This window comes from Clostridium sp. Marseille-P3244 (genome assembly GCF_900120155.1).
In the GTDB taxonomy this organism is placed as follows: Bacteria; Bacillota; Clostridia; order Lachnospirales; family Lachnospiraceae; genus Mediterraneibacter.
Window position 1 is genome coordinate 1526306 of the sequence record NZ_LT635549.1, and the last position, 55943, is coordinate 1582248.

The 55943-nt window shown below is 48.4% G+C and carries 49 protein-coding genes, 1 pseudogene, 1 riboswitch and 1 other annotated feature (1 of these 52 cut by a window edge); of the genes and pseudogenes, 41 read left to right on the top strand and 9 right to left on the bottom strand.

Annotated features, from left to right (window positions below; genetic code table 11):
- The 4 genes from BQ7367_RS09090 to hemW all read left to right on the top strand — a co-directional run.
- Positions 1-1314: the 3' portion of a ComEC/Rec2 family competence protein gene (locus BQ7367_RS09090; protein ID WP_072525154.1), read on the top strand. 987 nt of this gene lie to the left of the window's left edge; 1314 of the gene's 2301 nt are visible here — the last part of the coding sequence; the start codon falls outside the window, past its left edge; the stop codon is at positions 1312-1314.
- Between the two features lie 92 nt (positions 1315-1406).
- The gene (gene holA, locus BQ7367_RS09095) at positions 1407-2384 is read left to right on the top strand and encodes a DNA polymerase III subunit delta (protein WP_072525155.1); all 978 of its coding nucleotides are present in this window, start codon (positions 1407-1409) and stop codon (positions 2382-2384) included.
- A 25-nt stretch (positions 2385-2409) separates the two neighbouring features.
- Positions 2410-4224: a translation elongation factor 4 gene (gene lepA / locus BQ7367_RS09100; RefSeq protein WP_072525156.1), complete on the top strand. Its 1815-nt coding sequence runs from the start codon at positions 2410-2412 to the stop codon at positions 4222-4224.
- Positions 4225-4288: 64 nt separating this feature from the next.
- Positions 4289-5467 carry a radical SAM family heme chaperone HemW gene (gene hemW / locus BQ7367_RS09105; RefSeq protein ID WP_072525157.1) on the top strand — a complete coding sequence of 393 codons (1179 nt, stop codon included), beginning with the start codon at positions 4289-4291 and terminating at the stop codon, positions 5465-5467.
- Here the strand turns inward: hemW and BQ7367_RS09110 are convergent.
- Together BQ7367_RS09110 and BQ7367_RS09115 are read right to left on the bottom strand one after the other, a co-directional pair.
- A complete protein-coding gene (locus tag BQ7367_RS09110) occupies positions 5464-6153 on the bottom strand; it encodes a carboxymuconolactone decarboxylase family protein (protein ID WP_072525158.1) in 690 nt (229 codons plus the stop codon). The genes hemW and BQ7367_RS09110 overlap by 4 nt on opposite strands.
- A gap of 14 nt (positions 6154-6167) precedes the next feature.
- Positions 6168-6605, bottom strand: coding sequence for a cupin domain-containing protein (locus BQ7367_RS09115; RefSeq protein ID WP_072525159.1), 438 nt, complete (start codon positions 6603-6605; stop codon positions 6168-6170).
- A gap of 270 nt (positions 6606-6875) precedes the next feature.
- Here BQ7367_RS09115 and hrcA point away from each other — a divergent pair, with 270 nt between their 5' ends.
- From hrcA to dnaJ, 4 genes are all read left to right on the top strand, one after another.
- Positions 6876-7925 carry a heat-inducible transcriptional repressor HrcA gene (hrcA, locus tag BQ7367_RS09120; protein WP_072525160.1) on the top strand — a complete coding sequence of 350 codons (1050 nt, stop codon included), beginning with the start codon at positions 6876-6878 and terminating at the stop codon, positions 7923-7925.
- A 27-nt stretch (positions 7926-7952) separates the two neighbouring features.
- Entirely contained in the window at positions 7953-8651 is a 699-nt protein-coding gene (gene grpE / locus BQ7367_RS09125) for a nucleotide exchange factor GrpE (RefSeq protein WP_072525161.1), read from the top strand.
- A 61-nt stretch (positions 8652-8712) separates the two neighbouring features.
- Positions 8713-10593: a molecular chaperone DnaK gene (dnaK, locus tag BQ7367_RS09130; RefSeq protein WP_072525162.1), complete on the top strand. Its 1881-nt coding sequence runs from the start codon at positions 8713-8715 to the stop codon at positions 10591-10593.
- A gap of 206 nt (positions 10594-10799) precedes the next feature.
- Positions 10800-11978 carry a molecular chaperone DnaJ gene (dnaJ, locus tag BQ7367_RS09135; RefSeq protein WP_072525163.1) on the top strand — a complete coding sequence of 393 codons (1179 nt, stop codon included), beginning with the start codon at positions 10800-10802 and terminating at the stop codon, positions 11976-11978.
- 241 nt (positions 11979-12219) lie between these two features.
- On the opposite strand, the gene BQ7367_RS09140 is transcribed toward dnaJ, so the two are convergent.
- The 3 genes from BQ7367_RS09140 to BQ7367_RS09150 are packed head-to-tail and all read right to left on the bottom strand — an operon-like array spanning position 12220 to position 15635.
- Positions 12220-14388 (bottom strand): DUF6449 domain-containing protein, encoded by a 2169-nt coding sequence (locus BQ7367_RS09140; RefSeq protein WP_072525164.1) that lies wholly within the window; start codon positions 14386-14388, stop codon positions 12220-12222.
- Complete coding sequence (locus BQ7367_RS09145; protein ID WP_072525165.1) at positions 14363-15265, bottom strand: ABC transporter ATP-binding protein; 903 nt, start codon at positions 15263-15265, stop codon at positions 14363-14365. The genes BQ7367_RS09140 and BQ7367_RS09145 overlap by 26 nt, the downstream gene beginning before the upstream one ends.
- Complete coding sequence (locus BQ7367_RS09150) at positions 15243-15635, bottom strand: GntR family transcriptional regulator (protein ID WP_072525166.1); 393 nt, start codon at positions 15633-15635, stop codon at positions 15243-15245. The genes BQ7367_RS09145 and BQ7367_RS09150 overlap by 23 nt, the downstream gene beginning before the upstream one ends.
- A 268-nt stretch (positions 15636-15903) precedes the next feature.
- Here BQ7367_RS09150 and BQ7367_RS09155 point away from each other — a divergent pair, with 268 nt between their 5' ends.
- The 26 genes from BQ7367_RS09155 (at position 15904) to ptsP (ending at position 44677) form a co-directional block, all read left to right on the top strand.
- Positions 15904-17280, top strand: a complete 1377-nt coding sequence (locus BQ7367_RS09155; RefSeq protein WP_072525167.1) for a bifunctional folylpolyglutamate synthase/dihydrofolate synthase — start codon at positions 15904-15906, stop codon at positions 17278-17280.
- Positions 17280-17840 carry a GTP cyclohydrolase I FolE gene (gene folE, locus BQ7367_RS09160; RefSeq protein ID WP_442855400.1) on the top strand — a complete coding sequence of 187 codons (561 nt, stop codon included), beginning with the start codon at positions 17280-17282 and terminating at the stop codon, positions 17838-17840. Before BQ7367_RS09155 ends, folE begins: the two co-directional genes overlap by 1 nt.
- Positions 17837-18343, top strand: a complete 507-nt coding sequence (locus tag BQ7367_RS09165; RefSeq protein ID WP_442855371.1) for an HD domain-containing protein — start codon at positions 17837-17839, stop codon at positions 18341-18343. Before folE ends, BQ7367_RS09165 begins: the two co-directional genes overlap by 4 nt.
- A complete protein-coding gene (folP, locus tag BQ7367_RS09170) occupies positions 18340-19167 on the top strand; it encodes a dihydropteroate synthase (protein ID WP_072525170.1) in 828 nt (275 codons plus the stop codon). The genes BQ7367_RS09165 and folP overlap by 4 nt, the downstream gene beginning before the upstream one ends.
- Positions 19164-19991 (top strand): 2-amino-4-hydroxy-6-hydroxymethyldihydropteridine diphosphokinase, encoded by an 828-nt coding sequence (folK, locus tag BQ7367_RS09175; RefSeq protein WP_072525171.1) that lies wholly within the window; start codon positions 19164-19166, stop codon positions 19989-19991. The genes folP and folK overlap by 4 nt, the downstream gene beginning before the upstream one ends.
- Before the next feature lie 100 nt (positions 19992-20091).
- Positions 20092-20222: riboswitch (glycine riboswitch) on the top strand.
- A gap of 2 nt (positions 20223-20224) precedes the next feature.
- Complete coding sequence (locus tag BQ7367_RS09180) at positions 20225-21637, top strand: alanine/glycine:cation symporter family protein (protein ID WP_072525172.1); 1413 nt, start codon at positions 20225-20227, stop codon at positions 21635-21637.
- Positions 21638-21964: 327 nt separating this feature from the next.
- Positions 21965-24124 (top strand): anaerobic ribonucleoside-triphosphate reductase, encoded by a 2160-nt coding sequence (nrdD, locus tag BQ7367_RS09185; protein WP_072525173.1) that lies wholly within the window; start codon positions 21965-21967, stop codon positions 24122-24124.
- Positions 24125-24166: 42 nt separating this feature from the next.
- Positions 24167-24709, top strand: a complete 543-nt coding sequence (gene nrdG, locus BQ7367_RS09190) for an anaerobic ribonucleoside-triphosphate reductase activating protein (protein ID WP_072525174.1) — start codon at positions 24167-24169, stop codon at positions 24707-24709.
- Positions 24710-24899: 190 nt separating this feature from the next.
- A complete protein-coding gene (locus BQ7367_RS09195) occupies positions 24900-26510 on the top strand; it encodes a response regulator (protein WP_072525175.1) in 1611 nt (536 codons plus the stop codon).
- Between the two features lie 2 nt (positions 26511-26512).
- Positions 26513-27997: a sensor histidine kinase gene (locus BQ7367_RS09200; protein WP_072525176.1), complete on the top strand. Its 1485-nt coding sequence runs from the start codon at positions 26513-26515 to the stop codon at positions 27995-27997.
- A 144-nt stretch (positions 27998-28141) separates the two neighbouring features.
- Complete coding sequence (locus tag BQ7367_RS09205; protein ID WP_072525177.1) at positions 28142-29233, top strand: ABC transporter substrate-binding protein; 1092 nt, start codon at positions 28142-28144, stop codon at positions 29231-29233.
- Positions 29234-29377: 144 nt separating this feature from the next.
- Positions 29378-30898: a sugar ABC transporter ATP-binding protein gene (locus tag BQ7367_RS09210; RefSeq protein WP_072525178.1), complete on the top strand. Its 1521-nt coding sequence runs from the start codon at positions 29378-29380 to the stop codon at positions 30896-30898.
- 28 nt (positions 30899-30926) lie between these two features.
- Positions 30927-31955, top strand: a complete 1029-nt coding sequence (locus BQ7367_RS09215) for an ABC transporter permease (protein ID WP_072526157.1) — start codon at positions 30927-30929, stop codon at positions 31953-31955.
- Positions 31955-32983: an ABC transporter permease subunit gene (locus BQ7367_RS09220; RefSeq protein WP_083588915.1), complete on the top strand. Its 1029-nt coding sequence runs from the start codon at positions 31955-31957 to the stop codon at positions 32981-32983. The genes BQ7367_RS09215 and BQ7367_RS09220 overlap by 1 nt, the downstream gene beginning before the upstream one ends.
- Before the next feature lie 272 nt (positions 32984-33255).
- Positions 33256-35352: a BglG family transcription antiterminator gene (locus tag BQ7367_RS09225; protein WP_083588916.1), complete on the top strand. Its 2097-nt coding sequence runs from the start codon at positions 33256-33258 to the stop codon at positions 35350-35352.
- A gap of 25 nt (positions 35353-35377) precedes the next feature.
- Positions 35378-35833, top strand: coding sequence for a PTS sugar transporter subunit IIA (locus tag BQ7367_RS09230; protein WP_072525180.1), 456 nt, complete (start codon positions 35378-35380; stop codon positions 35831-35833).
- A 90-nt stretch (positions 35834-35923) separates the two neighbouring features.
- Positions 35924-36217 carry a PTS sugar transporter subunit IIB gene (locus BQ7367_RS09235; RefSeq protein WP_072525181.1) on the top strand — a complete coding sequence of 98 codons (294 nt, stop codon included), beginning with the start codon at positions 35924-35926 and terminating at the stop codon, positions 36215-36217.
- A 43-nt stretch (positions 36218-36260) separates the two neighbouring features.
- Positions 36261-37685 carry a PTS galactitol transporter subunit IIC gene (locus BQ7367_RS09240; RefSeq protein WP_072525182.1) on the top strand — a complete coding sequence of 475 codons (1425 nt, stop codon included), beginning with the start codon at positions 36261-36263 and terminating at the stop codon, positions 37683-37685.
- Positions 37670-38737, top strand: a complete 1068-nt coding sequence (locus BQ7367_RS09245) for a 2-hydroxyacid dehydrogenase (protein ID WP_072525183.1) — start codon at positions 37670-37672, stop codon at positions 38735-38737. Before BQ7367_RS09240 ends, BQ7367_RS09245 begins: the two co-directional genes overlap by 16 nt.
- 15 nt (positions 38738-38752) lie before the next feature.
- Positions 38753-39403 carry an L-fuculose-phosphate aldolase gene (locus BQ7367_RS09250; protein ID WP_072525184.1) on the top strand — a complete coding sequence of 217 codons (651 nt, stop codon included), beginning with the start codon at positions 38753-38755 and terminating at the stop codon, positions 39401-39403.
- Between the two features lie 10 nt (positions 39404-39413).
- Entirely contained in the window at positions 39414-40562 is a 1149-nt protein-coding gene (locus tag BQ7367_RS09255; RefSeq protein ID WP_072525185.1) for an iron-containing alcohol dehydrogenase, read from the top strand.
- Between the two features lie 24 nt (positions 40563-40586).
- Positions 40587-41210 carry a hypothetical protein gene (locus BQ7367_RS09260; RefSeq protein ID WP_072525186.1) on the top strand — a complete coding sequence of 208 codons (624 nt, stop codon included), beginning with the start codon at positions 40587-40589 and terminating at the stop codon, positions 41208-41210.
- 12 nt (positions 41211-41222) lie between these two features.
- The gene (locus tag BQ7367_RS09265) at positions 41223-41570 is read left to right on the top strand and encodes a hypothetical protein (protein ID WP_072525187.1); all 348 of its coding nucleotides are present in this window, start codon (positions 41223-41225) and stop codon (positions 41568-41570) included.
- A gap of 40 nt (positions 41571-41610) precedes the next feature.
- Positions 41611-41871, top strand: coding sequence for an HPr family phosphocarrier protein (locus BQ7367_RS09270; protein ID WP_072525188.1), 261 nt, complete (start codon positions 41611-41613; stop codon positions 41869-41871).
- A gap of 34 nt (positions 41872-41905) precedes the next feature.
- Entirely contained in the window at positions 41906-42949 is a 1044-nt protein-coding gene (locus BQ7367_RS09275) for a zinc-binding dehydrogenase (protein ID WP_235837583.1), read from the top strand.
- Positions 42950-42961: 12 nt separating this feature from the next.
- Positions 42962-44677 (top strand): phosphoenolpyruvate--protein phosphotransferase, encoded by a 1716-nt coding sequence (gene ptsP / locus BQ7367_RS09280; RefSeq protein WP_072525189.1) that lies wholly within the window; start codon positions 42962-42964, stop codon positions 44675-44677.
- A 96-nt stretch (positions 44678-44773) separates the two neighbouring features.
- On the opposite strand, the gene BQ7367_RS09285 is transcribed toward ptsP, so the two are convergent.
- The gene (locus BQ7367_RS09285; protein ID WP_072525190.1) at positions 44774-45886 is read right to left on the bottom strand and encodes a DUF4179 domain-containing protein; all 1113 of its coding nucleotides are present in this window, start codon (positions 45884-45886) and stop codon (positions 44774-44776) included.
- The gene (locus BQ7367_RS09290) at positions 45876-46409 is read right to left on the bottom strand and encodes a sigma-70 family RNA polymerase sigma factor (RefSeq protein WP_072525191.1); all 534 of its coding nucleotides are present in this window, start codon (positions 46407-46409) and stop codon (positions 45876-45878) included. Before BQ7367_RS09290 ends, BQ7367_RS09285 begins: the two co-directional genes overlap by 11 nt.
- Positions 46410-46571: 162 nt before the next feature.
- Positions 46572-46843: a binding site (T-box leader), on the top strand.
- Between the two features lie 111 nt (positions 46844-46954).
- Between BQ7367_RS09290 and leuS the strand changes: the two genes are divergently transcribed.
- The 6 genes and pseudogenes from leuS to BQ7367_RS09320 all read left to right on the top strand — a co-directional run bounded on the left by leuS (position 46955) and on the right by BQ7367_RS09320 (position 54310).
- Entirely contained in the window at positions 46955-49387 is a 2433-nt protein-coding gene (gene leuS, locus BQ7367_RS09295; protein ID WP_072525192.1) for a leucine--tRNA ligase, read from the top strand.
- A gap of 227 nt (positions 49388-49614) precedes the next feature.
- Positions 49615-50502: a bacteriophage abortive infection AbiH family protein gene (locus tag BQ7367_RS09300; protein ID WP_268874784.1), complete on the top strand. Its 888-nt coding sequence runs from the start codon at positions 49615-49617 to the stop codon at positions 50500-50502.
- 223 nt (positions 50503-50725) lie between these two features.
- Entirely contained in the window at positions 50726-51412 is a 687-nt protein-coding gene (locus BQ7367_RS09305; RefSeq protein WP_072525194.1) for a hypothetical protein, read from the top strand.
- A gap of 5 nt (positions 51413-51417) precedes the next feature.
- Positions 51418-52929 (top strand): RNA-binding domain-containing protein, encoded by a 1512-nt coding sequence (locus BQ7367_RS09310; RefSeq protein ID WP_072525195.1) that lies wholly within the window; start codon positions 51418-51420, stop codon positions 52927-52929.
- Positions 52930-52957: 28 nt separating this feature from the next.
- A pseudogene (locus BQ7367_RS09315) lies at positions 52958-53227 on the top strand (DEAD/DEAH box helicase family protein); the annotation flags it as partial.
- 624 nt (positions 53228-53851) lie between these two features.
- Positions 53852-54310, top strand: coding sequence for a PBECR4 domain-containing protein (locus BQ7367_RS09320; RefSeq protein ID WP_072525197.1), 459 nt, complete (start codon positions 53852-53854; stop codon positions 54308-54310).
- 45 nt (positions 54311-54355) lie between these two features.
- Here BQ7367_RS09320 and BQ7367_RS09325 read toward each other — a convergent pair whose 3' ends face one another.
- Together BQ7367_RS09325 and BQ7367_RS09330 are read right to left on the bottom strand one after the other, a co-directional pair.
- Positions 54356-55264, bottom strand: coding sequence for an IS3 family transposase (locus BQ7367_RS09325; RefSeq protein WP_072525198.1), 909 nt, complete (start codon positions 55262-55264; stop codon positions 54356-54358).
- On the bottom strand, positions 55261-55593 hold the full coding sequence (locus BQ7367_RS09330) for a transposase (RefSeq protein WP_072524275.1): 333 nt from the start codon (positions 55591-55593) through the stop codon (positions 55261-55263). Before BQ7367_RS09330 ends, BQ7367_RS09325 begins: the two co-directional genes overlap by 4 nt.
- A gap of 117 nt (positions 55594-55710) precedes the next feature.
- Between BQ7367_RS09330 and BQ7367_RS09335 the strand changes: the two genes are divergently transcribed.
- Positions 55711-55943: DEAD/DEAH box helicase family protein (locus BQ7367_RS09335; RefSeq protein ID WP_072525199.1), on the top strand; the 233-nt coding region annotated here is incomplete at its 3' end.

Below are 55943 nucleotides of genomic sequence, written 5' to 3' on the forward strand. Positions count from 1 at the left end.
AAACATGTCCGGATCCTTGGCTGGCTGGGAAAGGGGCTGGGGACAAGCCTGTCCGTCAATATACTTTTGCTGGGTCCGATGCTGTACTTCTATTTTGAAGTGCCTCTCTATTCCGTTTTCCTGAATCTGGCAGTGATCCCTCTGATGTCGGTGGTGATGGGAGCGGGACTGGCGGGTTCGGCGCTGACGCTTCTGTCAGAAAGGGCAGGGGGAGCGGTGCTGGGCATCTGTGGACATGTACTCTGGCTGTATGATACGGTATGCGCGGGAGCGGGGACTCTGCCGGGGAACCGTTTTGTGACAGGCCGGCCGGATCTCCTGTGGCTGATTCTCTATTATATGGGAATCGCGTTCCTCGGCTGCCTGTTCTTCCGTCTGAGGAACAGAAGAGAGGAGAAAACGCAATACAGGACCGGCAAGAAGGGCGGGAAAGTCCGGCACGGGGCGGCACTTAGAGTTCCTGGCGCGGCCATGGCAGTGTTTGCCGCAGTCATGGCGGTTTTATGCAGGATGGGATATGAGAGCCGGGACAGCATAGAGATCACGATGCTTGATGTGGGACAGGGAGACTGTATCTTTATCCGGGGAACACCCGGGAATTATCTGATCGACGGTGGAAGCAGCAGTGAGGATCTGCCGGGAGCCTACCGTATCGAACCATGCCTGCTTGCAAACGGAGTGGACAGCCTGGATTATGTCTTTGCCACGCACGGCGACGAAGACCATATCAATGGGCTGACAGAGCTTCTGGAAGGGCAAAAGCTGGGGATCCGCATCCGGAATCTGGTGCTTCCTCCGGAGCAGTATCAGGATGAGCAACTGACCGCTCTGGCCGGTACAGCAGCGAAAAACGATACAAGAGTGGTGGTCATAAATCCCGGAGAGAGGATCACCGGAGATCCGGATTTTGAGCTTACCTGCCTGGGGCCTGTGGAGGATCTGGCAGTGGAGCCGGGAAATTCTGCTTCCCTGGTTCTGGGGCTGGAGTACGGGAAGTTTGGGATGCTTTTTACAGGAGATGTGGAAGGCAGGGGTGAAGAAGCACTGATCAAGAGCAACAGCCTGAAAGAATATGATGTACTTAAGGCGGCTCATCACGGCTCAGAAACTTCCTGCTCAGAGGAATTCCTGAAAGAAATCTGTCCCAGGGCTACATTGATCTCAGCCGGAGTGGACAACCGGTACGGACATCCCCATGAAGAGACCCTGGTCCGGCTGAAAGAAGCAGGAAGCAGAGTCTATTCCACACAGCACAGCGGAGCGATTACGGTGCGGACAGACGGCAGGACGATGACGCTGGAGGGATATCTGTAGTAAGACAGGCTGTCTGTCCCGGGGACGGGGGCACTGCCGCCGGTATCCGGGGCTTGTCAAAAGGGCCTTCTTTCCTATATAATACAAGAGTTATGAAGAATTTAAATGAAGATCTGAAGTCAGGACAATTTAAACAGGTCTATCTTCTGTACGGGGAGGAAGCCTATCTGAAGAAACAGTATAAGGCCCGTTTCATCAAGGCCATGCTCCCGGAAGGAGACACGATGAATTATGCCTGTTACGAAGGAAAGAATACGGACATAAGAGAAGTCATTGACCTTGCGGAAACACTACCTTTCTTTGCTGAACGGCGGCTGATCGTGTTTGAGGATACCGGATTTTTTAAAAGTTCCGGGGGAGATCTGGCCGATTATATCGGAGAGATGCCGGATACCACATATTTTATTTTTATTGAAAATGAAGTGGACAAGCGCAGCAAGCTCTACAAGGCGGTGAAGGCAAAGGGATATATCGCGGAACTGGGTATCCAGGATGAAAGCACGCTCAGACGGTGGATCCAGGGACTGGTCGCAAAGGAAGGCCGCCAGATGGCACCGGCGGATATCACCTATTTCCTGAACAAAGTGGGGACCGATATGGAGAACATTACAAAGGAGCTGGAGAAGCTTTTCTGTTATGCGATCGACCGGGACAAACTGACAAGGGAAGATATCGATGCCGTCTGTACGACTCAGATCACGAATCATATCTTTGAGATGGTAAATGCGGTCGCGGCGAAGCAGCAGAGAAGGGCGCTTGATCTGTATTACGATCTTCTGGCCCTGAAAGAACCGCCAATGCGGATCTTGTTTCTGCTGATCCGGGAGTATCGGATGCTGTTCCAGGTGAAGGCGCTGATGCAGCAGGGGTGCGGAAAGAAAGAGATCGCGGCCCGGGCAGGGATCCATCCCTTTGCGGCAGGCAGGTATATGGAGCAGGCAAAAAAGTTTCGCCTGGAAGAACTGAGGGATGTAATGGAAGAAGGAGCGGATACCGAGGAACGGGTGAAGACCGGGTTTCTGGCGGACAGCCTGGCGGTAGAGCTCTTCCTTGTGAAACATTCTGCTTAAGAGACTGGATATTGGAGGAAAGAACGTGTCAGTTGCAGATCAGAGTAAAATAAGAAATTTTTGTATTATTGCACATATCGACCATGGAAAATCCACACTGGCGGATCGGATCATAGAGATGACCGGGCTTTTGACCAGCCGGGAGATGCAGTCTCAGGTGCTGGATAATATGGAGCTGGAGAGGGAGAGAGGAATCACGATCAAGGCTCAGGCTGTCCGTACTGTATATAAAGCGGACGACGGGGAGGAATATATTTTCAACCTGATCGACACCCCGGGACACGTGGATTTTAATTATGAAGTTTCCAGGAGCCTTGCGGCCTGTGATGGGGCGATCCTTGTGGTAGACGCGGCTCAGGGAGTGGAGGCCCAGACGCTGGCAAACGTATATCTGGCACTGGACCATGATCTGGATGTGATGCCGGTCATTAATAAGATCGATCTGCCCAGCGCGGATCCGGACCGGGTGAAGGAAGAGATCGAGGATGTGATCGGGATCGAAGCGGATGACGCTCCGCTGATTTCCGCGAAGACGGGTCAGAATGTTCACCAGGTCCTGGAACAGATCGTGAAAAAGATCCCCGCTCCTTCAGGAGACTCAAAGGCCCCCCTTCAGGCACTGATTTTTGATTCGAAATATGATTCCTATAAAGGAGTCATCGTGTTCTGCCGGATCAAGGAAGGCACAGTCAGGAAGGGCACGCCGATCCTTATGATGGCCACCGGGGCGAAGGCGGAAGTGGTGGAAGTAGGTACTTTCGGGGCAGGCCAGTTTATTCCCTGTGATGAGCTGGACGCGGGAATGGTCGGTTATATTACGGCAAGCCTGAAGAATGTAAAAGAAACCCGGGTGGGCGATACCATCACCAACGCGGAACATCCGTGCGCGGAGCCTCTGCCGGGCTATAAAAAAGTCAATCCCATGGTGTACTGCGGTCTTTATCCGGCAGACGGGGCAAAATATCCGGATCTCAGAGACGCTCTGGAAAAACTGCAGCTCAATGACGCGGCGCTCCAGTTCGAAGCGGAGACATCCGCGGCTCTTGGATTTGGATTCCGGTGCGGCTTCCTGGGCCTGCTTCATCTGGAGATCATCCAGGAGCGGCTGGAGCGGGAGTACAATCTGGATCTTGTGACGACCGCTCCCAGTGTAATCTATAAGATCCATAAGACAGACGGTCAGGTGGTTGACCTGACGAATCCCACCAATATGCCGGATCCATCAGAGATCGACTATATGGAAGAGCCGATGGTGAAGGCGGAGATCATGGTGACTTCCGAGTATATCGGCTCCATCATGGATCTGTGTCAGGAGCGCAGAGGCATTTATCAGGGGATGGAGTATATTGAAGAGACCCGCGCGGTGCTTCATTATCATCTGCCCCTCAATGAGATCATTTATGATTTTTTTGACGCCTTGAAATCCCGGTCCAGAGGTTATGCATCCTTTGATTATGAAATGATGGGATACCAGCGCTCTGAACTGGTGAAGCTGGATATCCTGATCAATAAAGAAGAAGTGGACGCTCTCTCCTTTATTGTATTTGCCGGCAGTGCCTATGAGAGAGGACGGAAGATGTGTGAAAAATTAAAGGCTGAGATTCCCAGGCAGCTGTTTGAGATTCCGATCCAGGCGGCAGTGGGGAGCAAGATTATTGCCAGGGAGACCGTAAAGGCAATGCGCAAGGATGTGCTGGCCAAATGTTACGGCGGTGATATTTCCCGAAAGAAAAAGCTTCTGGAGAAACAGAAGGAAGGAAAAAAACGGATGCGCCAGGTGGGAAATGTAGAGATTCCCCAGAAGGCCTTCATGAGTGTGCTGAAACTGGATGATGACTGATCGGTTCTGGTATGCCGAAGCGGCCATTAAGCCTGGGCATACCTGGTGAAACAGGAGCTCTGTGATGGAGAAAAAAGAACTGGAACTGTATGTGCATATACCCTTTTGTGTGAGAAAATGCGCCTACTGTGATTTCCTGTCCGCTCCTGCCGGGGAACAGGAGAAAGCTTCCTATGTGGAGGCACTTATCCGGGAGATCAAAAGCAAGAGACAGACATATGCGCAGTACCGTGTGAGTACGGTATTCCTGGGCGGTGGGACCCCCTCTGTTCTGAGCGGGGAATGCACCGCCCGTATTTTTCATGCCCTCAGGGAGAATTTTGATATTGACAGAAGCGCGGAGGTCACGATGGAAGTGAATCCGGGCACAGTGACAGAGGAGAAGGCGGCAGTATGGAAACAGTGCGGTGTCAACAGACTGAGTATCGGGCTCCAGTCTGCGGATGACAGAGAACTTGCCATGCTGGGAAGGATCCATACATACCGGGATTTCCTGGATACGTGGCATATCGTGCGCCTGGCAGGCTTTGAGAATATCAACATTGATCTGATCTCAGCCATTCCCGGACAGACAGCCGGAGGGTGGGAGAGAACACTTCGCACGGCAGCAGGGCTGGGACCGGAGCATATCTCGGCCTACAGTCTGATAATAGAAGAAGGGACACCGTTCTACGCCAGATACGGGGAAAACCGTGGGATAATTTCTGAGGAAACAGGCCTCTGGCCGCGTCTTCCCGATGAGGACACCGAGCGGGAGATCTATAAGATGACCGCCCGGATCCTGGCGGAATATGGATATCACAGATATGAGATCTCCAACTATGCGAAAAAAGGATATGAGTGCCGTCATAATCTTGGATATTGGGACAGAAAAGAATATCTGGGCCTCGGTCTGGGATCAGCCTCACTGATCCGGGAGCGGCGTTTCCACAACACTGCTGTTATGGAAACATATCTCACCACGGCCGGGAAGCTGCCGGAAGTTCCGGCCTGTGAAGATCTGGAGATACTTACGACAGAGGACCAGATGGAAGAATTTATGTTCCTTGGATTAAGGAAGACGGAAGGGATCTGCTGTGACCGCTTCCAAGAGAAATTCGGCAGACCCATAGAGGAAGTTTACGGACAGCAGATCCTGGAACTGGAAAGGAAAGGGCTTCTAAAAAGAGAAAACAGGAAAATCCGGCTCACGGAGAGAGGAGTTGATGTGAGCAACACTGTGTTCACAGAGTTTATGTTCTAATCCTCCGCCGCCCTGTTGATGCAGGTGACAGCGTTCAGACTCCTTGGATAGCCGATATAGGGGAGACACTGGGAGACCACTTTTATGAGAAAACTTTTGTCATTGCCCAGATTCAAGTTTCCCCTGGCATGAGATGTGAGCTGAGGCTCGCAGCCGCCCTGTGCCGCCAGGAAGCAGAACGTGATCATTTCCCGCTGTCTTAAATCCAGCCCGGTCCGGGTATAATAGTCTCCAAAACAGTTAGCGGCCAGCCAGCGGTTGATATGCCCGGCTTTCCATGCTTCTTTCATCTGGTCTCCGAAAATTTCTGCCTGTGCCGCGGCGCCTTTTTCCAGCCGGTCCTCCATGGTAGTTGTAGCCTGGCCTTCCAGGGGAAGCTTTACTCCGCGTTTTTCAAGGATTTCATTGGAGGCGTCCAGAAACGGCAGAACCCGCCCGATACCCAGATAATCGACTGCCTGATAGATGATCTCTTTGGCCATGACCGGGGTCAGTCCCGCGTCCAGTGCCCGGGGAAGCACAAGGCGGAATTCATCAATGCCCTGGCATCCAAGAAGTGTTGCGATAATGGCCATATACCTGGTCGTATCGTCCAGAGTCTGTCCGTCTTCATTTACCACTTCGTCAAAAGCAAAATGTTCGAATCGTTCCATAAATTCATGATCGGTTTCATAATAATTCTTCATGGAAATCTCCTCCTTTAACCCAGTTTTGCGTAAGTTTCATCATCTACCGGCTCCAGCCATTCATTGCTGGTTTCTGTTCCCGGAGCTTCAAGGGCTATGTGGGAGAACCAGCTGTCCGCCTTTGCGCCGTGCCAGTGCTTGACCTCCGGTGGGATAGCGATAACGGTCCCCGGTTCCAGGCTGACGGGGGCTTTGCCCTCTTCCTGATACCAGCCGCTTCCCGCGGTGCAGATGAGGATCTGTCCGCCGCCGGTCCTCGCGTGATGAATGTGCCAGTTATTGCGGCAGCCGGGCTCAAATGTGACATTAGCCAGGGCCACGCCGCAGTCTTTGGGATCTGTAAGGGGATTGAGCCAGGAAGTGCCGATAAAATAGCGGGCGAAAGAGGTGTTCTCCTGTCCCTGCCCGAATACATTCTCTCTGTCAAATTGTTCTTTGTCCGTTACCTTCATAATAAAATGCCTCCTTGAACTTTTATATAATTCAGATTACATGAACCCGATTTTTGCTTTTATTTTATCCCCGCCGTAAAAATATGTCTAATGCTTATTATAAATCGAAACAGATGCCTGAAAGGTATTTTTCAAGAAAAAAAGCAGAAATGCAGGCAGAAATGCAGAAACACTGTTGACAAACGGAAACCGCAGTGCTATCTTAATATACGAAAGATGTTAGCACTCGAAATAAAAGAGTGCTAATAGCGAGGGAAAGGAGGTAACCCTGTGGCAGTCGATCCATCATTGAGTGAAAGAAAACTTATCATATTGAAATCGATCATTCAGAATTACCTTGAGACCGGGGAACCGGTCGGTTCCCGTACACTTTCAAAATACACGGAACTGAATTTAAGTTCCGCGACGATCCGGAACGAGATGGCTGACCTGGAGGATCTGGGCTATATTTTCCAGCCTCATACATCCGCGGGCCGGATTCCTTCTGATAAAGGGTATCGGCTTTATGTGGATATGTTGATGGAAGAAAAAGAGCAGGAGATCACCCAGCGGGAGAATGCCATGCTGGAGAAGGCGGACAAAGTTGAGAAGGTGCTGCAGCAGGCGGCGAAGGTGCTGGCCTCCAACACCAATTATGCGACTATGGTCTCATCTCCGATAAACAGCCGGAACACACTGAAGTTCATACAGTTGTCCCAGGTGGATGAGGAACAGCTGGTGGCGGTGATCGTGCTGGGCGGAAATGTCATCAAGAATAAGATCATTGAAGTCGGTGAAACACTAAGTAATGAAAACCTGCTGAAGCTGAATATGCTGCTTAATACGGCGCTGAACGGCATGCCTATCGATCAGATCACACTTGGTCTGATCGCGGAACTCAAGGAGCAGGCCGGGATCCACAGCAGCGTGATCGGGCATGTGCTGGACGCAGTGGCGGAGATCATCCATGTAGAAGATGACATGAAGATCTATACAAGCGGAGCCACGAACATTTTCAAATATCCGGAGCTGAGTGACAAGCAGAGCGCGCAGGAGATCATCAGCGCGTTTGAGGAGAAACAGCAGCTTGCCGAGCTGGTGACAGAGACGCTTGCCAGTGAAGATAATCATGGGATCCAGGTTTATATCGGAGATGAAGCTCCGGTCAAGACCATGAAGGACTGCAGTGTCGTGACAGCGACCTATGAGCTCGGCGAGGGAATGAAAGGGACGATCGGTATCATCGGTCCCAAGCGGATGGATTATGAACATGTCATGAAGACGCTGAAGACACTGCAGAGTGAACTGGATGCGATCTATGATAAGAAACCGAAAGAATAGAAAGGTGGAAAGCTGGTGAGTGGCAATATGAGTAAAGAAGATATGGTAAAGGAAGCCGTGGAGGAGGCAAAGGCGAAGGCCGCAGAAACCTCCCGGGAGGAGGCGGAAGCTGAAGAGACTGAAGAGGCTGCCGAAGACAGTCCGGACGGCGCGGAAGAAGCGGAGGAGACGGAGAACCCGGAAGAGCCGGAGGCAGAGGCTGACGGGGAAGGTCCGGGAGATCAGGACAGCAAAGATAAAGATCAGAAGTCTGAAAAAAAGAAAATTTTCGGGAAAAAGAATAAGAAGGATAAAAAAGACGAAAAGATAGAGGAGCTGACAGACCGTCTGACCCGTCAGATGGCAGAGTTTGATAATTTCCGCAAGCGTACAGAGAAAGAAAAGTCTCAGATGTACGAGATCGGAGCAAAGGATATCATAGAAAAGATCCTTCCGGTAGTTGATAATTTCGAAAGAGGACTTGACTCTGTGCCGGAAGAGGAAAAAGGGACCCCCTTCGCGGAAGGAATGGAAAAGATCTACAAGCAGCTCATGACCACGCTGGAGGGGATCGGCGTGAAACCGATCGAGGCGGTCGGGAAGGAATTCAATCCTGATTTTCACAACGCCGTGATGCATATAGAAGATGAAGAGCTGGGAGAGAACATTATCGCGGAAGAATTCCAGAAAGGTTACACATACCGTGACAGTGTGGTAAGACACAGCATGGTAAAAGTGGCGAACTGAACATCCGGGGATTGCTTTTTACAAAATTCAGCATAATAAATTTTTAAGGAGGAAACTTACTATGGGAAAAATAATTGGTATTGACCTTGGTACAACCAACAGCTGCGTAGCTGTTATGGAAGGCGGACAGCCGACAGTTATCGCGAACACAGAAGGCGCGAGGACCACGCCGTCAGTCGTGGCATTTACAAAGACAGGTGAGCGTCTGGTAGGTGAGCCTGCGAAGCGTCAGGCAGTTACAAACGCGGCAAGGACGATCTCATCCATCAAGAGGGAGATGGGAACAGACTATAAAGTAGATATCGACGGAAAGAAATATTCACCCCAGGAGATTTCCGCAATGATCCTTCAGAAATTAAAGGCAGACGCAGAGGGATATCTGGGTGAGAAGGTGACAGAGGCAGTCATCACAGTGCCGGCATACTTCAATGACGCACAGCGTCAGGCCACAAAGGACGCGGGCAAGATCGCCGGATTGGATGTAAAACGTATTATCAACGAGCCTACGGCAGCAGCTCTGGCTTACGGCCTTGACAATGAGAAAGAACAGAAGATCATGGTTTATGACCTGGGCGGCGGTACATTCGATGTATCTATCATCGAGATCGGCGACGGTGTCATCGAGGTGCTTTCCACAGCCGGAAATAACCGTCTGGGCGGCGACGACTTTGACCAGAAGATCACAGATTACATGCTGGCGGATTTCAAGGCAAAAGAGGGCGTGGATCTGTCCGGTGACAAGATGGCGCTCCAGAGACTGAAAGAGGCAGCTGAGAAGGCGAAGAAAGAACTTTCCAGCGCTACGACTACAAACATCAACCTTCCATTTATTACAGCTACGTCTGAAGGACCGAAGCATTTTGATATGAACCTGACAAGGGCTAAATTTGACGAACTGACAAGAGACCTTGTAGACAAGACTGCAGAACCGGTAAGGCGTGCCCTTTCCGACGCGGGAATTACAGCGGCTGATCTCGGCCAGGTTCTGCTGGTAGGCGGATCTACCCGTATCCCGGCTGTCCAGGAGGAAGTGAAGAGACTGACAGGCAAGGAGCCCAGTAAATCTCTGAACCCGGATGAGTGTGTGGCGCTGGGCGCATCCGTACAGGGCGGTAAGCTCGCAGGAGACGCAGGCGCAGGTGATATCCTTCTTCTGGATGTTACTCCTCTGTCACTGTCGATCGAGACAATGGGTGGTGTGGCTACAAGACTGATCGAGAGAAACACGACGATCCCGACCAAGAAGAGCCAGATCTTCTCCACAGCGGCAGACAATCAGACAGCCGTAGATATCAATGTGGTACAGGGCGAGAGACAGTTCGCGAAAGATAACAAATCCCTGGGTCAGTTCAGACTGGACGGAATCCCGCCGGCACCCCGCGGAGTACCGCAGATCGAAGTTACCTTTGATATCGATGCCAATGGTATCGTGAACGTATCAGCCAAGGACCTGGGAACAGGCAAAGAGCAGCATATCACGATCACAGCCGGATCCAATATGTCTGACGCGGACATTGACAAGGCAGTCAAAGAAGCTGCGGAGTTCGAGGCTCAGGACAAGAAGCGGAAAGAGGCAGTGGATACAAGGAATGAAGCCGACGCTATGGTATTCCAGACAGAAAAGGCACTCAAAGATGTGGGTGACAAACTGGACGCAAACGATAAATCGGCAGTAGAGGCAGATGTTCAGGCGTTAAAGGATGTACTTGCCAAGTCTACACCTGAGAATACAAGCGAATCCGATGTTGCTGAGATAAAAGCGGCAAAAGAGAAACTCATGGAGAGTGCTCAGAAACTGTTTACAAAGATGTATGAGCAGACCGGAGCAGGCGCAGGCGGCCCGAATCCGGGAGCAGGCGCAGGCCCGAACCCGGGAGCAGGCCCGGCACCGGAAGGATATCAGGGCGACGACGTGGTAGATGGAGATTATAAAGAGGTATAAAATCAGTATAAGCGGATGGAAAAGGCGGATGTCCGTATCCGTTCCGTAATAGAAAGGCAGGATCTGCGGGGCTGCTTGTGCGGTTCCGCAGGTCCTGTCAGGTTTGTCCGCAGACGCCCGTCCGGTGTCCTCTGACGTTCCCGGGCGGCGGAAGGAGACTTCTTCCGTCTGGCAGAAATCGAAAGAAGGAAAGGTAGATCAGAGTTATGGCAGAGTCAAAGAGAGATTATTACGAGGTGCTCGGCGTTGGAAGAGATGCCGATGACGCCGCAATAAAAAAGGCATACCGTGCGCTTGCCAAAAAATATCATCCGGATATGAATCCGGGGGACAAAGAAGCCGAAAAGAAATTCAAAGAGGCATCCGAGGCGTATGCTGTCTTAAGTGACCCTGAGAAACGCCGGCAGTATGATCAGTTCGGCCATGCGGCATTTGAGGGGGCAGGCGGCGCCGGCGGATTCGGAGGCTTTGATTTTAACGGCGCAGATTTCAGTGATATATTCGGAGATATATTCGGAGATCTGTTCGGCGGCCGCAGGAGCAGCCGCGGCGGGAACGGACCGATGAAAGGCGCCAACATTAGAAAAAGCATCCGGATTACATTTGAAGAAGCCGTATTCGGCTGTGAAAAAGAACTGGATCTGATCCTGAAAGATCCCTGTGAGGACTGCCACGGCACCGGGGCAAAACCCGGGACGTCGCCGGAGACCTGTTCCAAATGCGGCGGAAGAGGACAGATTGTTTATACATCCCAGTCATTTTTCGGAACGGTCCAGAATGTACAGACCTGTCCCACCTGCGGAGGTTCCGGGAAGGTCATCAAAGAAAAGTGCCCGAAGTGTTCAGGTACAGGGTATACCTCAAGCAGGAAAAAGATTAAAGTATCCATTCCGGCAGGGATCGACAACGGCCAGAGTGTGCGGATCCGGGATAAAGGCGAGCCGGGTGTGAACGGAGGGCCGAGAGGAGATCTTCTTGTAGAAGTGAATGTGTCAAGGCATCCGATCTTTCAGCGCCAGGATGTGCATATTTTCTCTACAGTGCCGATTTCATTTGCCGTGGCCGCGCTGGGCGGAGACGTCCGTATCCCCACAGTTGACGGAGATGTGATCTACACCGTGAAGGCGGGCACAAAAACAGATACAAAGGTTCGTCTGAAGGGAAAAGGAGTGCCGTCTCTCAGGAATGCCCAGGTGAGAGGAGATCACTATGTGACGCTCGTTATCCAGACTCCGGAGCGTCTCAGTCAGGAGGCAAAAGAGGCATTAAGGAGGTTTGACGAGCTGAGTGGAAATACACTGCATCAGGAAGACGCAGGTGAAAAAGCAGAAAAAAAGAAAAAGAAAGGCTTCATGGAAAAAATGAAAGAAGCCTTTGATGATTAAATCTGAGTTTGCCGGAGTGATTCCGAAGACTCCGGGGAGGATAGATAAACCTTAGGGAATAGAAAAAAGCCAGTATCAGAAAAACGTATTCTGCGGCAACAGAATGGGTGCTCCCGGATTCCTTCAAAGTCGCCGGTCCACCCATCTGCCGCCGCAGAAAGGTTCTTACAATCGCTGCTCTTTTTCTACTTTACACTTAATCCATCCTCTCCGGCCTCCCTCCCCTCAACAATCTCAGATTTCAGAGGATGGTGTAGGAGTAGTTTCCCGTGCCTTCCGTATAGTATACTTCTGCGAAACCGGAGTAAGTATCATTACTTCCCAGAAGTCCTGAATGGTTTGGCTTCAGGTATTTCACTAAAATTTCGATGTCATCGTGAGAGGTGATCGTGATCCCGTTGCCGTATTCCAGTTCATCCTGAGAATAAGTATCATATTTTTCACCATCTGACAGCTGTGAGAACAGTTCATCGTAATCACCGTTCTGCACGGCTTCATAGGCGGGGTGCAGAGTGATACTGGTAACATTTCCGGCTGCGATCTCTGTCCGGATGATATTGCCTGATTTTTCGAGGTAATCAAGCGTGTTAGTGTACTCCGGATATATATAGAGTGAACCGATCGACACAACATTGTGAGTCGATACAGACTGACCGGAGGCTGATCCGGAGTTGATAAATGGATGTGGTCCACCGGATACCTGGCCGGACAAAGAGGACGAGGCGTTCGCAAAATCAAGCGCCAGTTCACCAACAGGTGTTTCAGAGGCCAGAGTACGCACATCTACGTTAAGCAGGTCCTTTTTATAAGCGTCCAGAAGTTCCTGTCTCTCTGCGGATCCCAGCGAGAGCTTTTCCGGAAGACCGTATATATCGGTGAGGTAAATGTCGGAGATGCTGTCCTGCTCAAGGTGGAAGACAGGGAACAGCTTTTCACGATAATCTTTGTTCTGACAGAGTGTTTCGAGTGCATCCAGTGTCTGATCATATTCCAGACAATACTGGCGGGAAACTGTTTTGCCGTTATCTAAGTTGTAGTAAAAGACCGCATTGATATAGCGTCCGGTATCTGTATCACCGATGGTTCCCATATTGTATGCTTCAGGAGTGATCCCGTTTTTCAGATTGCTGATACCCGACTGCGCAAGCGTATAAAGGGGTTCGTATTCCAGAGCCGGCGCGCAATAGTCGGTGTAGGGTACATCGGGGAATGATTCTTCCGGATAACTGAAATAACCGGTGAAGGAATCCGGGCGGAAGCTGATGCTTTCGATCTGATCCTCTTCTGGAAGATAGTCATTATATCCGATCAGGTCAAACTGAAGGACGCAGAGGATCACTGCCACCGCTGCTATGGAAATAAGTGAAGAAATCCATCCGCGGAAGATCTGTCGGAGATCCTGCCGGTAGATAAACTCGATGACCGCGCAAAGGATGACCGCCACAAGGAGGCTCAGAAAGATGAGCCATTTTGTCCCGAAAGCACCGGAAAAGTTCTGCAAGACCAGTCCTGAGAACAGAGCAGTGGGTATGCAGATCATCACTTTGACTACAGGGGCTATCACAGGGAAGGCAAGAGCGTTACCCGCGGTTTCGGACGGATGGAAGCGATACAGGATCGCGGCCACGGCAAGAAGGCAGGCAGCCATTGCGACAGCGCCCAGGATAAGAGCAAGATTTGCCGTATCATTTGCTGTACGTTCCATGAGCTTCACAGACAGACTTCCGGGTGAGAGGTACTGAGAAAGTCTGAAGCTGGCCGGATAATAGACCGGGTAATAGCTGTCGAAAAAAGCATTTTTCAGGGGTGACAGGAGTGCCAGCACCATGGACGGGTATACACTCAGGACAAGGGTGGCAAGAAGCCCTGTCACCGTCTGCCCTGTCAGCATAACTGCCACCAGGCTTGTATGATAGATCAACAGGAATGCCAGGAGACCGCCGGCAGCGGCGATGCCTGCGTTCCAGAGGATTTCCGGGTCCGTTATTCCATTGATATATGCGGACAGGATGGTCAGCACAGAACAGATGAAATACGGAAGGACAAACATGATAAGCCCGCTTATATAGGAGATCGTGAACCATTGCCCCCGCCGCAGCGGCAGAGAATGATAAAAATCCAGTTTCTCTCTGGAATGGATATAGGAAAATCCGGTCAACGCGATCAGCACTGCCAGTACAGGAATCGCGCCCATAAGCGGCCAGAAGTTAGCGCCGTTGAGCATTCCCGGGAACACGTCCACAATCCAAAGATTTTCATAGTTTCCCTGACCAATCTGTGCGCTGTCCAGCTGGATCGTCGCAAAAACCGGCATCATAAAAACAAGGACAATACATGTAAGAGCGGCGAGCCATCCTCTGCGTCGGATATCGCTGCGAATAAATTTAATATAAGAGATCTTTGATGTCATAACCGGCCACCTCCGTTTCACTGATAAATATTTCTTCAAGTGTAAGCGGCAGCACCTCCGCGAAAAGAGGATCCTGCGCCTGAGCGAGTTTCAGCGCTTCTTCCCGGCCTCCACGTACAGTCAGCGTAAGCAGAGCACCGGAGCGTTCCATTTTCAGGATATGCAGCGACTGGATCAGGGCCTGTTCCCGGTGAGGGTCAGGGACCACGCACTGCAGTTTGCAGATGCCGCATTTGATCTGATCAAGATCCTGTGTAAGAAGGATCTTTCCGTGGTGGAGAAGTCCGACACTGTCGCAGATGTCCTCCAGCTCCCTTAAATTGTGGGAGGAAATGACCGGGGTAAAATCCCGGTTCAGGATCTCTGCCGCGAACAGGCTCTTGACCGCCTGTCGTACAACCGGATCCAGTCCGTCAAATGTCTCGTCACAGAGGAGATATTTTGTTCCACTGCACAGGCCGAGAAGAACAGACAGCTGTTTCTTCATGCCCTTGGAAAAAGAACTGATCTTCCGTTTCGGATCCAGCCCGAATTTTTCAATAAGAGAATGAAACTGTTTCTGATCAAAGGCCGGATAGGTCATCATATAATAGTCCTCCATCATGCGGATGTCCGCGTTCTGGAAATAGTAGGGCGCATCTGAGAGAAAACAGATCTGTGATTTAATAGCCGGATTTTCATAGACCGGTTCGCCGTCTACGGTCAGTTCCCCGCTGTCGGGTCTGATAATTCCGGCGATCATGCGGAGAAGTGTACTCTTTCCCGCACCGTTGGAGCCGATCAGTCCAAAGATCAGGCCTTCATGAATAGATGCGGTGACATGATCCACAGCGTGGATATTCTGGAATGTTTTGTCAATGTCTTTCAACTCGATCATTTGAATCCTCCTTCCCATACAGAGAGTCGACCATGGCAGCGTAATCCTCTTTTTTTAAGCCCAGTTCCTTCCCGTAGGAGAGGAGCTGTCTGATCTCTTTTAACAGAGCTTCCTTCTTCTGCTGGAGGAGTGCTGTACAGTCTGAGACAAAATTTCCCCGTCCTTTGACCGGGTAGATATATCCGAGCTGCTCCAGCAGGGCGTACGCTTTCTGGATCGTGTTTGGGTTAATAGAGAGTTCCATCGCCAGAGAACGCACAGAGGGCATCTGCGTGTCAGGAGATATGACCCCTTTCAGGATCAGCGTCTGGAACCGCTGCGCGATCTGTTCATAGAATGGAAGCTTACTTTGGTAATCAATCGTAATCATAGTATCCCTCTTCTCTGATACAGGTAGTCTGATAGTGACAGATATTCTTTATTACAAGTGTATGAAGTGTATTACTTCATGTAGTACACTAAAAGTAACATGAGAAACAGGGAAAGTCAAGACAAATGTGAAAAAAGTGTGAAAGGGGACAGGCACCTTTTAACGATAAATCCAGAATATTCTGAAAACTTTGACAAAAGGTGCCTGTCCCTTTTTAAAAATACTTGTGTATCACTTCAATAAGTGATATGATATCCCTGTTCGGAAAATGAACGAATGGAAAGGAAAGAAAAGCGTGACCTATAAAGAAGCAAGGGTATATTTGGATGAATTGTCCAAATACGGAAGTGTACTTGGCTTGGATACGGTTCGAGGTCTGCTGCGTGAGCTTGGAAATCCTCAGGATGACTTGAAGTTCATACATATCGCAGGAACCAATGGCAAGGGATCTGTGCTTGCATACACTTCGACAATCTTAAGTGAGGCAGGGTACAGGATCGGGCGATATGTTTCACCGACAGTTGTCTCTTATCTGGAGCGGATCCAGGTAGACGGAAGATGGATATCGGAAGAAGAGTTCGCGGAAAAAACAGCACAGGTAAGAGATGCTATTGCCCGATCGGAGAGGAACAAAGAGAGAGTTCCCACAGTTTTTGAAGCTGAGACGGCGATAGCTTTTTTATATTTCCGGGAAATGAAATGCGATCTTGTTGTGTTGGAAGCCGGGCTGGGAGGAGCTCTTGACGCGACAAATGTTGTGGAAAATACGATCTGCGCGGTGTTTTCCTCCATCAGCCGGGATCATATCGGGATCATTGGAAATACGCTGGAGGAGATCGCGATAAATAAGGCCGGGATTTTAAAGCGGGGATGTCAGGCAGTCTCCGCAAGACAGAAAGCCGAGGTGAGAGATCTTCTGAAGAGATCTGCCCGAAAACTGGGATGCGGCTTCCGGGAGGCGGAGCCGGAACAGGCAGAGATCATAAATGAGGATGAACGGGGGATCCGTTTTTCCTATAAAGAGTACGACGGTATGCAGACCGGAATGTCAGGCACCTTTCAGATTGAAAATCTGACTACGGCGCTGGAAGTGATCAGCGCTCTCAGGGACAGTGGATACGATATCGAAGAGAATGCGGTGAAAACCGGTCTGGAAAGGACATTCTGGCCGGGGAGATTCCAGTGTATCGGACGGGATCCGGTGTTTCTGCTGGACGGAGCTCATAATGAGGAAGCGGCGCTTTGTCTGCGGGAATCGGTGAAAGGATATTTTCCCGGCAGAAAGCTGATCTGCATCGTGGGGGTATTCCGGGATAAGGAATATGAGCGGATCGCAGAGATCATGTGTCCTCTGGCTTCTTCTGTATATACGGTGGATCTGCCGGACCGGAAGAGAGGACTGCCGGGAAAAGAGCTGGCAAAAGAGGCAGAAAAGTATTGTTCTGATGTGAGATATTTTGCGGACGGTACATGCAGTGATGTACCTGCAGGGACGAATACGGGCATCCGATGCGCGGTGCGTGCCGCGCTGGATAAGGCAGAGCGGGAAGACGTGATCCTTGCATTTGGATCCCTGTCTTATCTCAGGCACATAAAGGATGCTTTTGACGCAGAAAGAGATCAGGAAGAAGGGGATAAGGTATGATAGACCAGGAGAAGATAGAAAAGGCGGTGCTGCTGTTTCTGGAAGGGATCGGAGAGGATGCCGGAAGAGAAGGGTTAAGAGACACTCCGGCCAGGATCGCCAGGATGTATGAGGAACTCTGTGCCGGAATGGACGAAGACGCGTCAGAACATCTCACAAAAACATTTTCTGTGGATCACAGTGAGATGGTGATTGAAAAGGACATCACATTTTATTCTCTGTGTGAACATCATATTCTGCCATTTTATGGGAAGGCCCATATTGCCTATATCCCGGACGGCAAAGTGGTGGGACTGAGCAAACTGGCGAGAACGGTGGAAGTATTTGCCAGAAGACTTCAGCTGCAGGAACAGCTGACAGGTCAGATCGCGGATGCCCTGATGGAATACATGCAGCCCAAAGGTGCTCTTGTAATGATTGAGGCAGAGCATATGTGTATGACCATGAGGGGGATAAAAAAGCCGGGCAGCCAGACTATGACACTGGCAAAAAGAGGTGTATTTGAGACGGACCCGTCTCTGGAGGAACGCTTTTTCAGGATGATTGGGAGACAGGGATGATGGAACGGATCAACAGAATTTTGTCGCATCCTTCGTACAGAGAATATTACGGGAAACTGGAAAGACTTGAAAAAGACAGGAAGTTTTGCCGACATCAGATGGGGCATCTTCTGGATGTGGCACGGATCGCCTGTATCCGGAATCTGGAGGAGGGCCTTGGCCTGGACAAAGAGATCATCTATGCAGCTGCGGTACTTCATGATATAGGAAAATCTCTTCAATATGAAAAAAAGATCCCTCATGAGACAGCCAGTGAACAGATCGCGAAAGAGATTCTGGACAGTCTGACAGGAGAGCCGTCCGAAGTCCCTCTTTTTTCAGAAGAGGAAAAAAGAAAAATACTTACGGCTGTCAGGGGTCACCGGAAGTTAAGAGAGGACGCGGAACCTTTGGAAAAACTGCTGTATGAGAGCGACAAAGCGTCCAGACTGTGTTTTGTCTGTCCGGCCGAGCCGGACTGTGACTGGAGCATGGAAAAGAAAAACAGGGAGATCAGGATATGATCATTGGGAAAAAAGAATTTGACACAGAACATCACACCTATGTTATGGGAATATTGAATGTAACCCCGGACTCTTTTTCGGACGGAGGGAAATACTGTGATCCGGACGCCGCGCTGTTCCATGCGGAGAAAATGGTGGAGGAAGGGGCGGATATCCTGGATGTAGGGGGAGAGTCTACCCGGCCCGGTTATGTGCAGGTGACGGAGGAAGAGGAGATCTGCCGTGTGACTCCGGTCATCGAAAGACTGAAAAGAGAGTTTGACATCCCGGTTTCTGTCGATACCTATAAAAGCACTGTCGCCGGGGCTGCGATCCAGGCAGGCGCGGATATGATAAATGATATCTGGGGACTGAAATATGATCCGGAAATGGCCGGCCTTATTGCCGAAAGCGGTGCTGCGTGCTGTCTGATGCACAACCGGAAGAAAGCAGAGTACAGCCAGTTCCTTCCGGATTTTCTGGAAGATATGCGCGAGGTCGTGCGGCTGGCCCGGACAGCCGGCATCCGCCGGGAGAAGATGATCCTGGATCCGGGGGTAGGATTTGGAAAGACTTATGAAATGAATCTTGAGATCATCCGTCATCTTGAGATCCTGCATGAGCTGGAACTGCCGGTTCTTCTGGGAACATCCCGGAAATCCGTCATAGGTATGACACTGGATCTGCCTCCGGATGAGAGGGAGGAAGGGACACTTGTGACAACAGTGTATGCTGTTCAGAAACGATGTGCTTTTGTCCGTGTCCATGATGTTAAGAAAAACCGGAGGGCAATACTGATGACAGAGGCTCTGATGGGAGCGGGAGAGAAAAGGTGGAGAGGATGAGTCAGAGAAAATTTGATCAGATCGAGATAGAAGATCTGGAAGTATTTGCGAATCATGGAGTATTTCCGGAAGAAAATACACTGGGACAGAAGTTCCTTATCTCAGCAGTCCTTTATACGGAAACAAGACGCGCGGGCAGGACAGACGACTTGACGGATTCCATCCACTACGGCAGGGTCAGCGCGTTTATCGAGAGTTATCTCAGGAACAATACCTTCCGTCTTCTGGAACGGGCGGCGGAGAGTCTGGCAGAGGAACTTCTCCTGACCGTACCCGGACTTTCCGGGATCCGGCTGAAAATAAAAAAACCCTGGGCTCCGATCGGCCTGCCCCTTAAGACGGTAAGCGTGGAGATTGAAAGACAGTGGCATACAGCGTACATCGCACTTGGATCTAATATGGGAGACCGGACAAAATATCTTACAGACGCGGTGGAAGCGCTGGGCGGGATCAGAGGCTGTACTGTCAAAAAGGTATCCGGTTTTCTGGAGACTCCACCTTATGGGGTGGCGGATCAGGACGATTTCCTGAACGGCTGTCTGGAGCTTGAGACCCTGCTGTATCCGGAAGAGCTTCTGGAGCAGCTCCACCGGATCGAAAAGGATGCAGGGCGGGAGCGAAAAAAGCGCTGGGGGCCCAGAACGCTGGATCTGGATATCATTTTCTACGATGATCTTGTGTGCCAGTCGAAGGATCTTTGTATTCCACACGTGGATATGCACAGGAGGAAGTTCGTTCTGGAACCTCTCTGTGAGATCGCTCCGTACAAAAGACATCCTGTGTACGGGAAGACTGTGGCGGAGATGCTGGAAAACCTGGATTAACACTTGCATTTTAAGCTGTTCAGTGATATTCTGTATTACGCCGTCCGTGTAAATGGCTGCCGGCAGGTGTCTCGCGGCTTTCACGTGGACACGGACGACATGAATAAACTCAGGAGAGTCTCTTTTACAGGCGCGAGAGCCTTAAAAGAGCGCCGAAGGTGTAAGCGGCACAGCGGATAATTCCGCGGAAAACGCCGTGAGTCTCTCAGGCAAAAGGATGGAGGTATAAAGGAATGTTTGAGCAGATCAATCACATTATCGAAGTAGTGGACGACGCGGTCTGGGGACTGCCGTTGATCATTCTGATTCTTTTCACCGGGCTGCTGCTGACAGCCCGTCTTGGACTTTTACAGGTCCGGCATCTCGGGAAAGCATTTAAGTTCATGTTAAAAAATGAAGAAGACGGCGAGGGAGAGGTAACTAGTTTCGGGGCACTCTGTACAGCCTTGTCCGCGACGATCGGAACCGGAAATATCGCCGGCGTGGCCACGGCACTTGCGGCAGGAGGCCCTGGAGCGTTGTTCTGGATGATCGTGGCTGCCTTTCTGGGAATGGCCACAAAGTACGCGGAGGGCCTTCTGGCGATCAAGTACCGTACGATCGACTCGGAGGGGCATGTCCTGGGCGGACCGTTTTATTACATCGAAAACGGGATGGGCAAAAACTGGAGATGGCTGGCTAAAATATTTGCCTTTTTCGGAGCGGGAGTAGGCCTGTTCGGCATCGGTACATTCACACAGGTGAACAGCATCGCGTCCGCGGTGAAGGACTTTTTTGATCCGGAGACTTCTCATGCAGTCCCGTTGTTCGGAAATACATATTCCTGGGCTACTGTGATCACAGGCCTGATACTTACACTGTGTGTAGGGCTTGTGGTGATCGGAGGTATCCGGCGTATCGCCAGGGTATCCGAATTTGTAGTGCCGTTTATGGCGATCCTTTATGTGGCTCTGGGCCTGATCATTATAGTGACAAATATTACAGCAGTTCCGGCCGCTATTGTATCTATCGTGAAGTCCGCATTCACGGGGAGCGCTCTGGCCGGGGGAGCTATGGGAAGCATGGTCGTGGCGATGCAGAAAGGAATCGCCAGAGGTATCTTCTCCAATGAGTCCGGTCTGGGAAGTGCGCCCATAGCAGCAGCGGCAGCCATGACGAAAGAACCTGCCCGTCAGGGACTGGTATCGATGACAGGAACGTTTATTGATACGATCGTTATCTGTACAATGACAGGACTGTCGGTAGTGATCGCGGGAACATGGCTGGATCCAAAACTGGAGGGAGTGGAGATCACCATGGCCGCGTTCCGTGAAGGACTTCCCTTCCCTCCCGAGGTGGCATCTTTCTCACTGATGCTCTGTCTTGTCTTTTTCGCTTTTACAACAATCCTTGGATGGAATTACTATGGCGAAAGATGTGTCGAATACCTGTTCAACAGAAAGAGATCTGTGGTGACAGGATACCGGTGGCTGTACATTCTGGCTGTGTTTATCGGGCCTTATATGACGGTAGCGGCAGTGTGGAATATCGCGGATATTTTTAATGCCCTTATGGCATTCCCGAATCTGATCGCTCTGCTGGCTCTGAGCGGAGTGGTCGTAAGAGAGTCGAAAGACTATTTCGGAAGACTTAAAACGATGAAATAACAGGTACGGAGAAACAGAATTTCCGAAAGTCCAATGAACGAAAACAGTAAGACAGTCTGTATTTATGTAGAATAAGTACAGACTGTTTTTCTATGGATATAAAAATAACAGAAAATTATATGCATAATTGATTTTTGTAGAATAAACATGTGAAATCTGATAGAGAAACATGGAAATCAGACTCGGATTGGAATATTTTGGAAATACATGATAATGTGTTTTAGGGATTGCATTATACTATATTTTGTATTAGAATGGAATCCAGACGGATATATGGCGCTTTCATGTCAGGCCATCCCAAATAGAATGAACGAGGAGAAATAAAGGATGAACATTATTAAAAGAAACGGAGCAGAAGAAGTATTTGATAACAAAAAGATCATAGTAGCCGTCACGAAAGCGGATACATCAGGAGAGAACAGAAGTCTGACGGATTCCCAGATCGAAGATATCGCGGAGTTTGTTGAATTCAAGTGTAAGAAGCTGAACCGCGCGGTATCTGTGGAGGAGATCCAGGATATGGTTGAGAATCAGATCATGGCCACAGGAGCTTTTGATCTGGCGAGAAGATATGTCAGATACCGCTTTAAAAGGTCTCTTGTAAGAAAGGCCAACACAACGGACAACCGGATCCTTTCTCTCATCGAGTGTAATAACGAGGATGTGAAACAGGAGAATTCCAACAAAAATCCGGCGGTGAACAGCGTTCAGAGAGACTACATGGCAGGGGAAGTAAGCCGTGACCTTACTCAGAGGATGCTGCTTCCGGAGGATATCGTAGAGGCAGATAGAGCAGGTATCATTCATTTTCATGACTCTGACTATTACGCGCAGCATATGCACAACTGTGATCTGGTCAATCTGGAAGACATGCTCCAGAACGGCACCGTGATCAGCGGCACCATGATCGAGAAGCCGCACAGCTTTTCCACCGCATGTAATATTGCCACGCAGATCATTGCCCAGGTGGCCAGCAACCAGTATGGCGGCCAGAGTATTTCTCTTGCTCATCTGGCTCCGTTCGTACAGGTTTCCAGAGATAAGATCCGCGCGGAAGTTCTCCAGGAGATGGAGATGGTAGGGATCGACTATCCGAAAAAAGTACTCAATGATATAGTAGAGGGACGTCTGAAAAAGGAGATCACGAAAGGAGTTCAGACCATCGAATATCAGGTGATCACTCTTATGACGACAAACGGACAGGCTCCGTTCCTCACCGTGTTCATGTATCTCAATGAGGCAAAGAATGAGGCGGAGAAAAAAGACCTGGCAATGATCATCGAGGAGACATTGAAACAGCGCTATCAGGGAGTGAAGAATGAGGCCGGCGTCTGGGTGACTCCTGCGTTCCCGAAGCTGATCTATGTGCTGGAAGAAGATAATATTGAAGAAGGGACACCATATTATTACCTGACAGAGCTGGCCGCGAAATGTACCGCAAAGCGGCTTGTGCCGGATTATATTTCCGAGAAGAAGATGAAGGAACTCAAGGAAGGAAACTGCTTCCCGGTTATGGGCTGCAGAAGCGCGCTGAGTCCGTGGAAGGATGAGGATGGGAACTATAAGTTCTATGGCCGGTTTAACCAGGGAGTGGTGACGATCAATCTTGTGGATGTGGCACTGTCCTCCGGCGGAGATATGGACAAATTCTGGCAGATCTTTGACGAGAGGCTGGACCTCTGTTATCGTGCTCTCATGTGTCGGCATAACCGCCTGAAAGGTACGCTTTCCGACGCGGCACCGATCCTGTGGCAGTATGGAGCTCTTGCCCGGCTGAAGAAGGGGGAGACCATCGACAAACTGCTCTACGGCGGCTATTCCACGATCTCTCTCGGATATGCGGGCCTGTATGAGTGTGTGAAATACATGACCGGAAAATCCCACACAGATCCGGAGGCGACACCGTTCGCGCTGGATGTAATGAAACATATGAATGAGGCATGTGATAAATGGAAAGCAGAGACCAATATCGGATTCAGCATTTACGGGTCTCCCATTGAGAGCACCACGTATAAATTTGCCAGATGCCTCCAGAAGAGATTCGGCATCGTGCCGGGCGTGACGGACAAAAGTTATATCACGAACAGCTACCACGTGCATGTGTGTGAGGAGATCGACGCTTTCGAGAAGCTCAGATTCGAGTCCCAGTTCCAGGCTCTTTCTACAGGCGGCGCGATCAGTTATGTGGAAGTGCCAAACATGCAGGACAATATTCCGGCGGTACTGCAGGTGATCCGGTTCATTTACGACAATATTATGTACGCGGAGCTGAATACAAAGAGCGATTACTGCCAGGAGTGCGGATATGACGGAGAGATCCAGATCGTGACTACCGGGGATGGAAAACTGGTATGGGAATGCCCCCACTGCGGAAACCGGAATCAGGATACGCTGAATGTGGCGAGACGTACCTGCGGATATATCGGGACACAGTTCTGGAATCAGGGCAGGACCCAGGAGATCAAGGAGAGAGTGCTGCATCTGTAGGCGCGGCTTGGCCCGTCTATATTGACGCAGAGGAGCGGAAGGATGAATTACGGAGAAATAAAAAAGTGCGATATCGCCAACGGCGAGGGGGTGCGTGTTTCCCTCTTTGTTTCCGGCTGCACTCATCACTGCCCGGGATGCTTTAACGAAGATACGTGGGATTTTAATTACGGCAAAGAGTTCACACAAGAGACAGAAGAAGAAATCCTGGAGGCGTTGTCTTTGGATTATATCAACGGACTGTCTCTGCTGGGAGGAGAGCCTTTTGAGCCACAGAATCAGGAGGTCCTTGTGAAACTTCTCAGGAAAGTAAAGGAACAATATCCCGCAAAAGACATCTGGTGTTACAGCGGGTATCTCTTTGATAAGGAGCTGCTGGGAGAGAGCCGCGCCAGATGCGGCTGCACAGATGAAATGCTCTCCATGCTGGATGTGCTTGTGGACGGAAGATTCGTGGAAGCACTGAAAGATATTACACTCGTATTCCGGGGTTCATCGAATCAGAGAGTGATAGACGTGAAACAGAGTCTGGAACGCGGAGAAGTCGTGCTCTGGGAGCCGAAAGTGAAACGGGGGATGGAGTAAGAGCCCCGGTGCTATATTGCATATAAAAAGGCCCATCCGGCTGTTTTGCCGGACGGGCCTTTTTATATATCGGCAGAGCGTTCAGGAGAGGAAAATCAAAAGAAATCCAACCATTTTAATTAAGAAAGCACTTTTCTTCCACTGTGTAAAACGTTATGATTAAAAGGAAAAAATTTACAGGGGGATACATATGATCAAAGTATTTTTAGTGGAAGATGAAATTGCGATCCGGAGCGGAATAAAAAACAGCATCCACTGGGAAGAAGAAGGATATGAGTTTACAGGGGAAGCAAGCGACGGAGAGCTGGCATATCCTATGATCCTCAAGGAAAGGCCGGATATTCTAATTACGGATATAAAAATGCCTTTTATGGATGGTCTGGAGCTGAGCAGACTGGTAAGACGGGAGCTTCCTGATATAAAGATATTGATCTTAAGCGGGTATGATGAATTTGAGTACGCGAAAGAGGCGATCAAAGTCGGAGTTACGGAATATCTGTTAAAACCGATCTCATCAGCGAAACTGCTCCAGGTTCTGGGAGAGGTACGGGATATCGTGCTGCAGGAGCGTGAAGAGAAAGAGCTCCTGAGGAGATATTCTGAGGAGATGAAAGAGAACACAGAACATGAAAAGATGAAATTTTTCAGCCGCCTGGCAGCGGGAAATCTTTCTACATCCGAAGTCATCGATACGGGAAAACAGTATGGGATGAATCTGAGCGCTCAGGCTTATGGGATCGTTCTGTTTAAAATACTGTCTTCGGGAGACCGGTCAGTCAGGCTGGGCGAGGCGTATAAGGCAGTAGAGGATGTCGCCCTGGAATCTCCGGATATCAACAGTTTCCAGAGAGGTGTGGATGGCTGGGCTTTCCTCATCACAGGTGAAAGCGAGGAGGAAATAAAAAGGACGATCAAGGATTTTATCGTTCAACTGAAACAGCTCATGAGCAAATGGAAAGATATTGAATATTTCGGGGGAACCGGAAGCGTTGTTACAAGGCTCAGCGAGATGAGGGAATCCTTCCGGGAGGCCGAAAAAGTCTTTGCCGGACGCTTCACACATGAACCTAATCAGATCCTGTTTGCCGGAAGCAGCCAGGAGATGCAGGAAGTAGACAGCTTCAGTATGCAGGAATTTGGAGAGATCAAGAGGAACAGGGGACTGATTGAAAAATTTTTGAATAATGGCACACAGGAGGAGATTGAGAGTTTCGCTGACGCATATGTCCAGGAGATCACCACAGATAATCTCAGGTCTACATTGATGCGGCAGTATATTATCATGGATATCTATATCGTGATCATGGCGTTCTGTGAGAAGCTCAAGGAGGCAGATGATAAGCTCCGGAAAGAAGCGGAAGGTCTAAAAGAGGCAATGAAGCGGATCCAGACGCAGGAGGGAGTGAAAGCTTATATGATCCGCCTTTTGTCCTGGGCTATCGATACCCGGGACACGGTCAGCGGAAGACGTTACTCGGATATCATCAAGACGGCGCAGGAACAGATCGCCAGGACTTATATGTCGGAGGATATCTCTCTGAACACGGTAGCGGTAAGTGTGGGGATGAGTCCCAGTTACTTCAGCACCGTATTCAGCAGGGAAGTGGGGAAGACGTTTGTAGAATACCTTACAGAGACAAGGATGGATAAAGCAAAAGAACTTTTGATGTGTTCTTCCATGAAGACGTCTGAAGTAGGATATGAAGTCGGATACCGGGATCCTCATTATTTCAGCTATATATTTAAAAAGACGCAGGGATGCTCCCCGAAAGAGTATCGCGCCAGGAGAAAGGAGCAGTGAGAATGAAGGAATATCGCAGAGTTTCTCTGAATAAACGTCTGATGCTGATCTCTCTGGCCGTACTTATTCCCATGCTGCTTGTCACCGCATATCTGCTTTTCTCGCTCTATAGTGCCACGGGGGCCTATGTACAGATTACGGAGAGTGTGTCCTATGCCAATCGCTATTCCAAGGAATTTAAAGAACAGATCGATGACAGCATTTATTTTGCCATCATTGGAAGAAAAAATCTGGACGAGCTGGGAACTCCGGACACCGGGATTGGAAGTATTGAGACTGTGAATCCATATGAGTGTATCGACGACCTGGACAGGGCCTGCACCCGTATGTCAAAAAAAGCGACTGTTGAGGGGAACAGAAACCAGATCACAAGGGTGAGGAACAGCCTGAAATCTCTGGAAAAGTGCGTGGGCGAGCTGGAAGAGCAGATGGATGGCAATGCTACCTATGAGGAAAATATCAGGTACTGGGATGAGAATATTACATCGCTTACCACGCTGATCCAGGAAGGGATCCAGGAATATATCTATGTGGAGACAATGAATCTTGACACTGTCAGAGGCGAGCTGGACACACAGAACGCCAGAACATTTACGGTCTGTGTCCTGGTATCCGGGGTGGCGGTGATCATAGCCCTGGTGATGACGACGCAGGCCTCCCGGAGCATTACGGTGCCGATCAGAAAGCTGTGTGATGTGGCGGCGCGGGTAGCGGAAGGTGACTTTACGGTTAAGACAAAGGTAGAAAATACAGATGAGATCGCGATGCTCACGGAAAGCTTTAACGATATGACCACAGAGATCGGCAGACTGGTGGAAGATATTAAAAAGAAGCAGGAAAATCTCCATATCACAGAGACCAAGCTTCTTCAGGCACAGATCAATCCTCATTTTCTTTACAATACTCTGGATACGATTGTGTGGCTGGCAGAAGAAAAGAAGAATGAGCAGGTGGTTTCCATGGTGACCGCGCTTTCTGATTTTTTCCGGACTACATTAAGTAAAGGAAGAGATTTCATTACAGTGCGGGAGGAGCGGTCCCATATCGACAGCTACCTTAAGATTCAGCAGTTCAGATATCAGGATATTATGGAGTACAATATCGATATTGATGAAGACCTGTATGATTATATGATCCCGAAACTGACGTTGCAGCCCCTGGTGGAAAACGCTCTTTATCATGGAGTCAAGAATAAGAGAGGCAAGGGCGTGATCTGGATCACGGGGGAAAAAGAAGGGGATAAGATCATCTTCAAAGTACTGGATAACGGGAAAGGAATGACAGAAGAAGAACTGGAGAAACTCAGGAAAAATATCAAAAGGGAGAAGAACGAGGACCTTGCGGACGGATTCGGACTGGCAAATGTTAACCAGCGTATCCGTCATTATTATGGAGAAGAGTGTGGATTATCGTTCAACAGTCATGAAAATGAAGGGACGGAGGCTACTATTACACTGCAGGCAAAAAATATTCCACCTTTTGCATAAAAAAACAAACAAGTTCCATATATTTCTAAAAAAAATATAAAAAGCGGAGATGATACTCTGTTTAATGCCGACATTTTTTGCGATAACATAGCCTCAGTAAACACGACAGCCATACAGGCAGTCAAAATAAGGAGGAAATGTGAAATGAAAAGAAAAGTTCTTGCGGCATTACTTGTTGCAGTCATGACAGTTGCTATGGCAGCAGGATGCGGAAATGGCGGCGGAGACAACGCTTCCGGCGGAGACGAGGCTTCCGGCGGCGGAGATGATCTGATCACGATCGGATTTTCACAGGTTGGAGCAGAGTCTGACTGGCGTACAGCGAACACAGAGTCCATGAAGTCAACATTCAGCGAAGAAAACGGTTATAAGCTCATCTTCGATGACGCTCAGCAGAAACAGGAAAACCAGATTACCGCGGTGCGTAACTTCATCCAGCAGGAAGTTGATTACATACTTCTGGCACCTGTTACAGAGACAGGATGGGATACAGTTCTCCAGGAAGCATATGACGCTGATATTCCGGTGATCATTGTTGACCGTATGGTAAATGTATCAAATGATGATCTGTACACAACATGGATCGGAACTGACTCTTTGCTGGAGGGACGCAAAGCAGCTGAATGGCTGAACGCATATGCGACAGCGAAAGGCTGGGCTCCGGAAGATCTTCACATTGCTCATATCCAGGGAACCATCGGATCTACAGCACAGATCGGACGTACCCAGGGTCTCGAGGAAGGTGTTGAGAAATACGGATGGGATCTTCTGACACAGCAGACCGGTGAGTTTACACAGGCAAAAGGTCAGGAAGTTATGGAGACAATGCTGAAACAGTTTGACAACATCAACGTTGTATACTGTGAGAATGACAATGAGGCATTTGGCGCGATCGACGCGATCGAGGCTGCAGGCAAGACAGTTGGTACTGACATTGCTAACGGCGAGATCCTTGTTATCTCCTTCGATACAACAAACGCAGGTCTGACAGATACTCTGGATGGCAAGATCGTCTGCGACGTTGAGTGTAATCCGCTTCACGGACCTCGCGCAGAGGAACTGATCCTTGCACTTGAGAACGGCGAGACAGTTGAGAAACTGAATTATGTAGAAGAAGAAATCTTCACACATGATGATACGGTTGCAAGCGTAACAGCAGTAAACAGCCTGGAAGAGGAAGCTGAATACGCGGTTACACCTATCACGCAGGAGATCATTGACGGACGTGCGTACTAGGATGAACAGAATATAGATAAGTAACGATGGTCTGAAAGATTGGCGTAGTGGAATAATCGGGGTACTCCGGGTATGCTGCTGCGCCACTTTTACGGAAAATATGCGGCTATGAAGCGAATGAATGAGAAAGCGGGTGAAATCTGAATGGAAAATAATGTTGTATTAACCATGAGAGATATCTCAAAGACGTTTCCTGGCGTTAAAGCTTTACAGCATGTTGATTTTACACTGCGCAAGGGTGAGATCCATGCACTGATGGGGGAAAACGGCGCCGGAAAATCGACGCTGATCAAGGTGCTTACCGGAGTCTATGAACTGGAAGGCGGAGAGATCCGTCTGGACGGAAAGTCTGATCCGGTTGTCAATAAATCTCCTCAGGACGCGCAGAATAACGGAATCAGCACAGTGTACCAGGAAGTCAACCTCTGTCCGAACCTGACAGTGGCGGAAAATCTTTTTATCGGGCGGGAGCCGAGAAAAGCAGGATTTATCGACTGGAAGACGATGAACAGAAAATCCACGGAACTTCTCAAAAGTCTCGGGATCGACGCGTACGCCACAGATAAACTGGAAGAGTGTTCCATCGCCAAACAGCAGATGATCGCCATCGCCCGCGCGGTGGATATGCAGTGCAAAGTGCTGATCCTGGATGAGCCAACCTCTTCTCTGGATGATGACGAGGTGGCAAAACTGTTTAAATTAATGAACCGGCTGAAAGAGGAAGGCGTAGGGATCATTTTTGTGACGCATTTCCTGGAACAGGTATATGAGGTGTGTGACCGTATCACGGTGCTTCGGAACGGTGAGCTGGTGGGAGAATATGAAGTCAAAGATCTGCCCAGAGTGATGCTGGTGGCAAAGATGATGGGCAAAGACTTCGATGATCTGGCAGATATTAAGAGCAGCCATGATCCCCTGAAAGAGTATATCCCGATAGTAGAAGCAGAAGGGATCGGGCATAAAGGAACGATCCGACCGTTTAATATCGTGATCAATAAAGGCGAGGTGATCGGACTGACAGGACTTCTGGGCTCCGGTCGTTCTGAACTTGTCCGCGCGATCTATGGGGCGGATAAGGCAGACAGTGGAACACTGAAAGTAAACGGGAAAGAAGTTAAGATTCATGCGCCGATCGACGCAATGAAACTGGGAATGGCCTATCTTCCGGAAGACAGAAAGAAAGACGGGATCATCGCGGACCTGTCTGTGAAAGAGAATATTATCATTGCCCTTCAGGCAAAACGGGGCATGTTCCATCCGCTGGGCAGGAAAGAGATGGATGAGATGGCGGACAAATATATTGAAATGCTCCAGATCAAGACGGCCAGCCGTGAGACACCGATCAAGAGTCTTTCCGGCGGTAACCAGCAGAAAGTGATCATCGGACGCTGGCTTTTGACGGATCCGGAATATCTTATCCTGGATGAACCTACAAGAGGGATTGATATCGGTACAAAGACCGAGATCCAGAAACTGGTGCTTGATCTCGCGGACAAAGGAATGGCAGTGACATTCATCTCTTCTGAAGTGGAAGAGATGGTGAGGACCTGTTCTCGTATGGCCGTTCTCCGCGACGGAAAGAAAGTCGGAGAGCTGTACGGTGAAGAGATCTCACAGGAAGGGATCATGAAAGCAATTGCGGGAGGTGGCGAAAGTGAACAATAAAAATTCTAAATTAAAGAAACTGACGTCGATGCGTCTGTTCATGCCGATCGTATGCCTGATCATCATCATCCTTGTCGCGACGGTCACGATACCGGACTTCCTCTCAGTGACCATTAAAAACGGTACACCTTATGGATATCTTGTTGACGTGATCAACCGTGCCTCCGAACTGGTCATCCTGGCAGTCGGCATGACACTGGTGACGGCGGCTTCCGGAGGACAGGATATCAGTGTGGGAGCGGTTATGGCTGTGGCGGCGGCAGTGTGCTGTCAGATCCTTTCCGGAGGAGAGGTCTCTGTCACAACTCTTGCGGCGCCGATCATCCTGGCGCTTCTCGCGGCACTTGCGGCTTCTGCTCTGTGCGGCGCTTTCAACGGCTTTCTGGTGGCAAAACTGAATATCCAGCCCATGGTAGCCACTCTGATCCTGTATACAGCGGGACGGGGGATCGCGCAGCTGATCACGAACGGTCAGATTACATATATCCGTGTGGATTCCTATCAGGTTTTCGGGAGCTATATCGGAAAATTCCCGATCCCGACACCTGTCATCATAGCGGTGATCGTTGTCCTGCTTGTATATCTGGTACTGAAACGGACAGCCCTTGGACTGTACATTGAAAGTGTGGGTATAAACAGTACCGCATCCCGTCTGGTGGGCCTGAATTCCACCATGATCAAGTTCCTGACCTATGTGATCTGCGGTATTCTTGCCGGTGTGGCAGGTTTCGTGGCCTCCAGCCGTATCTACTCGGCAGATGCCAACAATATCGGTCTGAATCTGGAAATGGACGCGATCCTGGCAGTTGCCCTGGGTGGCAATGTCCTGAGCGGAGGTAAATTCAGCCTTATGGGATCTGTGATCGGGGCGTATACGATCCAGGCGCTCACTACCGTACTGTACGGAATGAATGTGTCTGCGGACCAGCTGCCTGTATATAAAGCGATCGTAGTCATTATCATTGTGGTGCTGCAGAGTCCTGTGTTCAAGAAGAAGCTTAATACATGGAAAACAAAGAAAAAGGCGGCATACGCCGTGGAAGGAGGAAATCGTTAATGAAAAAGAAGACTATGGCAATGCCAAAGAAAAAAATAAACGGAAACACCTTTCTCCTTCTCGTGACGGTACTCCTGTTTGTAGTAATGTATGCGGCCGGGATGATCATTTTTGCAGATAAAGGTTTTGCGAAACCTCAGATGTTCCTGAATCTGTTTATCTCCAATGCCGGTCTTCTCGTGATCGCAATGGGGCAGACCATCGTCATGATATCCGGCGGGATCGATATTTCGGTAGGTTCGGTAACGGCACTGGTATGTATGGTCAGCGCATATATGATGGAAAACATGGGAATGAGCGCGTACGCGGCGGTGGCGGCGGCACTGTTTATCGGACTGGCGTTCGGCGTGGTACAGGGATTCCTGGTGTCTTATCTGGATATCCAGCCGTTTATCGTAACTCTGGCCGGTATGTTTTTTGGACGAGGCATGACTTCCATTATCAGTACGGAAATGATCTCTATCCAGAATGAAGTGTTCATGTCCTGGGCGAAATTTAAGATCAATCTCCCCATTGGCTCTTACAGCCGGAGAGGAAAATTTATACCGGCATATGTTTATCCAACGGTGATCATCGCGATCCTTATACTGATCATTATCATTCTGGTAATGAAGTATACGAAATTTGGCCGCTCTGTATATGCTGTCGGCGGCAACGCCCAGAGCGCGATGATGATGGGTCTGAATGTAAGGCGTACAAAGTTTAAAGCTTATATCCTGAATGGCTTTCTTGCCGGATTCGGTGGCTTCCTGTTCTGTCTGAACAGTTGTGCGGGATTTGTGGAACAGGCAAAAGGTCTTGAGATGGACGCCATTTCTTCCGCTGTTATCGGCGGAACGCTCCTGAGCGGCGGTGTGGGAACTCCTTTCGGAACATTGTTCGGTGTTCTGATCAAAGGTACGATCCAGTCACTGATCACCACACAGGGTACACTTTCAAGCTGGTGGGTGCGTATTGTACTGTCAGCACTGTTGTGCTTCTTTATCATCCTGCAGGCTGTTATCTCAGGATTAAAGAAAAGGAAATAGGGTAAAGGGAATTCAGATAGATAAAAAATCGATAAAAAATATACTGTCGGTTGAGGACAGAGCCTTGTATAGGGTTCTGTCCTTCTTTTATTTGTAAAAAGATCTCCGGCATATATCAGAGTTGTTTTTGTCTGTAAAAGCCAAAATAAATGGATATATTGCACAAAATTTATCTTTACAATTTGAATAAAACATACAATAAAACCAAAAAAATTCCGGAGATGGAAACCATTTAGAATTTTATTATTGTCGAAAATTGATATCATTAAATTATGAACGAAAGACAATGTAATATTCTGACAATGTTGGAAACGGGACAAGAACTGAATGTGGAAACGCTGATGGACCAGTTTGCGGTTACAGAACGTACGATCCGAAATGATATACGGGATCTGAACTCTGAGCTTCCGGAGGGAACAAAAGTCAATATTGTGGATGGCGGAAGAATCAGTGTATCGACAAAGGACGATTTTTCATCGATCGTGGCCAGGCTGGCAGATCAGAGTGATTATTATCACTACAGACTTTCTGCCAGGGAAAGGAGAACGATTTTAACTTTGATCCTGCTGTACAGCAGTCATTATGTAACCATGGCTGAACTTGCGGATAAACTTTTTGTGAGTAAGAACACGATCGTCAGTGAAACAGAGAATTTGAAAGAAATATTTGAGAGACATGGCCTGCGGCTGGAATCAAAGACCCGAAGGGGATTCCGGACTGTCGGAGATGAAAAGAAGATACGGAGGTTTATCTTTGAACTGTGCAGGGATAATACCGGGGATAATAACAGCAGCGCCTATCGAAGGTTGTTTCGCCGTGAACTGGAGGGGAACATTGACAGGAAAGCAGTGTTCGATATTTTGTGCGTATGGGAAAACCGCCATGGTTTCGAGCTTACTGATCAGTCCTTTGAAGAACTGGAAAACTATCTCATCGTGACCGCAAACCGGATCAGCAGCGGGAACATACTGCTGGAATCCTATGACGGAAATATGACAGATTTAAGCGAGGCATCTGAACTTTTACAGATGGTACTTACTAAAATCGGGAAAAATTCCGAAGCGATCTTATCCGCGGAACTGCCTGCGCTGAACCGGCGTATCCTGGGATGCCGTTATATAAAGAAGAATTTCAGTAATAAGAAAATAGATTCTTTATATACGGAAATGAGGATACTTACTTTTATCTATGATATCTGCAGGAGGCTGGATATCGCCCAGGAGATCAATTATGATAAGTTCTATTTTATATTTGTCCATATCAACAGCGCGGTGCAGCGCGTAAGGCAGGGTGAGGAAGTAATAGAAAATGCCTTTCAGGAGGAGCTGGAAGTTTCTTACCCTGATATCTTTTCTGTGATCAGGCAGGAAGCGGAGACACTGGACGAACTTGTGCCGGGAAATATGGGAGATATGGAACTGTCGTATATCGCCATGTATTTTATCGCTGTGCTGGCAGAGAAGCCGGAGAGGGACAGAGAGATCCGGGCAGTTCTGGTCTGTTCCTCAGGAATGTGCACGGCAATGCTTCTGCAGGCAAAACTGAAACTCCACTTTAATATTGAGATCGTTGATGTGCTGTCTTCTCATAAATATGAACAGTATGATCTGACAGAGGTGGATCTGATCATTTCCACGGTATATGTGGAGACAAAGACCTGTCCGGCGGCATGTATAAGCCCGCTTTTATCAGACAGCGATATCGAGACGATACACAGTGCCATCGCTCAGATCAGACATGAACAAAAACACCAGGATGAAAGCAGCCTGCAGCGTCAGATCAGAGAATATATCGACGAATACCGGAGTCTGACGCAGTCACTCGGGGAAGGACAGGATCCGTACGGCCGCACGGTTGAAGAGTTCTATCATAAGTATTTTGGGGCGGACAGTACTGATTCAGAGAAAAACCTGTACAGTCTCCTGGACGAGGATTTCATTTTACTGGATGAAGATGTCAGTACATGGGAGGAAGCGGTGACATGCGCCGGGAAATTGCTGACAGATAAGGGCGTGGCAGAACCAAGGTATATTGACAGCATGATCCGGATCATAAGAAACAACGGCCCATATTGTGTTTTTATCCCCCATGTGGCACTGGCCCACGCGGCACCTGAGGACGGTGGGGAGAAAATGGGTTTAAGCCTTGTGCGTCTGAAACGACCGGTTGAGTTTCACCACCCTTCCAATGATCCGGTACAGATCGTGGTGTGTTTAAGCGGTGGAAAAGACAAGGATTATCTGCAGCCTTTTTTCCATCTGGTACGGATTTTTCAGAACAGGGAGGTGCTGGAATTTATCCTGTCAGCAGTACATCCCACGGAGATCATCAATATTATCAGGTTCTACGAACAATATTTCTTTACATAAAAAATCAAGCAAGGAGAAAAAGAATATGAAAGTACTGGACAAAACCCTGATTCAGCTGGACGTTGAGGTGACCAGCGCAGAAGAAGCCATACGCTATATGTCAGATATCCTCGTCCGTGAAGGCTATGTAAAAGAAGGATACGCGGAATGTGTGATAAAGCGGGAAAAAGAATATCCCACCGGGCTGATCGGAGATGGCTGCGGCATCGCGATCCCCCATACAAACCCGGAATATGTCCTAAAGCCGGCCATCTGTATTTTGATCCCGAAGGATCCGGTTCTGTTCACTTTGATGGGGACCAGAGACAAAGAAGTTATGGCGGAGATTATCATGCCTCTTGTAATAAAAGACAATAAAATGCAGATCGATATCTTGAAAAAAGTTATGGATCTTCTGAAAGATAACCGGACATTGTACAGGATCCGTGACTGCCGGGATAAAGATCAGATCCTGGAGATGCTTTCTTTCCTGGAAGAATAGATCAGTCTTACAGAGTGGAAGCGGCTGACATAAATAGCAGGGGGCATTCCCCTTGGTATATATCATAAAAAGGAAAGGAGGGAAGAAAGGATGAAGAGGATCAATATTCTGACCGTCTGCGGTTCCGGAACATTCAGCTCTACCATGGTAGCCCAGAAGCTGACCGAAGTACTGCGGGATGAAGGATTTGACGCCCACTGTGAAGAATGCAACAACGGGCAGATCGAGACAAAACTGTCATCGGGGAATTTTGACTGTATATGTTATACAAGCCCGTGTAACGGCGATTATCCGATCCCGTGCATCAGCGCGATCGGATTTCTGACAGGGATCGGAGAAGAAGAGATCATCGAACAGGTTCTCGAGGTGGCGCGCTCTCTGTAATGAAAGAGAGTAAAAGACTTATGAAAAAGGAGGGATATACATAATGATTGAGACAATGAAACTTGTACTTGATACTTTCGGTTCTATGGTATTCGTGCCGATCATGCTGTTTGTAGTGGCGCTCATCCTGAAAACCCCGGTGAAAAAGGCTTTCATGTCTGCGCTGCTGGCCGGCGTCGGTCTGTGCGGGTTTAGCATGATCACCAATGGATACAGCGGTTATCTGTCGGACGTTATCAGCACATTGGTAGCGGATACAGGGATCAATATGTCAGCAATGGATCTGGGATGGCAGTCCACCGCGACGATCGCGTATTCTACAACGGTAGGTATGCTGTTTATCGGAGTGGGTCTTCTGCTTCAGTTTGTCTTATTTTTTATCAAATGGACGCCGGTGTTCATGCCGTCCGATTTGTGGAACAACTATTCATTTATTATATGGGGTTCCCTGATCTATGTCGCGACGGGAAGTACATGGCTGGCGATGGGATGTATGATCGTACAGAATCTTTATGTACTTTTATTCGCAGAAGTGATACAGAAGAGGTGGGAGACTTATTATGGCTACCCGGGTACGGTTATGACCGCGCCACATCATATCGGTCATGTTCCGTTTTGTATCGCTCTGGATGTACTGTTGAATAAACTGGGAGCGGACCGAGTAAATCTCCGCCCGGAACCGATCCAGAAAAAACTGGGATTTCTTGGAGAGCCTATGACCGTCGGATTTATCGTGGGATTACTGGTCGGTATCGTAGGAAAACTGTATCATCTGAACGAACTGTCCGCATGGGGCAGCATCGCGCAGTTTGCAGTGGCTACGGCTGCGGTAATGGAGATTTTCCCCAAGGTCGGGTCTATCTTTGCCTCCGCATTTACCGCGCTGACAGAGGCATCAAAGAAAACAGCAAAAAGCGGCGGCAAGGAAAGAAAGATGTATCTGGCGGTCAACGACGCGCTTGGATATGGAGAAACAGCTACTTTGACGACCGGCCTGCTGCTGATTCCGATCACTCTGATACTGTCGTTTGTACTCCCGGGAAATATCGTGCTTCCGGTCATGTCATTCACTGCGCTGGCTTATCGTGTTGAGCTGAATATCTGTCTGAGTGACGGAAATATTTTTAAATCAGTTATCTCCTATGCGATCATCTTCTGCGGTTCTCTGTACGTGGCTACCGCAAACGCGGAGCTGTATACACAGGTCGCGAAATCTGTGGGAATTGAAATGCCTGACGGAGCGCTCCTTGTAATCGGTATGGTAGCGGCAAATATCGGAATGTGGCTGATCTACATGGCGTTTATGTCAGGAAATCCGATCCTGATCGGGATCACGGTAGTACTGTATTTCGTTCTTTATTTCTGGTACAGAAAGAACAAACCGAAAGTAGACCAGTTCCTGGAAGACAACGCGTATGCATATAAAAAGAAACTTTCCAAAGGAGGAGAACAATGCGGGACAGCGTAAAGATTGTCGTGGTAGGCGACAGCTCCATTGCTCCCGAAACATTGGAAGAAGCCGCTTTGAAACTGGATATTCCGGGTGAAAAAACAATCAAGAAGCTCTGGTGGGGGAGCCAGGTGCGTTCCGAGATGCAAAAGCAGCTCCTGAACGTGGAGGTGAACGGACCTGAGGCAGAACCTTATGCGAGAGGACTGGATGAAGAGATCAAAGACGCGGATTATCTGCTCTCTCATCTGGGAACCATTCCAAAAGAGATCATCCGGAAAGCAGAGCGGCTGAAGTTGATCGGCGTTTGCCGTGGCGGTATCGAAATGATCGATACCGCCGCCGCGACAGAAAAGGGGATTCCGGTGATCCATGTGATCCGGAATGCCGAGGCTACTTCTGATTTTGCGGTAGGTCTTATGTTTGCGGAGACCAGGAATATTGCGCGCAGCCATGCGTCGATCCAGAAGGGAAGCTGGAGAAAAGAATATGTAAATTCGGGATATACAACATCCATGCGTGAGATGACGGTGGGGATCGTCGGTCTGGGACACATAGGGAAGCTCGTGGCGCAGAAGGTCATGGGAATCGGAATGAAAGTGATCGGATATGACCCGTATGTGTCGGAGGAGGCCCTGAGAGATTCCGGTCTGGAAGGCCTGAAAAAAACCGGTCTGGAAGAACTGTTCGCGCAGGCGGATATCGTCTCGCTGCATATGCGTGTGACACCCGAAACAGAGGGGATGATCGGAAGGGACCTGCTGATGAAAATGAAGCCGACGGCGTATCTGATCAATACATCCCGGGCAAAGGTACTGAACAGAGAAGATTTTATAGATGTAATGGAAAAGCGGCAGATCGGAGGCGCCGCGCTGGATGTATTCTGGGATGAACCGCTCAAAGACGATGATCCCCTTTTGAAACTGGATAATATTACAATGACCAGTCATCTGGCGGGAAATGTAGTGGACGCCCTGCCCAAATCGCCGTTTTTACTTGCGAAAACGATCAACCAATACCTGGAAACAGGCACGAGTGATATGCTTGTGAACAAAATACAGACAGAATAGAGAGGAGAAACAGATATGTTGCTGCAGAAAGAACGGGAAGCTGTAGTCGAATACGGGAAACAGATGTTCAGCAAAAATCTTACCAACGGGACTACCGGGAATATCAGTGTATATAACAGAGAACAGGAACTGATGGCGATCAGCCCCAGCGGGATCGATTATTTTTCTACAACGCCGGAAGACGTGGTAGTTATGAAATTGGACGGCACGGTTGTGGACGGGAGCAGAAAACCCTCCAGCGAAGTTCATCTTCACAGTGAAGTATACAGAAATAAGGCAGACGTAAATGCCGTGGTACATACGCATTCAGATAATTCTACCGTTATGGGATGCCTGCGATGGAGTCTGCCGGCTGTTCATTATATGCTGGTAGCATCTGGAGGAGTCCAGGTTCCCTGCGCGGAATATGCAACATTTGGATCTTATGAACTGGGAGTCAACGCGGTTAAGGCTATGGGTGAGCACAAGGCATGCTTTCTGGCAAACCACGGGCTGCTGGTGTGCGATGTCAATCTGGAAAAAGCTCTGGCGCTGGCAGAGAAGGTCGAGTGGATCGCCGGGATCTATCTGAGGACAAGGCAGGTGGGAGATCCTGTCATCCTGGATGATGAAGAGATGGCCCGCGTAGCGGAGCGCTCAAAGAGCTACGGGCAGCCAAAGAAATGAGGTGGCATGAATGAATCCATTTTCATTTCAGGTTCCCCAGGAGATCCATTTCGGGGAGAAAAGTATTCAAAAATTGCCGGAGCTGTTGAAAAAAGAAGATCCGAAAAAAATTCTGCTCATCTCAGACCGTGGCCTGGAAAAAGCGGGTACCGTACAAAAGATCCTGGATGTTCTGGAACAGAGCGGGATTGAAAGAGAGACCTATCTGGATGTTCTGCCAAACCCTACTGTGAAGATCGTGGATGAAGTGACGGCACTGTATCGGACGAGCGGAGCGGACTGTATCATTGCGCTTGGAGGAGGCAGTCCTATGGACGTGGCAAAGGCGGTTGGAATTCTGGCCAGGTACGGGGGCTCCATCACGGGATACGAAGGGGCGGAGAAGGTGCCCGGCCCTATTGTTCCAATCGTGGCGGTTCCGACGACAGCCGGAACAGGAAGTGAAGTGACTGCGTTTTCCGTTATTACAGATACGGAGCATAATTACAAGCTGAGTGTGTTCAGTTACAAAATCATACCCAAATATGCAGTGCTGGATCCGGAACTGATCTACTCCCTGCCCCAGGCAGTCGCGGCCTCGACAGGGATTGACGCGATGATACATGCGCTTGAGGCATATGTATCGCGGGGAGCTTCGCCGTTTTCAGACGCTATGGCAGAGAAAGCTCTTGAGCTGATCGGGGCGAACATCCGGCCATTTACAGCCTGCAGGCAGGACAAGGAAGCGGCCTGTGCCATGCTGACCGGCTCCATGTTCGCGGGGATCGCTTTTGCATGGGCCAGACTTGGAAATGTACATGCCATGTCACATCCTGTCAGCGCGTTTTACGGGGTGGCCCACGGAGTGGCCAATTCGGTGCTCCTTCCGGCCGTGCTGGAGTACAATGCTCTGGCTGACAGGGGAAGATATGAAATTATCTACAACTATATTAAAAAATCAAGCGGGCCGTCAGAAAATTTTGTCCCGCGGATGCTGGTGGAAGAAATTTATGAACTGCTGGATGATTTCGGGATCCCCCGGAAACTTTCCGATCTGGGAGTTGAGAAAGAGGTTGTTCCCCGGATGGCGGCAGACGCCATGAAGAGTGGAAACATTCTCGCAAATCCGCGGCAGACGACACAGAAAGACATTGAACAGCTGTATTATAGCCTGCTTTGACAAACCATTAGCACAGGAGGGGTTATGGATTCAGTACGGTACGCAAAACTGATCGGCATATTATGTATTATCGCGGTTATCAGTGCAGTCTACAGCGGTATTGCCGCGGTGGCGGTCATGCTGTTCGGCGCGCTGCCGGCCGCGGTGATCTGCCGGAGAAAAATGAACAGGGATGAATCACAGGCGCAGGAACTCTTGCGGGACAGGCAGGCAGACTGTGCCTTCCGAGGAAAGTGTTTTGAAGGAACAGACGGGATAGAAGAAGGCGGAGAGTATACCATATTTTTCAGCCCGCGTTCTGTGCTGATCTGTCACGAAGACAGGGATGTCAGGAAAATCCCGGCGTCGGAGCTGAAGGACGTCCGTATCTGTACGCTGGAAGAGGTCCTGGATATTGCGGAAAGCGGAAGAAGAGTATCTCTGGGCAGACTGGGAGACAAGATGTATCTATCCGCAGACGAGCAGAGGAGGAATCTGAGAAAGGCCCGGGATGTGCGGTATCTGATTATCAGAGGAGAAAGGGAAAAAGAAAAGCTGTTCTGTATCAGTTTCTGTGCTTCATCAGAATATGCGGAGTATAACCGTATCGTTTCGAAAAAGCAGGATCCTGGAGAATATGTCAGAAATTATGGAAATACAGGACGATGATGGAGGTGGACCATGAAAACGTATACTGCATTGATCTGGATCGTACTGGCGGTCGCAATGCTATGTTATCTGATCTGGAGGAATATCCGACTTACAAAAGTTCTAAGGAATGTCATGGATCTGACCTCACAGTCCAGAACGAAATGTGACGGCCTGATCGCAAAAATGCAGTCATGCCGGGATCAGAAAGAGCGGGTATACATCATGCAGCAGCTGCTCGATGAGGAAAAAGGACAGCGGGAACTGTTTGCGGATGAGAAAAAGTGGCCCGGACAGAGAAAAAGAATCAGAGAACATTTACAGAGTCTGAGAGAATATATCGTCGCGGCAGACGAAATATCCAGAAATATGTACCAGTGAAGTGTAATGCACAGGACGACATACTGGCAGGAGGACAAATATGTATAAGACACAATTGGTAGTAAAAAATGAAACCGGGCTGCATGCCAGGCCGGCTTCTGATCTGACAAATCTGTGTCAGAAATTTGAGAGCGAGATCGCATTTGTTACAGAAAACGCCACCGTCAATCCAAAGAGTATTATCAGCCTTTTGTCCGGAGGATTTTCAAAAGGGACTGAGTTTACCCTTCAGGCAGAGGGGCCCGATGAGAATGCGGCAGGCGAGCAGATCACACAGTATATTAACGGACTCAGAGAATAAGATGACGGTATGATATAGATTCAGGGAGGTAACTATGCAGACAATGAGAGCTGTGATGTATTATGGCCCCGGAATACTGAAAGTAGAGGAAGTGCCAAGACCCAAGGCCGGTCCCGGGGAAATCATCATAAAAAATATCAGCGCGACAACATGCGGTACAGATCTGAAGCGTTATAAAAGGGGATATCGGAGGGACAGGGCCGGAGAAGCGGAGATATTCGGGCATGAGGCAGCCGGGGTCGTCTATGAGGTCGGCGAGGGTGTTACCAGGTTCAAGCCCGGAGACAGCGTAGTGACACACAATACGGCGCCCTGCAATGAATGTTACTGGTGTAAGCAGGGGCAGCCGAGTCTCTGCGACGATCTGGTCCGGGCGTCCGGAGCGTGGGCACAATACCGGCGGATCCCGGCCCCTATCGTAAAACAGAACAGTTTTATCATTCCGCCTGATATTTCTTACAGGCTGGCAGCAATCGTGGAGCCTCTGGCGTGCGCGGTTTACAATATCGAAGAAAGTGGTCTGAAGCTGATGGATGTAGTCGCCATCAACGGGGCAGGCCCCCTGGGGCTGATGCAGGTGAAAACGGCAAAGCTCCGGGGCGCGTATGTGATCGTCTGCGACAGTATCCCGTTCCGGCTGGAATGTGCCAGAAAGCTGGGGGCGGATGTCTGTATCAACATCGATGAAATTGATGACCAGGTGCAGGCAGTCAGAGGCGTCACTCCTTATGGAAGAGGAGCAGATATTGTCATTGACTGTACAGGAATCCCCAGAGTCTGGGAAATGAATATGAATATGGCGAGAAAAGGCGGGACTGTCATGCAGTTTGGGGGATGCAAAGGAGGAAGTACCGTGACGTTTGACTGCGACCGGCTTCATTATTCGCAGCTTACTGTCAAGGGGATTTTCCATACGGTTCCCAGAGCAGTCAGTGAGGCTTTTGATATGATATGCCGCGGGGAAATCCCGGAGGAAATCTTTATCAGTGAAAGTTTTTCGCTGGAACAGGCGGAAGAGGCTCTCATATCACATGCCGGAGGACAGGTTGTCAAAAATGAGATCCGGTGCGATGCGTAGAAAGGAACAAAGATGAAGAAAATAAACGGCCTGAGCGGAGCTCCGGGAACGGCCCTTGGACGGTGCGTCATTCTGAAGCCCGAGGAATACTCAATTGAGCGCAGGAGTATTGACAACGCTGACAATGAGATCGAAAAACTGGAATCTGCGAGAGAGCAGTACCGGGCAGAACTGGATGGATTATATGAAAAATCCCGGGAAGAGATCGGAGAAGATTCTGCAAAGATATTTCTTGCATATAAAGAAATGGTAAATGACGATATCTTTTTTCAGAAGCCGGTCAGACGTGTCAGAGAAGAAATGATCAATATCGAATACGTGATCGAAGAAGAAAAAAAGGCGGCGGCAGAACTTTTTCATGCCATGGACGATCCCTATATGAAAGACAGAGGAGACGACATTGAAAATGTGTGTAATGCCCTGGTGAAGAAAATGCTTGGGTCCGGGTCCGGACGGGAAGAGGCGGAGAACATCCGGGAAGACTTTATCATTGCGGCGGAAGATCTGTCACCTGCAGATACGGTCAGGCTGGACAAAACCTTTCTGAAGGGGATCGCCACGGTAAAGGGAGGACAGACATCCCATACGGTGATCCTCGCGAAAACCCTGGGGATACCTGCTGTCGTGGGCGCCGCAGGGCTTATGGAAGCGGCGCAGCCGGACCGGCCGGTCTATATTGACGGCACAAAAGGAGAAATCGTGATCGAACCGGATCCGGACATTCGGGACCTCTATGAAAAGCAGAGGGAGTCCGATGCAGAACAGAGGAGGCTGTTTGCGGAGGCGGCGAAACAGACGGCCGAGACTCCCGACGGACATGCGATAAAGATCTGCATCAATGCCGGCGCAGTCGCTGATACGGAGACGGCGGATCTGGAGTTCTGCGACGGGATCGGACTATTCCGGACAGAGTTCCTTTATATGGCCGAGTCCGATTACCCGACCGAAGAAAAGCAGTTTGAAATCTATAGGAAACTGGCTGAAAACGCCCGGGGAAAAGAAGTAGTCATCCGTACGCTGGATATAGGCGGGGATAAAAAAGTGGATTATATGGGACTCCCGAAAGAAGACAATCCGTTTCTGGGATACCGGGCGATCCGGATCTGTCTGGACAGACAGAAAGTTTTCAGGACTCAGCTGAGAGCGATCCTGCGGGCGTCGGCATATGGCAGGCTGTCGATCATGTTTCCCATGATCGTAAATCTGGAAGAGCTCAGAACGGCCAGGCGGATTACATATGAATGTATGAAAGAGCTGCGTGATGAGGGGATCGATTTTGACGCTTCTGTCAGAACTGGCATTATGATCGAGACGCCGGCGGCTGTCCTGCTGAGCGATAAGCTGGCGGCGGAAGCAGATTTCTTCAGTATCGGGACGAATGATCTGATCCAGTATATTACGGCGGCGGACCGCATGAATGAACAAGTGCAGTATTTATATAACATCTGCAGCCTGTCGGTAATGCGGGCGATCAAGATCGTTGCGGATAATGCCCGCAAAGCCGGGATCCCGGTGGGAATCTGCGGTGAGTCGGCGTCTGATGAGAAGATGCTCCCGGTGTGGCTTTATCTCGGGATCGACAAACTGAGCATGGTGCCCGCGATGATCGGCAGGATCAAATACAGGATCCGGCATATCACGACGCGGGAGGCCTGGGAAATCGCCGGGCAGGCATTTGAATATGATACTGCGGGACAGGTGGAAGATTATCTGAGAAAACAATGTTAAAGAAAAATACAGGACAGCCGGAGCCACATCTGCGGTTCCGGCTGTCCTGCTGTTATGCAGAATTCAGCATCTTACAGCATCTCCGGGAACATGATCCTACTGGAGAGGGATCTCGATCTTGCTGACGGCGATATCTTCCAGATAGGCCTGGAGCTGCGGGGCAAAGCTTTCATCGATCAGTTTTTCCTGTATCACCATCCAGCTTTCCTCCGTGGGTGTGGGTACGTAATAGACCGTGATCTTCGACAGGTCATAGCCGTCCGCCGGGAATAACCCGACTTTGTCCTGGATCTGTTTTCCCGAGCCGTCCAGCATGACAGACTGGAGAGTGTCTGCGCTTTCTTCATAGCCGGGCTGGATCATAGTTTCATCGTAAATATATTCTACGGCTACCTCATAGGGAGTCACAGTGACAGTCGAGATGCCCGTTCCGTTTGGCGCGTACTGATTGACTTCGATTGTTCTGCTCTCCAGATCCTGCTGTCTTGTGATCTGGCAGGAGAAATTCCATTCTCCCGAAATTTCCAGATTACCGGTGGTATTGCCGGTTTTGTCCGGGCAGATAATGCCGGTTACTTTCAGGTTCCATGTGAAGGTATCAGGAATGGTATACATAGCGTAGGGATAAAGGTTAAAGTCAATGCGCAGCGCTCCGGCAAAAGTGTTGTCATCCAGGAAATCGCCCCGGACGTCGATATAGGGAGCCCATTCGCTGTCAAGAGGCTGGTCGGCAAAGTCTGCGCTCTGCTCCGCCACTAACATGAGATAGGGAGGAACTCCTTCAAACTGCCGGAGAACACTGTACTTGAAGTCTTCATCGAAGGGCTCTTCTGATTCGATCAGAACGGAGACATTCAGGGACTCCGTGGTGCAGACAAATTCCGAGAGCGTGATGGTGACGCCGTCAGACTCGCTGACGGATGTCCCGGGCACGGGATCGCTGTGTTCGGAATAATCACCCGGATAGATCTGTTCCTCCTGTACAAGGCCGAAAATTTTCCCCAGCCAGGAGAACTTTTCCGCCAGAACGGGATTCATGGCGCAGACGCCAACCAGGACAGCGATGGAGGCGGCAGCGGCGGCACACCCGCCGATTACCCGCCGGAACAGAGTTTTTTTGTGAAGCTTTTTAATAACTGCAAGGTTTTCCGAGACAACTGCGTTCAGTTTATCAGTGGGTACAGAAATATCATGAAATTCAACTTTCATAGAAATAATCCTCCTTTAATATTTTCCTGAGTTCATCGCGGGCACGGCTTAAGTATGCTTTTACAGTGCCCTCCGGCGCGTTCATAATGTAGGAAATCTCGCGTACCGACAGTTCACTGAAATATTTCAGCACAATGACCAGACGGTACCTGTCCGGGAGCTGCTGGATCGCGGAATTCAGATCCATGTGTTCTTCAAAGGATACGGCCTGATACCGGTCAGATGGCATGTTTTCGTCAATATCATCATAGTATACGACCTTTTTAAGTTCGTCTTTTGCAGTGTTGATCAGGATCCTGGTCAGCCAGGTCTTAAACCATTCCGGTTTCTTCAGTTTGCGGATATTCTGATATCCTTTCAGTATCGTAGAGCCTACAAGATCAAGGGCATCCTGCTCATTTTTCATATACAGGAAAGCCATCTTGTAGAGATATTCCTGATAAAAGCCGACCAGCCGGCCATAGGCATCGGGATTTCCCCGGACCGCTTTTCTGGCCAGTTTAAGCTTTTCATTTGTATCCATTGTTTTTCTCCTTTCACAAAAAGGGGCGCCCCTTCAGCTTACATGGATTAGACTTGAAAAGTAAAGCCAGGGTTACAAAAAGTGTGAAATTTATCTGAGGGAAAGAAGAGAAAAATTCCCTTGACTAATTTTCATATCCTTCCTATAATAAATGGGTATATTGGAAAAGCGAAGAGAAGGAATAGTAAGAGTGTATCGTTTCAAGAGAACTGCCGGGTGGTGTGAGGCAGCAGCGTAAGCTCTGAACTGGCCTTGGAGTTCTCTCATTGAAAAGCGGATATCCGTTTCGGTTATAAAGCGCCGGCGGTCCGGACACAGTAGGTGAGGGCGGGAATTCCCGTTACAGAATGAATGAGTGCATCTGACTTCCGAAAATACTCCGGGTCAGGTGAACAAGAGTGGTACCACGGAAATAAAGCCTTTTCGTCTCTTAAGTTTTACAGGGAGGAAAGGCTTTTCTTTATGCGCAGGCCCGACAGCCGGGAAATATTCCGGCGAAAGGCAGGTGCGCTGAGTATGAGCAAAGAAAGAGAGGAACCATTACAATGGGAACAAAAATCGTGTACAATCACCGGGCGATTGAAAAGAAATGGCGTGAGAGATGGGAGGAGAATCCGGTCAATCCGCGCCTGGATGACAATGGAAACAAGAAGCAGAAATACTATTGCCTCGACATGTTTCCGTATCCGTCAGGAAACGGTCTTCATGTAGGTCACTGGAGGGGATATGTGATCTCTGATGTCTGGAGCCGTTATAAGCTTCAGCAGGGATATTATATCATTCATCCGATGGGATGGGACGCGTTCGGTCTGCCGGCGGAAAATTATGCTATCAAGATGGGCGTACATCCGGCAAAATCCACAGCGGAAAATGTAGCCAACATCAAGAAGCAGATCAATGATATCGCGGCGCTTTACGACTGGGATATGGAGGTCAATACGACAGATCCGGATTTTTATAAATGGACCCAGTGGATTTTTGTAAAGATGTTTAAAGCCGGGCTGGCCTATGAGAAGGAGTTCCCGATCAACTGGTGCCCGTCCTGTAAGACCGGTCTTGCAAACGAGGAAGTTGTCAACGGGAAATGCGAGCGCTGCGGCGCGGAAGTGACGAAGAAGAATCTGCGCCAGTGGATGCTGCGCATCACAAAGTACGCGGACCGTCTGCTGAACGACTTGGATAAGCTGGACTGGCCGGAGAAGGTCAAGAAGATGCAGACAGACTGGATCGGAAAATCTTATGGTGCCGAGGTGGATTTCCCGGTAGAAGGAAGAGACGAGAAGATTACAGTCTATACCACAAGGCCGGATACTCTCTATGGAGCGACCTTTATGGTCCTCGCGCCGGAACATAAGCTGGCGGCGTCACTCGCCACGGAAGAGACAAAGGAAGCAGTGGAGAAATATATTTACGAAGCTTCCATGAAATCCAATGTGGACCGGATGCAGGATAAAGAAAAGACCGGAGTGTTTACCGGAAGTTATGCGATCAACCCGCTGAATGGAGCAAAGACTCCGATCTGGCTGTCTGACTATGTACTGGCAGATTACGGGACCGGAGCGATTATGTGTGTTCCCGCGCATGATGACCGAGACTTTGAGTTCGCGAAAAAGTTTGATATTCCTATCGTCCAGGTTATCGCGAAGGATGGAAAAGAGATCGAGAATATGACGGAGGCCTATACAGAGGCAGCAGGCACCATGATCAATTCCGGGGAGTGGAACGGTATGGAGTCCGCTGTCCTTAAGAAAGAAGCGCCCCACATTATCGAGGAGCGGGGAATTGGCCGGGCGACGGTGAACTACAAGCTCAGGGACTGGGTATTTTCCCGTCAGCGTTACTGGGGCGAACCCATTCCGATCGTGCACTGCCCGGACTGTGGCTGTGTGCCTGTGCCGGAGGATGAGCTTCCGCTGCGGCTGCCGGATGTAGAGTCTTATGAGCCTACCGGTACCGGTGAATCCCCTCTGGCCGCCATCGACGACTGGGTGAACTGCAAGTGTCCGGTGTGTGGAAAGCCGGCAAAGAGGGAAACCAATACCATGCCTCAGTGGGCGGGATCTTCCTGGTATTTCCTGCGCTATGTAGACAATCACAACGATAAAGAACTGGTATCCCGGGAGAAAGCAGACGAGATGCTTCCGGTAGACATGTATATCGGAGGAGTAGAGCATGCGGTGCTCCATCTGCTGTACTCCAGATTCTATACAAAATTCCTGTGCGATATCGGGGTTATTGACTTTGACGAGCCGTTCCACAAACTGTTCAATCAGGGTATGATCACCGGAAAGAACGGGATCAAGATGAGCAAGTCCAAAGGAAATGTTGTTTCTCCTGATGATCTTGTGCGGGATTACGGATGTGACTCTCTGAGAATGTATGAGCTCTTTGTGGGGCCGCCGGAACTGGACGCAGAGTGGGACGACAGGGGGATTGACGGTGTCAACCGTTTCCTGAAGCGTCTCTGGAACCTGCTCATGGAAAGCAAGGATCAGGACGTGAAAGCCACGAAAGAGATGATCAAGCTGCGCAACCGGATGGTATATGATATCACAACCCGCCTGGAGAGCTTCAGCCTGAACACGGTCATCTCCGGTTTCATGGAGTATAACAACAAGTTCATTGATCTGGCGAAAAAGGAAGGCGGTATAGACAAAGAGACTCTGGAGACGATTGCAGTGCTCATTTCGCCTTTCGCGCCCCATTTCGCGGAAGAAATGTGGGAGCAGCTGGGACATACGGCGACAGTCTTTAAAGCAGGATGGCCCACTTATGATGAGAGCGCCATGAAGGATGACGAGATCCAGATCCCGGTACAGATCAATGGAAAGACGAGAGCTGTAGTCAGTATCTCTGCGGAGGCCTCAAAAGACGAGGCGATTGCGGCAGGAAAAGAAGCAATTGCGGATAAGCTGACCGGCAATGTGATCAAAGAGATCTACGTGCCGAAGAAGATCATTAATATCGTGATGAAATAATACGTTTCAGGCAGTATCGTATATAAAAGGATGTAATACAGATCAGGAAAAACAGTGCGGACAGCAGAAAATGTCTGCACTGTTTTTCTTTTCAGAGTAGTTTATTTCTGGAAGGGGAGAACAAACATTCGATTTTCCTCTGTACTTTTATTTTATATCCTGATATAATAGCGAAAGAGACCGGAAGAAAGAGGGGCAGGGAAAGCATAGTCCAGGAACTTTTTATCATAGGAAACGGATTTGACTTGTATCACGGACTGGCCAGCAGATACACGGATTTTATCGAGTATATGAAAGGCCATTATCCAGAAGAATATGGATGGCTGTATGACTCGATCAGGCGATATTCTCTGGATTACTGGGATCTGATCGGCAAAGGCCGGGATCAGATCATCTGGAGCGATATGGAGAATGTACTGGGCAGCTTTGAGCCTCTGGAACTGCTGGAGGAACACCGGGACTGGAACACGTCTGAGGACTATAAAGGCCCTGCTTCGGAAGAAATCCGGCATTTGCTGAATTTCGGGATGAATGTAAATGAGTATCTGCATGGCTGGATAAAAGAACTGAATCGGGATATCAGCAGTGTTCAGAGCAGACAGTGGATTTCCCGCCTGTTTGAAGAGAAAGAGAATCTGATCCTGTCTTTTAATTACACGCTGACCATAGAGAAACTTTACAGAAAGCCTGTTCTCCATATTCATGGCAGGAAAAGGGAAAAACTGATTATGGGGCATGGTAACTATAACGGTGGAGATATCCAGTCGGATAATTTCGGGATCAATCTTGTCAATGAGAGATATGTGAAGAGATATTTTCACGGAACCTATAAGAACTGTCAGAAGATCATGGAAAAACATGCAGGATTTTTTTCGAAAAGCACTCTGGGCGGGATTCGGAAAGTATATGTGCTGGGACATTCCCTGAATAATGTCGATATGCCGTATATCCGAAGGATCCTGGAGCTGATCGGCAGGGAAGGAGAGTGGAGGATCGTCTGTTATGACGAGGAGAGCAGAAGACAGTACCAGGCAGCGGAGGAGGAACTGTTCGGAAACAGCAGAAAATATGAAGTGATCTTCTGGGATGAACTTCAAAAGAAGTATGAAGGCTGAAAAGATGTTCGCTGCTGGAGAATCAGAAGAGAATCCGGTTGTTCGAAAATTTCGAATAACTGCTTCATATGGGAAAAGCTATAACACAAGTTATTATAATTTAAAAACGATTATCGTTGTGGGGAAATAAGGTTGGCCCTCTGCGAGCGGTTCAGTTCTGAAAATGGGTGAATGGAATTTTTGATGGTGGCCGATATTGATCATAGAAAGGAAATAATAATTAATGAAAAGAAAGCTGTTTACCTTTCCTCGAGAAACTTGTTTGAAAATAGAATTATCTTCTCCTAGAAGGCAGAATGCTCGATTGGACTATAAAAAAGGTGTATTAAGAATATATTATGAAAACGGACAAGTAATGAGTCCGGATCAAATTGAGATTATTCGTTCTAGAAAACGAAGTAATAAAAAAAATAAAATTATTTCTCGTGTTGGAAATAGCAATATAATGAGTTTAGATATAGAAAGATGTATATCAGATTTTGATGAAATCTTTGCGGTTGATACTAATACGAAAAAAATAGATAATGTTTATTATTCTATAGGGATATTAGCTAAATTAGTAGAAGTAGAAAAAGCTAAAACATATAGGATAGAAATTAGTCGTATTATATCGTCAGAAAATGATACATTTAAGCCAGAGATGGAGCAGGCAGTGTGGAATAAAGCAATCGAAGAAATAGAAAAAATGGATATTGGAAATAGAAAAGTGGGTTTGATAGTGGACTGCGACTTAGGAAATATTGAAATATATAATAAAAGAGAAAAGAAAACTCGAAATGATAAATTCCTGCCTGCTAATTTTACATTGCTGTATGCAACAGCAGATACAAAAGATAATATTCTGAATAGGATGATATGCTTTTGCGATAAAGAGGCCACATATTATTTGGAACAAGCAAGAAAGGGGTGAAATTAATGGCAATACCAACAAATATAAAGACATTGCTCTCAGGAGATGTTGTTGAGTGGGCACGAATAGAATTCAAAGAAACATGGGATGCGGAGGCTTCTCTAAAAACAGTCTGTGCATTTGCCAATGATCTTGATAACTGGGGCGGAGGATATATTGTTATTGGAGTGGAAGAAAACAATGGGCGTCCGGTTACCCCTCTTAAAGGAGTCCCGGCAGACAAAATAGATTCTTATCAGAAAAGCATTTTGGCAAAATGTAAATTAATAAGACCGGCATATATGCCAATAGCGGAAGTGGTGGATTATGAGAACAAGAAGTTTATTGTTTTATGGTGTCCGGGAGGAGACAGCAGACCATATTCTTCTCCTAAAACAATGGCGAAAGATAATAAAGAGCGGATTCATTATATCCGAAAAATGTCGAATACGGTGGAGCCGTCAGATGATGAAGAGAAAGACTTATTTAATCTTGCTAACAGGATTCCTTTCGATGATCGTGTGAATCATCAGGCAGATATTTCTGATTTGAACATTACACTTATTCAAAACTATTTAAAAGAAGTAAAAAGTTCTTTGTATGAAAAGTCTAAGACAGGAGACTTTATTGAAGTATGTAATGATATGAATATAATCTGTAATCTTCCGGAATACACAAAGCCTAAGAATGTCGGATTGATGTTTTTTAATATGGAGCCTGATAAATTTTTCCCTTATACTCAGATTGATATTGTTCAGTTTCCTGAAGGTTTGGGAGGGAATAATTTTATTGAGCAAACGTTTAAAGGCCCAATTCATCAACAGCTTAGAGAGGCATTGCAGTATATAAGGAATACAATTATTACAGAGAAAGTCGTGAAGCATCCTGACAGGCCGGAAGCGGACCGATTTTTTAACTATCCATTGGCTGCAATCGAGGAAGCTCTTTCTAACGCTGTATATCATCGTGCCTATGACGAAAGGGAGCCTATAGAAGTGAGAGTCGAAAATGACAAAATAGAAATTGTAAGTTTTCCCGGTCCAGATCGTTCTGTTACGTTGGAAGGACTAAAGTCATATCATGTATCCAACCGTCGGTACAGAAATCGGAGAATTGGTGATTTTTTGAAAGAACTGCATTTGACAGAGGGAAGAAATACCGGATTTAAGAAAATATTAGATGCTTTAGAAGCAAATGGTTCGCCAAAACCGGAATTTGAGACAGATGAGGCTAGAAGTTATTTTATCTCCAGATTCTATATCCATGAGGAATTTCGATTTCAGGAGGAGCCGAAAAAAGAGCCAAAAAGGAGCCGAAAAGGAGCTGAAAAGGAGCTGAAAAAGGGGACTGGAAGGAAACAGGCAATACTAGAACTTTTGTCGAAAAATCCAACAATGACCCAAACAGAACTTACAGAAGAATTAGAATTAACCAGAAAGCAGATTCAAACGGATATTAAGGAATTGAAAAATGAAGGTCTTCTAGTACGGAAAGGTTCCAATAGAAAGGGCTATTGGATTGTAAATAAAGTGGATTAATCATTTGCAAATAGAGGATATTTTTACTATGGATCATTTTGAATTAGTATCTGAATATAAACCCACCGGCGACCAGCCCGAGGCGATCGAGCAGCTGGTCAAAGGCTTTCGAGAAGGCAACCAGTGTCAGACCCTTCTGGGCGTCACCGGTTCCGGAAAAACTTTCACGATGGCGAATGTCATCCAGCAATTAAATAAACCGACATTGATCATCGCACACAACAAGACACTGGCTGCGCAGCTCTACGGGGAGTTCAAGGAATTTTTTCCGAACAACGCCGTAGAGTATTTTGTCTCCTAGTGTGCCGAGGGCGTGAAATGGGGGGGGATCTGGTGCTTTTTCGTGATGTTTCGTCCGGATTTTGTGGACGGAATAGGACGAAACGGACTGGATGATACCAGGCGGACAAAATGATTTTGTGACTTTTTGCAGAAAGAATTCGTAATGAGATTGCAGTAGCATAGAACTGACAATTGCGTAATATAATACAAGTACATAGTATAGCGATTGAAATAAAAAAAGTCTGATTTACTTTTTTGAGTTTTTGCGGTACTATGTATAGCAGTAAATGCTTGCCGTCTGTTATACGACGGGGTACAAGAAGTATAACAAGTTATTTTGCCACTTGCCGATGGTGTGGGGTATAAATAATTCGGTATGTAAACAAGTATGGACTGCTGCTTGACATTTTTATTAGACGCTGTGTATAATAAAGGTACAAAGAAGAGTGGTCCTGCTTAGTGGACGATTCAAAAAGGTGTTTCCCTACCAAGTGGGGTATTATAGTCGGAACGGCGACTTTAAATCCGTTTCCATCGGTCGGGATGAAGACCTAAAACTCATTCCCATTACAGAGTAAACTGCTAAAAATCAGAAAAAGGATGGCTGCGGTCATCCTTTTTTCTTTGAAAGGAAAGTACAATGTCTGAAAAAAGCTTTAAAGAACGTGTTCGAGAGGAAATGATAAATGCGGCTATACAATATAAACAGGTTTATGTGGATTATGAATACTTAATTTGCTCAGAAGCATTTGTTGAACAGGATTTTTATATCGTGGCAGGGAGAGAAGATAACTTTCAACATTTAACAGGGGTTAATTCAACTCTTAGTCCGAAAGAATTTTATTTTAAATGCCTGCAAGGAGTTCTGGAGGAATCTGATTTTGACTTTGCCAAAAGCGGACAAGATGAGAAAATGGTAAAAGGTACTGTGAGAAGGAAAATACAAATTCTTCCGAATATGATGGAGCTCTTTAAAGCAGGAGTAGAAACGGAAGAAAAATTCAAAAAGAACAAAGTCTCCTGTTCGTTTGCAACTGCTGATGGGATGTGTACGTTAGGATTTTCAGAATCTAAAAAAGCAAGACCGAAAACATTATGATATTGTCAAGATTAGTTGACACATTTATTTCAAGGATATCACTGACTATGCTACCAGTTCCAAATCCTCATAATACTGTCTGCGTTTTATCATGGGAGGAAGCCCGCCATTGGCAGAGCAGATCCTCCGGTTATTCCAGTAGCTGAGGAAGTATCTCCAAATGAGCGCCTTTAATTCCTCTACCGTCATCTGCCTTGTGTCATAGCGGTTATAAAGGAGCTCTGTCTTCATTCTGGCCCACATACTCTCACAGCGTGCATTATCATGGCAGCGTCCTCCTGCACTGTTCATGCTTTGGTGGATGTGGTGCTCCCGGATGGTCTGGCGGTAAGACTCACTGGCATACTGTGTCCCACGGTCACTGTGGATGATCGCTCCTTCCAATGCGGGATATGCAGTCAGGGCATTTTCCAGTGTTTGGATACACAGATCTGCTTTCATGTTTGTCCCCATTGACAGACCGAGGACGCTAAGATCAAAGCAGTCGAAAATCGCAGATACATACAGTTTCCCATTGCGCGCCGGGATCTCCGTGATATCTGTAATACATTTTTCTAATGGGGCATCTGAATGGAAATCCCGCTTCAACAGATCATCCGATTTCATGGCTTCCCGGTCTGCCTTTGTAAGTCCATTCGGCTTTCTCTTTGGCCGATGGCTCAGGCCGATCTGATCCATAACCCGGTATACGGTCCGTTCACTGGGTATATGTACGCCCTCCGGCTGCTTCAGCAACAGCGCCTGATACATCCGGATCCGTCCATAAGTATCGTTACATTCATCCTCACTGATGATTTCTTTCATGGCATCCGCCAGATCCTGGTACTTCCATGGACGGTCTTTGTTTGCGAGATATTTATAGAAGCCCTGCCGGCTGATACCAAGCATCCGGCAATAAAATGAAATTTTTCCGGTAATCCTGCCGTCCTCTGTTTTCAAAGCGAGAAAGATCATTCTCTGGTTTTTGCTGACTTCCGACGGCTGGCGGCGAAAAAAGCGCTGGCTTCCTCCAGAAATTCATTTTCTTCCTTCAGGCGGCGGATTTCTTTATCCTGCTCCTTCACCCGCTTACGCAGCATGGTAATTTCTTCTGACAGGCTCATTGCACTGGCAGGGGTATGGGAACCTTCCCCAACATCCAGCTTACCAGCTCTTACAGCTTTCAGCCATGTATGGATGGTTCCTTCAGGGATTCCTAATTCTTTAGCAGCCTTAGCGCCGCCGATTTCTTTGGCAAGTTTCACTGCCTGTACTTTGTATTCATGGTCATATTTACGTGCCACTTTGAATACCTCCTTATTCTCTTGGTTTTATTATGAAATCCTTGAGAATAAGCTGTCAACTTTTTTTATACCACACCATATTGAACGTATCAAAAGTCACAAAGGAGAGATTTTGCTATGGATAAATTCGTTTTAAAGGCCCCGTATCAGCCCACAGGTGATCAGCCGCAGGCAATCGAGGCGCTTGTAAAAGGGTTCAAGGAAGGCAATCAATGCCAGACTTTACTAGGGGTTACGGGTTCTGGAAAGACGTTTACGATGGCCAACGTGATCGAGCAGTTGCAGAAACCGACACTGGTCATTGCCCATAATAAAACACTGGCCGCTCAGTTGTACGGAGAATTCAAGGA

What these genes read in the sequence shown, in the direction of transcription:
- holA (WP_072525155.1), top strand. Translation starts at nt 1,407, where the DNA reads ATGAAGAATTTAAATGAAGATCTGAAGTCAGGACAATTTAAACAGGTC.
- hemW (WP_072525157.1), top strand. Translation starts at nt 4,289, where the DNA reads ATGGAGAAAAAAGAACTGGAACTGTATGTGCATATACCCTTTTGTGTG.
- BQ7367_RS09110 (WP_072525158.1), bottom strand. Translation starts at nt 6,153, where the DNA reads ATGAAGAATTATTATGAAACCGATCATGAATTTATGGAACGATTCGAA.
- BQ7367_RS09115 (WP_072525159.1), bottom strand. Translation starts at nt 6,605, where the DNA reads ATGAAGGTAACGGACAAAGAACAATTTGACAGAGAGAATGTATTCGGG.
- grpE (WP_072525161.1), top strand. Translation starts at nt 7,953, where the DNA reads ATGAGTAAAGAAGATATGGTAAAGGAAGCCGTGGAGGAGGCAAAGGCG.
- dnaK (WP_072525162.1), top strand. Translation starts at nt 8,713, where the DNA reads ATGGGAAAAATAATTGGTATTGACCTTGGTACAACCAACAGCTGCGTA.
- dnaJ (WP_072525163.1), top strand. Translation starts at nt 10,800, where the DNA reads ATGGCAGAGTCAAAGAGAGATTATTACGAGGTGCTCGGCGTTGGAAGA.
- BQ7367_RS09140 (WP_072525164.1), bottom strand. Translation starts at nt 14,388, where the DNA reads ATGACATCAAAGATCTCTTATATTAAATTTATTCGCAGCGATATCCGA.
- BQ7367_RS09145 (WP_072525165.1), bottom strand. Translation starts at nt 15,265, where the DNA reads ATGATCGAGTTGAAAGACATTGACAAAACATTCCAGAATATCCACGCT.
- BQ7367_RS09150 (WP_072525166.1), bottom strand. Translation starts at nt 15,635, where the DNA reads ATGATTACGATTGATTACCAAAGTAAGCTTCCATTCTATGAACAGATC.
- BQ7367_RS09155 (WP_072525167.1), top strand. Translation starts at nt 15,904, where the DNA reads ATGAACGAATGGAAAGGAAAGAAAAGCGTGACCTATAAAGAAGCAAGG.
- BQ7367_RS09165 (WP_442855371.1), top strand. Translation starts at nt 17,837, where the DNA reads ATGATGGAACGGATCAACAGAATTTTGTCGCATCCTTCGTACAGAGAA.
- folP (WP_072525170.1), top strand. Translation starts at nt 18,340, where the DNA reads ATGATCATTGGGAAAAAAGAATTTGACACAGAACATCACACCTATGTT.
- folK (WP_072525171.1), top strand. Translation starts at nt 19,164, where the DNA reads ATGAGTCAGAGAAAATTTGATCAGATCGAGATAGAAGATCTGGAAGTA.
- BQ7367_RS09180 (WP_072525172.1), top strand. Translation starts at nt 20,225, where the DNA reads ATGTTTGAGCAGATCAATCACATTATCGAAGTAGTGGACGACGCGGTC.
- nrdD (WP_072525173.1), top strand. Translation starts at nt 21,965, where the DNA reads ATGAACATTATTAAAAGAAACGGAGCAGAAGAAGTATTTGATAACAAA.
- nrdG (WP_072525174.1), top strand. Translation starts at nt 24,167, where the DNA reads ATGAATTACGGAGAAATAAAAAAGTGCGATATCGCCAACGGCGAGGGG.
- BQ7367_RS09195 (WP_072525175.1), top strand. Translation starts at nt 24,900, where the DNA reads ATGATCAAAGTATTTTTAGTGGAAGATGAAATTGCGATCCGGAGCGGA.
- BQ7367_RS09200 (WP_072525176.1), top strand. Translation starts at nt 26,513, where the DNA reads ATGAAGGAATATCGCAGAGTTTCTCTGAATAAACGTCTGATGCTGATC.
- BQ7367_RS09205 (WP_072525177.1), top strand. Translation starts at nt 28,142, where the DNA reads ATGAAAAGAAAAGTTCTTGCGGCATTACTTGTTGCAGTCATGACAGTT.
- BQ7367_RS09210 (WP_072525178.1), top strand. Translation starts at nt 29,378, where the DNA reads ATGGAAAATAATGTTGTATTAACCATGAGAGATATCTCAAAGACGTTT.
- BQ7367_RS09215 (WP_072526157.1), top strand. Translation starts at nt 30,927, where the DNA reads ATGCGTCTGTTCATGCCGATCGTATGCCTGATCATCATCATCCTTGTC.
- BQ7367_RS09220 (WP_083588915.1), top strand. Translation starts at nt 31,955, where the DNA reads ATGAAAAAGAAGACTATGGCAATGCCAAAGAAAAAAATAAACGGAAAC.
- BQ7367_RS09225 (WP_083588916.1), top strand. Translation starts at nt 33,256, where the DNA reads ATGAACGAAAGACAATGTAATATTCTGACAATGTTGGAAACGGGACAA.
- BQ7367_RS09230 (WP_072525180.1), top strand. Translation starts at nt 35,378, where the DNA reads ATGAAAGTACTGGACAAAACCCTGATTCAGCTGGACGTTGAGGTGACC.
- BQ7367_RS09235 (WP_072525181.1), top strand. Translation starts at nt 35,924, where the DNA reads ATGAAGAGGATCAATATTCTGACCGTCTGCGGTTCCGGAACATTCAGC.
- BQ7367_RS09240 (WP_072525182.1), top strand. Translation starts at nt 36,261, where the DNA reads ATGATTGAGACAATGAAACTTGTACTTGATACTTTCGGTTCTATGGTA.
- BQ7367_RS09245 (WP_072525183.1), top strand. Translation starts at nt 37,670, where the DNA reads ATGCGGGACAGCGTAAAGATTGTCGTGGTAGGCGACAGCTCCATTGCT.
- BQ7367_RS09250 (WP_072525184.1), top strand. Translation starts at nt 38,753, where the DNA reads ATGTTGCTGCAGAAAGAACGGGAAGCTGTAGTCGAATACGGGAAACAG.
- BQ7367_RS09255 (WP_072525185.1), top strand. Translation starts at nt 39,414, where the DNA reads ATGAATCCATTTTCATTTCAGGTTCCCCAGGAGATCCATTTCGGGGAG.
- BQ7367_RS09260 (WP_072525186.1), top strand. Translation starts at nt 40,587, where the DNA reads ATGGATTCAGTACGGTACGCAAAACTGATCGGCATATTATGTATTATC.
- BQ7367_RS09265 (WP_072525187.1), top strand. Translation starts at nt 41,223, where the DNA reads ATGAAAACGTATACTGCATTGATCTGGATCGTACTGGCGGTCGCAATG.
- BQ7367_RS09270 (WP_072525188.1), top strand. Translation starts at nt 41,611, where the DNA reads ATGTATAAGACACAATTGGTAGTAAAAAATGAAACCGGGCTGCATGCC.
- BQ7367_RS09275 (WP_235837583.1), top strand. Translation starts at nt 41,906, where the DNA reads ATGCAGACAATGAGAGCTGTGATGTATTATGGCCCCGGAATACTGAAA.
- ptsP (WP_072525189.1), top strand. Translation starts at nt 42,962, where the DNA reads ATGAAGAAAATAAACGGCCTGAGCGGAGCTCCGGGAACGGCCCTTGGA.
- BQ7367_RS09285 (WP_072525190.1), bottom strand. Translation starts at nt 45,886, where the DNA reads ATGAAAGTTGAATTTCATGATATTTCTGTACCCACTGATAAACTGAAC.
- BQ7367_RS09290 (WP_072525191.1), bottom strand. Translation starts at nt 46,409, where the DNA reads ATGGATACAAATGAAAAGCTTAAACTGGCCAGAAAAGCGGTCCGGGGA.
- leuS (WP_072525192.1), top strand. Translation starts at nt 46,955, where the DNA reads ATGGGAACAAAAATCGTGTACAATCACCGGGCGATTGAAAAGAAATGG.
- BQ7367_RS09305 (WP_072525194.1), top strand. Translation starts at nt 50,726, where the DNA reads ATGAAAAGAAAGCTGTTTACCTTTCCTCGAGAAACTTGTTTGAAAATA.
- BQ7367_RS09310 (WP_072525195.1), top strand. Translation starts at nt 51,418, where the DNA reads ATGGCAATACCAACAAATATAAAGACATTGCTCTCAGGAGATGTTGTT.
- BQ7367_RS09320 (WP_072525197.1), top strand. Translation starts at nt 53,852, where the DNA reads ATGTCTGAAAAAAGCTTTAAAGAACGTGTTCGAGAGGAAATGATAAAT.
- BQ7367_RS09325 (WP_072525198.1), bottom strand. Translation starts at nt 55,264, where the DNA reads ATGATCTTTCTCGCTTTGAAAACAGAGGACGGCAGGATTACCGGAAAA.